Source organism: Flavonifractor sp. DFI.6.63 (assembly GCF_024462255.1).
In the GTDB taxonomy this organism is placed as follows: Bacteria; Bacillota; Clostridia; order Oscillospirales; family Oscillospiraceae; genus Lawsonibacter_A; species Lawsonibacter_A hominis.
This window is the reverse complement of the sequence record NZ_JANGBE010000012.1, coordinates 1-56,488: the sequence shown is the minus strand read 5'-3', so window position 1 is coordinate 56,488 and position 56,488 is coordinate 1. Positions and strand designations below refer to the sequence as shown.

Genomic DNA, 56,488 nt, shown 5'->3' with positions numbered 1-56,488 from the left:
CACGCTCTGCTCGTTTTCATACCACACGCGGTAGCGGGCGCCGTCCTGCGTGGTGTAGGTGACCGCCGGATTGCGGTAACGCTCGCTGTACTCCACCACGGCGCCGGGCTGGGCCAGACGGGCGCGCAGCACGTCCTGGGCGGGGTGGTACACAACGCCCTCCAGCAGGATGCCGTTTTCGTCGATCCGGAAGCCCGCGGTGCCGAAGGAGATGGCCAGGGCGATCTTGCTGCGGTCGGCCACGCCCGTGTCCGGGTCGGTCAGATCCCGCAGGGCCTCGTACACGCCGGCAAAGGGGGTGACGGGGGAGTCGGTATTGGCGGTGCCCACGTGCTTGGCGGTCTCGGCGGCGGTCCACTGGTAATCGTGCGCCATGAGGATGACCTTGTCGCACACCGCGCCCAGGCCCCGGTAATCGAAGCCGGTGTACCAGGTATCCGGCTGCACGCAGACGTAGAGGGTCTTGTCCGCCGGCAGAGCGGCGCGCAGCTGGGTCAAAAAGGACACGTAGTCCGTTTTGAGGGTATCCCCCTTGAGTCCCTCAAAGTCGAGGGTCACCCCCGCGTAACCGGCGGCGGCCGCGGCCAGAAGGGAGACCGCCTGGGCGCGGGCTTCGGCGCTGGAGGTCAGGGCCGCCACGGTGGAGGTGCTGCTCCCGTCGGCCAGGGAGACGCGGTCGGCGGCGGAGGCGTAGACGTTCAGGTTGTAAGGGATCTGATGCTGGTTGAAATAGTCCGTGGCGGGGGTGGGGTCGGAGGGCATGACCCAATCGTTGTTGTTGGCGCTGGTGGAGTTGAGCCGGGGGCCCTCCTCCGCGTCGAACTCCATCCGGGCCCAGCCCACGCTGAGGGCGTCCAGAGAGGAGGCCAGGTTAATCTGGCTGTAGGAGGAAAAAGCGTAAAAACCGTGGAGCCAGTCGATCTTGGAGGTGTAGCGCTCATAGACCCGCACCAGCATGGCCGCGGCCTCCTCCCGCTTGGCGGAGTTGTGGGGGAGAAAGCGCAGGCTGCCGTCGGAAGCGGTCACGCCGGTGATCATGCCGATGTCGTAGGCGATGGCGATATAGCCCGTGTTGCTTTTTACGTCGGTGAAGGGAAGGGCCAGGGAGGACAGGGACTGGGCCAGGGTGGAATAACCCAGCGCGCGCACCAGCATCACCGCCATCTCTTCCCGGCTGATGTAATCGTCGGGGCGGAACGCGCCGCTGGCGTCCATCACGTCGTGGGCGCGGGCGGTCTCCACATAGGAATAGCACCACTTGCCGGCGGCGCAGTCGATATAGGAGGGGGCCTGCGGAGTGACGGTTTCCCAGGAAAACATACGGCAGAGGATGGTGACGAACTCCCCGCGGGTAATGTCCCGGCCCACGCCGAACGTGCCGTCGGCATAGCCCTCCATCAGACCGTAGGAGCGGGTCTTCTCAATGACGTCAGCGGCCCAGCTGCCCTGCGCGTCGGAAAAGGCGCGGGCGGCCGGAGAGAGGGGCGCCGCGCAGAGCAGCAGGACCAGGGCGAGCAGAACGGAAAGCGTACGACGTTTCATAATAGCCTCCTTAGGCACTGGACGGATCCGGATAGGGCGGCCGGAGCGGGCCCGGGGTCTGTTCCGGCCGGCCACGATGTCTGCATTGTAGCAGACATCGTCGAAAAACGCAACGGACAGGGGAAAAGACCCTCCACAAAATTTCCAAAAAGGGGTGACGAACGGCGGCATTTTTGATAGAATATGATTAATTGAAGTGACGTGTGTGTTTGCGGTAAAATGAAAGTAAGTTTTTCCGATGGGGACGGTAATACAGAAATAAGGAGACGCGGATATGAAGCTCATGGAGGATCGCATCCGGCAGGACGGCAGGATTCGGGAGGGCGGCGTGCTCAAAGTGGACAGCTTTTTGAACCATCAGATGGACGTGAAGCTGTTTAATGAGATTGGAAAGGAGTTTCTGCGTCTGTTCGGGGACTGCGCAGTCACCAAGATCCTGACCATTGAGGCGTCGGGGATCGGCATCGCCTGCGTGAGCGCGCAGTTTTTTCATGTGCCGGTGATCTTTGCCAAAAAGAACAAGACCCGCAATATCGCGGGAGACGTGTATACCTCCAAGGTGGAATCCTTTACCCACGGGAAGGTGTACGATATCATCGTGTCCAAGGAGTTTCTGCACCCGGAGGACCGAGTGCTCCTCATCGACGATTTCCTGGCCAACGGCAGCGCCCTGCAGGGGCTGATCAAGCTGGTGGAGGACGCGGGCGCCACCCTGGTGGGGGCGGGCATCTGCATCGAGAAGGCCTTCCAGCCCGGCGGCGACCTGATCCGCTCCATGGGCGTGCGCGTGGAATCTCTGGCGCGGATCAAATCCATGAGCGTGGAGGACGGCGTGGCGTTCTGCTGAGGCGGAAGACCGCCGTTTCCCCGGCCAGAGATTCCACCCGCCCCCGCAGGGCGGGGCGCGCGGCAGCGCGTGCAAGGGGTTGGAAACCCCTTGGCGCAGGCGGGATTCACTTCCGCCGAGCATGTGAAGCCGGTTCTGGGACCCCGGGCCGGCTCCGGCGGCCCGGGCGATCTCCGGCGCGGATCAAATCCATGAGCGTGGAGGACGGCGTGACGTTCTGCTGATCCCGGCTGTGTCAGCCGTTTTTAAATAGTGGTACCGGAAACCTGATCTTACATAATTAAGGAGGAAACCCAGAAATGAAGAAGAGATTGCTCGCGCTCCTGCTTGCCTGCTCCATGGTCTTCGCACTGGCTGCCTGCGGCGGCAACGGCCAGTCCGGCACGCCCGAGACCACCGCGCCTGAAACCGGCGCGCCCGAGACCACCGCGCCCGAGACCGGCGCCCCCGAGGCCAAGACCGTCAAGGTCGGCCTGATCTGCATCGGCGACGAGAACGACCAGGGCTACACCTACAACTTCATCCGCGGCAAGGAGGCCGTCACCGAGACGCTGGCCGCCAAGGGCATCAACGTGGAGTGGGTCGTCAAGTACAACATCGGCGAGGACAGCTCCTGCGAGGACGCCAATATCGAGCTGGCCGAAGAGGGCTGCCAGCTGATCATCAACAACTCCTACGGCTTCGAGCCCTTTATGCTCAAGGTCGCCCCCGACTATCCCGAGATTGAGTTCATTTCCTGCACCAACCAGGCTTCCTGGAACGACGGTCTGGACAACACCCACAACGCCTTCGCCAACATCTATGAGGGCCGCTACCTGGCCGGCGTGGCCGCGGGCATGAAGATGCAGGAGCTGATCGACAACGGCGACATCACCGCCGACCAGGCCGTGATCGGCTACGTGGGCGCTTACTCCTTCGCCGAGGTGATCTCCGGCTTTACCGCTTACTATCTGGGCGCCAAGAGCGTGTGTCCCTCTGTCTCCATGAAGGTCCAGTTCGTGGGTTCCTGGTCCGACGCCACCGCTGAGGGCAACGCCGCCGACGCGCTGTGCGACCTGGGCTGCATCATGATCTCCCAGCACTCCGACAACACCACCCCCGCCACCACCGCCCAGTCCAAGGGCGCGTTCCACACCGGCTACAACAACGATATGATCGGCGTGGCGCCCGAGGCCTCCATCATCGGCACCCGCATCGACTGGTCCGTGTACTTTGAGTACGCCATCGAGGCCGTCGTCAACGGCGAGAGCTTTGACCAGGATTGGTGCCACGGCATGGACGAGGGCGCCGTGGTCATGACCCCGCTGAACGAGGACATCGCCGCCGCCGGCACCGCCGAGAAGCTGGCCGAGGTGGAGGAAGCCATCCGCACCGGCGCGCTGCAGGTCTTTGATACCGCTACCTTCACCGTGGGCGGCGAAGAGGTTACCGCCTCCTTCGCGCTGGACACCGACGGCGACTTTACCCCCGATTCCGAGGAGGCCGTGTTTGACGGCGCCTACCACGAGTCCTACTTCCAGTCCGCTCCTTACTTCGCGCTCCAGATCGACGGCATCGAGTGGCTGAATTCCGCGTTCTAAGCAATTTGACCCAATACCCAAAGGCGGGCTGCTTCTGCAGCCCGCCTTTTCCATTGCCGGACGGCGGGACGGCGCCGCCCGGGCAATTCTTTGGCTGTGCCGGGGGAAAAAATCGTGCTACACCCTTGCGCCGGGCCCGCGGTTTTGATACCATAGGAAAAGAAGCGTTTCAGAGATACGGCGCTGTTCCATTGACCGGGTCCGGCGCCGGGCCCGGAACAGAAAGGATGACAGCCTTGGAAACTGTCCATGCGATTGAGTTCAGGCATATCACCAAGCGATTCGGCAAGGTAGTGGCCAACGACGGGATCGACCTGACCCTGGACCGGGGGGAGATCCTGGCCCTGCTGGGGGAAAACGGCAGCGGCAAGACCACGCTGATGAACATGCTCTCCGGCATCTATTTTCCGGACGAGGGAGAGATCCTGGTGGGCGGCAAGCCGGCGGCCATCCGCTCCCCCAAGGACGCCTATGCCAACGGCATCGGCATGATCCACCAGCACTATAAGCTGGTGGACGTGTTCACCGCGGCGGAAAATATCGCCCTGGGCCTGCACGACGGCGGCAGGCTGGACCGGCGGGAGATCGCGGCCAGGGTCCAGGCCATCAGCGATAAATACGGCTTCGGCATCGACCCCAACAAGAAGGTCTACGACATGTCGGTGTCGGAAAAGCAGACGGTGGAGATCGTGAAGGTGCTCTACCGGGGGGCCGACGTGCTCATTTTGGACGAGCCCACCGCCGTGCTCACCCCTCAGGAGACCGAGCGTCTCTTTGCCATCCTGCGTACGATGAAGGCCGACGGAAAAGCCATCGTCATCATCACGCACAAGCTCCATGAGGTCATGGCCATCTCCGACCGGGTGGCGGTGCTGCGCAAGGGGCAGTACATCGGCGCCGTGAACACGGCCGAGACCGATCCCCAGGCCCTCACCGATATGATGGTGGGCCACGCGGTCACCCTGAACATCGACCGGCCCGACCCGGTGGACCCCAAGCCCCGCCTGACGGTGGAGGGCCTGACCGTGCTGGACGCCGAGGGTGTGAAGAAGCTGGACGGCGTGGGCTTCACGGCCCTGGGCGGCGAGATTTTGGGGATCGCGGGCATCGCCGGCTCCGGCCAGCGGGAGCTGCTGGAGTCCATCGCCGGACTCTATCCCATCGCCGCGGGTTCCATCCGCTATACCCCCGACGGAGCCGGGCCCCAGGAACTGGTGGGCAAGACCCCCATGCAGATCAAGCAGGCGGGCGTGGCCATGGCCTTCGTCCCGGAGGACCGGCTGGGGATGGGCCTGGTGGGCGGCATGGGCATGACGGGGAACATGATGCTGCGCTCCTGGCGGCGCGGCAAGGGCGTATTTGTAGATCGAAAGGACCCCAACGCACTGGCGCTGAAGGTGAAGGAAAGCCTGGAGGTGGTCACCCCCAGCGTGGATTTCCCGGTGCGGCGGCTGTCCGGCGGCAACGTGCAGAAGGTCCTGGTCGGCCGGGAGATCGCCTCCTCGCCCACTGTGCTCATGAGCGCCTACGCCGTGCGCGGCCTGGATATCAACACCTCTTATACGATCTATAACCTGATGACCGAGCAGAAGAAAAAGGGCGTGGCCGTCATCTTCGTGGGGGAGGACCTGGACGTGCTGCTGGAGCTGTGCGACCGTATCCTGGTCCTCTGCGGCGGCAAGGTCTCCGGCGTGGTGGACGCCCGCACCGCCACCAAGGAGCAGGTGGGCCTGATGATGACCCGTGTGGGCGGAAAGGAGGGCGCGTGATGCACGAAGTGAAAACACCGCTGATCCGCCTGGCCAAGCGGGACGCCATGCCCGCCTGGCAGGTGTGGTGCATCCGGGGCAGTTCCTTCATCGCCGCGATCCTGCTGGGCGCGCTGATTTTCCTGGTGCTGGGCAATAACCCCATCTCCGCCTACGGGACCATCCTTTCCGGCTCGCTGGGCAAGTCCACCGCCATCCGTCAGACCGTAAAGATCGCCATCCCGCTGCTGGGTACCGCGCTGGCCATTGCGCCCTGCTTCAAGATGCGTTTTTGGAACATCGGCGCCGAGGGGCAGATCACCGCAGGCGCCGTGGCGGCCAGCTATTTTGCCCTGTTTTGGGCCGACCGCCTGCCCGGGCCCGCCCTGATCCTGGTCATGGCGGCGGCCGGGGCCGTGGCGGGGGGCATATGGGCCCTGGTGCCCGCCTTCTTCAAGGCCAAGTGGGGCACCAACGAGACCCTGTTTACCCTGATGATGAACTACATCATCATCGGCGTGGTCCGCTGGCTCCAGGGCGGTCCCTGGGAGGGACGGCCCGGTTCCCAGATCATTCCGCAGTTTGACTCCAAGGCCGTCCTGCCCAAGGTGCTGGGCGTGCACTGCGGCTGGATCATCGTGCTGGTACTGACGGTGGTCATGTTCATCTACATGAAGTACACCAAACAGGGCTATGAGATCGCCGTCATCGGGGAGAGTGAGAACACCGCCCGGTACGCGGGGATGAACGTAGGGGCCATTATCATGCGCACCATGTTCCTTTCCGGCGCCATCAGCGGCCTGGTGGGCTTCATCGTGGCCTCGGGCGCCAACAATACCCTCTATGACGGGGTGGCCGCCGGGGTGGGCTTCACCGCCATCACCGTGGCGTGGCTGGCCCAGCTCAACCCCTTCGCCATGATCGGCATTTCCGCCCTGCTGGCGGTGCTGGAGAAGGGCGCGGATACCCTTCAGACCCGTATGAACGTGCCCGCCTCCATTTCCGACATCATCACCGGCATTTTCCTGTTTTGTATGCTGGGGTGCGAATTTTTCATCAACTACCGGCTGATCCTCCGGGGCGGCCATAAGGAGGTGACCGGAGCATGATCAACCAAAGTCCGGTCCTGCTGCTCATCATGGCCGCCGTGCTCAACGGTACGCCCCTGCTCTTCGGCACCGTGGGGGAGATCCTCTCGGAAAAGTCGGGCAACCTGAACCTGGGCGTGGAGGGCATGATGTATATGGGCGGCGCCATGGGACTGGGAGCCGCGTTCTACTATGAGCAGCTCTCCGGCGGCAGCGCCAGCGGGATCGTGGCCGTGCTGCTGGCCATCCTGTTTTCCTTCCTGGGCGGCGCGTTCGGCGCGCTGATCTACAGCTTCATCACCATCACCCTGCGGGCCAACCAGAACGTGACCGGTCTGGCGCTGGCCATCTTCGGTACCGGCGCGGGCCAGTTCATCGGCGAGTACATGCGCGTCACTTCCGGCGGCTACGTAGCCATCAGCAATGAGCTCAAGGCGGTTTTCGCCAACTCCCCCTTCCCGGCGGCGCTGCAAAAGCTGCCGGTGGTGGGCCCGCTGCTCTTCGGCCAGAACATCTTCGTCTACCTGGGCCTGGCGGTGGCCGTCGTCATGGCCGTTTTCCTGAACCGCAGCCGGGCGGGGCTCTATCTCCGCGCCGTGGGCGAGTCCCCCGCCACCGCCGACGCGGCGGGCATCAACGTCACGCGCAACAAGTACCTGGCCACCGTCATCGGCGGCGGCATTTCCGCCATCGGCGGCATGGTGTATATCACCACCATCGCCGGGTGCGTGTGGAACCACGAAGGCCTCGCCGGCGAGGGCTGGCTGGCCGTGGCGCTGGTCATCTTCTGCCTGTGGCGCCCCCTCAACGCCATCTGGGGCTCCATCCTCTTCGGCGGGCTGATGATCCTCTATCTGCGCCTGCAGGTCCCCTTTATCCCCGATCAGCTCTACAAGATCCTGCCCTATGTGGTGACGGTGATCGTGCTCATCTTCACCAGCCTGCGCAACAGCAAAGACAAGCAGCCCCCCGCAAGCCTGGGGCTGGCCTATTTCCGGGAGGAACGGTAAAGGGGCCGGCCGGCATGAGAAGGGCCCGTTCCAAGGCGCATCCCCAGGGGAGCCTCCCTTGCTCCTGCGGGCGGCGGAACTCTGCGAGGCCCTTCCCCAGGAGGTTTTTTCGACAGGCAAACGCGCCCCAGGTCCAGCCATGGACCTGGGGCGCGTTTGCGGGAGAGCGCGTTCCGTCCGTTTCCGCCGGTGCGCCCACCGGTGGGAAAGCCGTCTGCCTCCGGCAGCGGGCGGCGGCCCCTCGGGCGCGCCCTGCTACAGGGGGAGCACCAGCTCGTCCCCTGTGACGGGGCGGCAGTTGGGGGAGCAGCCGCCGCAGTCCCGGGCGTACCGGCAGAACCGGGCGGGGTCGTCGTGGGCGTCGGTACAGTGAAGCAGGCAGGAGGGCTGACGGGTCAGGCTTTTGATCGGATTGACGCCCACCTTCCGGCGCTCATAGCCGCCGTTGGAGAGGATGTAGTGGTCGCCGGCGGGCGTTTTCGGGGTAAAGTACGCACCGGTTCCGTGATGCTGGAGCTTGACCACCTGGTAGAACCGGCGGAAGCCTGCGCCGCTGCCGTGGATGTGATCCACCACATGGGGCGGAGCGTCCCCCAGAAAGAGGACCCGGTCCTCCAGGTCGCAGACCACGCTCATGGCGTTCAGGCCGTCCACCAGCCGGTGGTACTGCGCCTTGGCAAATCCCTTCAGATCGGCGATCAGCGCCTGGGGCGCGCCGGGCCGGGCCAGATCCGCCCAAAGAGCGTCATGGAGGGCCAGAAGGGGTCCCATGGAGGCGCGCAGCGCCTGAAACCGCTCCGCCGGGGCCCCCTGGGGGGCCTGCTCCTGGTGCAGCAGTTCCAGATAGGCGTTCAGGGCGGACTGAACGCCCCATCGGGCCTCCAGCAGATCGCCCCGGCGGGGGCCAAGCCGTTCCAGCAGGCCGAGGAACAGCGTCTCCGCCTGGGCCTCCATCTCCTGATAAGGGTACAGGTCGTAATCAAAGCGCTCCGCGTCGGAGCCCTCATCCCAGTAATGCTGGAAGAAGGGGCCCTTGCCCGGCTTGCTGCGCACCATCAGCGGGAACTCCACCTGGGGCCAAAGCACCCGCAGGTGCGCCCCGTCCAGCGGGATGCGGGAGCCGGTGCGGACAAAGCGGATGCGCCGGGCGCATACCGTCAGATGCTGGAACAGGTCCAGGATCTGGCGGGTGAGCCGGAACCCGTAGGAGTTGGCGGGGGCCACGGCCAAAAGCCGGGCCATGGCCCCGGAAAAGGCAGGTTGTCCGCTTTTCAGCAGACTCCAGGGCAGCCAGGCGGTCTCAATGGGGGGCGCGGCGCACAGCAGCGTGCCCGGCTCGGGCAGGCGCAAAAAGCCGCAGAAGTGGTCGCTGTGGAAGTGGGAGACCAGCAGGTCGGTGGGCAGATCGTCGTCGATGGCGCTCCGGATGGCCGAGTAGGCAAAGCGCGATTTTCCCTGTGCCGGGCGGGCGCCCCGGTTGTCGCTTCCGCAGTCCACGATCAGCCGCCGTCTCTCCGTCTCCAAGAGGGCGCAATCCCCAAATTTGACCCGTTTCACCCGCAGCTGCATATGCTTCACCTTCCCTTTGCGAAAAGTATACCACAGACGCGGGAAAAAGAAAATACGACAAGGGCCGGACGCCTGCTCCTGACGTCCGGCCCTGCCGAAGGAAAGAGGATACAATGAAATGAAAAGAAACTGTCTCTTGCAAGTATTATCATAACCGGAAGATGTTAATGAATAAAACGGGATTTGTTACAAAAGCTTTAAATCTTCGCTTTTTTATGTAAAGTTCCCGTAATCTGCTCCAAAACGCTGACAAGCCCGGGTGATCGGCCTGCCGAAGGGCGCCGCCCGGGGCCGCCCCCGGCACGGCGCAGGCGAAAAGAGCCGCCTGTATCCGGAACGGGCAGCGGCGTTCGCCGCTGCCCGTTCCGGTGATTGGAGGATAGAATGAAAAGAAGTATTGCCTCTTGCGAGTGTTATCGTACCAGGGGGTTGTTAAAAAAGGTAGCCTGGTTTGTTACGAAAGTATGAAATCCATAAAAAAGCGCTGCCGCTCAGCGTAGATTTTGGAAGAATGACTGGAGCAGGGCGGAGCACTCCGCCTCCAGCACGCCGCCGTAGATGCGGGGGTGGTGGTTGAAGCGTTCCTCAAACAGGTTGAGCACCGAACCGCAGCAGCCCGCCTTCTCGTCTTTCGCGCCGTAATAGAGGGCGGGGATGCGGGCGTTGATGATGGCCCCGGCGCACATGGGGCAGGGCTCCAGCGTCACATACAGGGCGCAGCGGCTCAGCCGCCATCCCCCCAGGGCGCCGCAGGCCTGGCGGATGGCGTCCAGCTCCGCATGACCCAGGGCGGTATGTTCCGTTTCCCGCCGGTTGCGGCCCCGGCCGACCACCGCGCCGTCCCGCACGATGACGCAGCCCACCGGCACCTCGCCCTCCTCCATGGCCTGGCGGGCTAATTCCAGCGCCTGGCGCATATACTCTCTCGGTTCCATGGGGCCCTCCTTTTTTGTGGCGTTCGCCCTTTTGTTATAGCATATAAACGGGAAATGTGCTAGAATCAATTGAAAAGAACCGCCGGATTGCTCCCCACGCGCATCTGGCCGGAGGAACGCTGCCCGGGCGGCGCAAGGCGCCTTGAAGCGCGGCCGTATTCCTGCGCGTTTGCCCGGCCGGACCCAGATCCCCACCGGTGCGCACACGGCGATGGGATCGGCGGTTTCTTCTGCCAACCAAACTTTTTGTGCAGGTGATGGATTTGATCGCGATTTTTCTCATTGCCGTGAGCCTGGCGCTGGACGCCTTTGCCGTGTCGGTATCCAGCGGCATTTCCGTGCCCGGCTTCGGCTGGAGGCAGGCTGTGAAGATGGGCTGCTGGTTCGGGGCGTTTCAGTTCCTCATGCCCCTGCTGGGCTGGGCCCTGGGCAGCAGCGTCAGCCGGTACATAGAGGCGGTGGACCACTGGATCGCCTTCGCCCTGCTGGCCCTCATCGGCGGGAAGATGGTATGGGAATCCCTGCGAAAAGGCTGCGGCGGGGAAGAGGAAGCCCCGGGCGACCTGTCTGCCCGGCGCCTGTGCGTACTGGCCGTTGCCACCAGCATCGACGCGCTGGCGGTGGGCGTATCCATGGCGTTTATGCCGGTGGATATCCTCTCCTCGGCCGGGATCATCGGTATCGTGGCCTTTGTCCTCTCCGTGGTGGGCGGACTGGTCGGCCGGCGGCTGGGCTGCCTGTTCCAGCGGCGGGCCGAGCTGGTGGGCGGACTGGTGCTCATCGGTATCGGCGTCAAGATCCTGTGTGAGCATCTGATGGGGTGAGGCGTATGGACACGTGGGGCCTTTTGGGATTGGATATGGCGGAGCACCGTGCGGTCGCCCTGGTGGGGGCGGGGGGCAAATCCTCCACCATGTATGCCCTGGCCCGGCAGGCCCGGGATACGGGACGCACCGTGATCGTCACCACCACCACGCATATCATGCCCCACCCGCGCCTGCCGCTGACCGACGACCCGGACCCGGAGCGCCTGCGCGCCCTGCTGGCGCGGCACGGCGTGATCACCCTGGGCCGCTTCCTGCGCCCGGACAAGCTCTCTGAGGCGGGCAGCGTGGCGGTGTGCCGCGCGGTGGCCGGCGTGGTGATTGCGGAAGCGGACGGCGCCCGGCTGCGGCCGCTGAAGGCGCCGGCGGAGCACGAACCGGTGATCCCGCCGGCGGCCGACGCAGTGGTGGCGGTGGCGGGTCTGGACAGCGTAGGCGCCCCCATCGGGGCGGTCTGCCACCGGCCGGAGCGGGTGTGCGCCCTGCTGGGCAAGTCCATGGAAGCGCCGGTGACGGCGCAGGACGTGGCGCTGCTGCTGGCGCACCCGCTGGGGGGGCGCAAGGGCTTGGGAGAGCGAATGGCGTTTCGGTGCCTGCTGAACAAGGCGGACACGCCGCAGCGGGCGGCCTGGGGGGCGGAGATCTGCCGCCTGCTGGGGGAGCGGGGCGTGCGCGCCGCCGTGACCCACTATACGGAGAAGGAGCGTGGAGGGGCATGCTGGTTCTGATCAAAGGCGCGGGAGACCTGGCCACCGGCACGGCCCTGCGGCTGTACCGGGCGGGCTTTTCAGTGATCATGACCGATCTGGAGCAGCCTACCGCCGTGCGGAGGAGCGTGGCGTTCTGCCAGTGCATCTATGACGGGGCCTGCGCCGTGGAGGGAGTCACCGCCCGCCGTGCGGCCGGGGCGGAGGAGGCCGGACGCGTTCTGACGGCGGGGGAGATCCCGGTGCTGGCCGATCCGGCGGCGGAAATTCTGCACGCGCTGCCCTTTGACGCGCTGGTGGACGCCATCCTGGCCAAGCGCAACACCGGCACCCGCATTACCGACGCTCCCGTGGTGCTGGCCCTGGGGCCGGGTTTTGCGGCCGGGACGGACTGCCACGGCGTGGTGGAGACCATGCGGGGCCACGATCTGGGGCGGCTGCTCACCGAGGGCGGCGCCATCCCCAATACCGGCGTGCCCGGGGAGATCGGCGGCTATACGCGGGAGCGCATCATCCGCGCCCCGGCGCGGGGGATTTTCGAGCCGCTGGCCCGGATCGGCCAGCCGGTGACGAAGGGGACGCCCGTGGCCCGGGTGGGCGGCGCGGTGGCCTGCGCGGAGCTGACCGGCATCGTCCGGGGCATGCTCCCGGCGGGACTGACGGTGGAGGAGGGCATGAAGGCCGGAGACATTGATCCCCGGTGCCAGGCGCGCCACTGCTTTACCGTCTCCGACAAGGCGCGCGCCATCGGCGGCGGCGTGCTGGAGGGACTTTTGTACTTTGGAAGGAGGGGCGGAGCATGGAACGGCTGATCCTGTGCGGCGGCGGCCATGTGTCCCTGCAGGTAGCCCAGATCGCCCAGCGGCTGGACTTCGCGCTGGCGGTGATCGACGACCGCCCGGAGTTTGCCAATCCAGACCGGTTCCCCATGGCGCGGGTGCTGTGCATGCCCTTCCTGGAGGCGCTGGATCAGCTGGGCGGCGGGGCGCAGGACTATTATGTCATCCTTACCCGGGGGCATGTGTTCGACCGTACCTGCCTGGAATGGGTGCTGCGGCATGAACGGGCCTATGTGGGCATGATCGGCAGCCGGATCAAGGTGGCCGCAGTGATGACCGCGCTGGAGGAGGCGGGCTGGCCCCGCAGCGTGCTGGAGCAGGTCTATTCTCCCATCGGCCTGGAGATCGGGGCCCAGACCCCGGCGGAGATCGCCGTATCCATCGCGGCCGAGCTTATCCAGGTCCGCGCCCGGCTGGGTCCCGGCGCGGTGCGGCCGCCGGAGGGGCCGGGGGTGCTGTGCACCATCGTGAAAAAGAGCGGCTCCGCGCCCAGGGGCGTTGGGACCTGGATGCTGGTGCGGCCCGACGGGCAAAGCGTCGGCACCGTGGGCGGCGGCGCGGTGGAGCATCAGGTCACGCTGGACGCCCAGGCCCTTTGGAGGGATGGCGCAGGCCCGCTGCGGAAACACTATGATCTGTCCCACGCCGCCGCCGAGCTGGGGATGGTGTGCGGGGGCAAGATCGACGTGGAATTTGAGGTGCGAAGATGAAAGAGATCCAGCTGTTTATTCTGAAGGGCTGTCCCCACTGTAAGCTGGCGCTGGCCTATCAGCAGGAGCTTCTGGCCGAACGGCCCCAGTGGCGGGAGGTCCCCCTGCGCATCGTGGACGAGCGGGCGGAGGCGGATTATGCCGACTCCTTCGACTACTACTATGTGCCCTGCTACTACGTGGGCGGGGAAAAGGTCCATGAGGGCCATGCGGAGCGGGCCGACGTGGAGGCCGTCTTCCGGGCCGCTCTGGAAGAGAACGCACAGATCGGCGTATAAAAAGCGTGCGCGCCGGGCAAACGCCCGGCGCGCTTTAAATCCCGCAGAGATCCGTGGGCGTGTCCACGTCCACCAGCTCCCGGGGGGTACGGGCCTCGACCAGGCGCAGGCGGTCCGGGTGACGGCGGATGACGGCGCCGCCGCCCGTATCGCCGGAAAGGGCGAGAAGCTCCGGAAACAGACTGGAGGGAAAGACCGCGGGATTGCCCCGCCTGCCCTGCCAGGACAGGGCGCAGACGGCCTCTTTTGATTCCGAAAAGGAATCAAGAAGGCGTTTGATACTTTCCGTAGTCAAATAGGGCTGATCGCACACGGCGAACAGCACCCCGTCCAGGTCCGTCATGGCCCCCAGGCCCAGGCGGATCGAGGCCGAGACCCCCTCCCGGGCGTGGGCGTTGCGCAGCGGAAGAAAGCCGGCCACCTCCGCCAGCGCAAGGACCCGGGGATAGGGCGAGCAGACCGCCGCGCGGGAAAACAGGGCGGGGGGGACGGCCGAGAGGGCGCGGCATATCAGCGGCGCCCCATGCCAGTCGGCCAGCAGCTTGTTGGAGCCGAAGCGCCGTCCCGCGCCGGAGGCCAGCAGCACCGCGCCCACCCTCATCGCCAGAATTGGGAAGGCCCCCGGCGGACATAGCGGCCCCGGGGCGGGGAAAGGACGTTGCCGTTCTGCACAGCCTCCACCCCCGAGAGGAACACGTGCTCCACGCGGCAGCTGGCCTGCATGCCCTCGTAGGGGGTGTAGTCCACATTCTGGTACTGGGTGCGGGCGGAAATACGCTGGGTAGCATTCGGGTCCAATATTACAAGATCGCCGTCGCTGCCCACCGCCAAAGCCCCTTTCCGCGGGTACATCCCGAAGAGCTTGGCGGGGCGCTCCGACAAAACCTGCATGAGCTGATGGGCGCTCATACGCCCCGCGGCCACGCCCGCCGTATAAAGCAGCACGGGGCGGTGCTCCACACCGGGGATGCCGTTGGGGATCTTGGCAAAATCCTCCCGTCCCAGCTGCTTGGGACCGTAGAAATCAAAGGAGCAGTGGTCGGTGCCCACGGTGTCGATCTCGCCGGCGGCCAGGGCGTCCCACAGGGCGCGCACATCCTCCGGCGCGCGCAGGGGCGGCGAGAGGACGAATTTGGCGCTTTCAAAGCCGGGCAGGGCATACCGCCCCTCGTCCAGCAGCAGATACTGCGGGCAGGTCTCCACATAGCACGCCTGGCCCCGGGCCCGGGCGGCGCGGACCAGCTCCAGAGCGCGGCGGGTGGAGAGATGCACGATATTCACCGGACAGCCCGCCATCTCCCCGATGGCCAGCCAGCGGCCCACCGCCTCCGCCTCCACCAGGGGAGGACGGGAATGGGGATGGGCCTCGGGGCCGCGGCGGCCTGCGGCGTGCATGGCGGCGACGCCCTCGGCGACCAGGTCCCCGTTCTCGCAGTGGCAGCCCACAAGGCCGCCCTCCCTGCCGACGGCGCGCACGGCCTCATAGGCCGCGCTGTCCCGCAGGCGCAGGTTGTCGTAGGCCAGATAGACCTTATAGGAGGTCACCCCGGCGGCGGTCATGGCGGAAAGCTCGGCGCGGACGGCGGGGTTCCAGTCCTTGAGGGTCATGTGGAACCCGTAGTGACACCAGGCCCGGCCGTCCGCGCGGCTATGCCAGGTCTCCAGGGCGGAGGAAAGGGCGGCCCCCCGCTTGGGCTCGGCAAAATCCAGCACGCAGGTGGTCCCCCCGGCCAGGGCGGCCCGGGTGCCGGTGGCCCAATCGTCGGCGGTCTCCCGGTCGGTGCCCTTGTTCATCTCGAAATGAGTGTGGGTGTCGATAAAGCCGGGGAAAACCAGCCGGCCAGAGGCGTCCACCACCCGGCTGTCTTCCACCGGGAGGCCGGGGCCGATCTGAGCGATCTTGTCCCCTTCCAGCCGCAGGTCGGCCCGGGCAGGCCCCTCCGGGAGCAGCAGAGTGCCGTTTTGGATCAGGATGGACATAAAAACCTCCTTATACGGGACCGGGATCAAACGCCGCGGTCAAGCGCCTGCCGGCGCGGCCGCGCTTGTCGGCGAAGGGGATCAAAGCTCCATCAGCAGCAGGGGGACGGCGATCTTTACCGCGCCGACGATCACCGTCATAAAGGTCAGCAGGGCCAAGGCCTTGCCGCGGCCCTCCAGCGTATCCTCCCAGCGGGCGATCATGTTGGAGAAATTGGTGAACCGGCGCTGGCGGCCGATGATGTCGGCCACGCTCTTGATGGTGGCGTAGACGCTGTAGCCCATCCAGATGGGCAGGCCGACCATGGGGACGATCCCCTTGCCGGGGACGAAAAGGAAGAAGTAGATGGCCAACAGCAGGCTGGCCAGCGTAAAGAGCATGTGACAGATCACGGCGATCTTGGCGGGGCGTTCATTCATTGCAGCAGCTTCCTTTCTCTCTTACGGGGCGATCCCATGGGACGCGAAGGCGTCCAGCAGCGCGTCCAGCTCCGGCCGGACCAGCATGGGCTCCCCCGCGGCGCGGATGCCGTTTTGCACGTCCTTCAGGCCGTTGCCGGTGACGATGCTCACCCCGGTGGAGTCGGGGGAGATGAGGCCCAGCTCCAGGGCCTTTTTCACGCCCGCGGTACCGGTGACCCCGGCGGGTTCCCCGAACACGCCCTGGGTGCGGCCCAGCAGGCGCATGGCGGCGAGGATCTCATCGTCGGAGACGTTGACAGCGATCCCGTCCGATTCCCGGATGGCGTTCAGGGCCTTGTCCGGGTTGCGGGGCACCCCCACGGCGATGGAATCGGCCAGGGTGTTTTCCGCCATGGGGGTCCAGGGCGTCCCGGTCTGGATGGCGCGGTTCAGGGGGCAGCAGCCCTGGGCCTGGACGGAAATGAGCCGGGGCAGGCGCTCGATGAACCCGGCCGCATACAGATCCTTCAGGCCCTTCCAGGCTCCGGCGATGGTGCAGCCGTCCCCCACGGAAAGGGCGATGTAATCGGGCGTCCGCCAGCCCAGCTGCTCCAGAATCTCCAGGGTGACGGTCTTCTTGCCCTCGGACAGGTAGGGATTGACGGCCGCGTTGCGGTTGTACCAGCCCCAGCGGTCGATGGCGGCCTTGGACAGCGCGAAGGTGTCCTCATAGGAGCCGTCCACGCTGATGACGGTGGAGCCGAAAATGCGCAGCTGCGCCACCTTTCCCTTGGGCGCCCGGCTGGGGACAAAGATATAGGTGGACAGCCCCGCCGCCGCCGCGTTGCCTGCCAGGGAGGAGGCGGCGTTGCCCGTGGAGGAGCAGGCGATGGTGTCCGCCCCGGCCTCACGGGCCTTGACCACCGCCAGGGCGGAGGCCCGGTCCTTCAGGCTGGCGGTGGGATTCTGCCCGTCGTCCTTGAGGTAGAGGGCCTTGAGCCCCAGCGCCCGGGCCAGGCGGGGGGCCGGGTAGAGCGGGGACCAGCCCACCCGCAGGGGCGTGGGGGCGGAGTCGGCCTCCACCGGCAGGAAGGGCCGGTAGCGCCACATGCTGTAGTCCCGGCAGTCCTCCAGGTCCCTGGGGGAAACGTCCCGCCGGATGGCGGCGTAGTCGTATACGATATCCAGGATGCCGCCGCAGGAGCAGGTGGTGAGGTCCGGCACGGCGTCGTATTCCCGGCCGCATTTGACGCATTGGGCGCCCAGCACGTATTTCATGGGGAAACCTCCTTTTGGGAATGGAGAATGGGGGGTGCAGGCCCCTACAGCCGCCCCAGAACGCCGGTGGCCTCATTGAAGGAATGGATCAGCTCGTCCAGGGCGGCGGCCTGCTGGTGGACGTCGTCCCATACCGTGCCGTACCACAGGTCGTTGAGCTCCTCCATGGTGCGGCCCTGCTGCTCCACCCAGGTGTAATACTTCAGGTTATGGACCCGTTTGCGCTGGTAGTAGGTCAGCTCCGCCATGGCGTCGGTGCGCAGGCCCAGCAGGTGCAGGCTGTGATCCACCGCGGCGGCCTTTGCGTCGTAAGGACCGTACTGCTCCGCCAGCTCCTGGATGCGGGAGCCGTACATGGCGGCGGAGTCGGTGAGCACGGTGGCCACCACGTCGTGCTCGGTCAGCTCGTAATATTTGGCCAGCTTGACGCAGCAAAGTACGTTGGCGATGCCGGAGATGCCCAGCAGGGACAGCTGGGCCAGGGTGGCCTCATCCACGCCGCAGGTGCGCAGGTAATCCAGGCCCGCCGGGTCGTTGAACAGCCGCAGCAGGCGCTGGGAGTCCTCGTCGTCGATGTCGATGACCAGATCGGTGTTCTTCACATTGTGGATCCAGGGGATGTGCTTGTCGCCGATGCCCTCGATCCGGTGGTCGCCGAAGCCGTTTTCCAGGATGGTGGGACACTGCAGCGCCTCGCCCACCGCCAGCTTCAGGGTGGGGTAGACCTCCTTCAGGTAGTCCCCGCAGCCGATGGTGCCCGCGCTGCCGCTGGTGAAGCAGGCCCCCGCGAAGCGGTCGCCGGGGCGCTTGACGGCCTCGAACACCTCCGCCACGGCGCTGCCCGTGACCTGATAATGCCACAGGTGGTTGCCCATCTCCTCAAACTGGTTGAAGATCATGCAGTCGGGCAGCTGGGAGAGCTCGTGGGTCTTGTCGAAGATCTCCTTCACATTGGACTCGCAGCCGGGGGTGGCGATGACCTCGCCGGCGATCTGCTCCAGCCACTGGAAGCGCTCCCGGCTCATGCCCGCGGGCAGGATGGCCACGGACTTGACCCCCAGCAGTTTGGAGTTGAAGGCGCCGCCCCGGCAGTAGTTGCCCGTGGAGGGCCACACGGCCCGGTGGTAGGCGGCGTCAAACTGTCCGGTGACCAGCCGGGGGGCCAGACAGCCGAAGGAGGCGCCCACCTTATGGCAGCCGGTTGGGAACCACTTGCCCACCAGGCAGAGGATGCGGGCGCTCACGCCGGTGAGGGCGGAGGGCAGCTCGATGTAATTGGGGACGGGGCGGTACAGCCCGCCGGTCTCCAGCGGCTCGTTTTTCCACGTGATGCGGAACAGGTTCAGCGGGTCCACGTCCCACAGACCCACGTGCTTCAGCCGGTCCTTCACTTTGCCGGGCACGGTCTCGGGATGCTTCATGTTTTCAAAGGTGGGGATGATCACCCCGTTCTCCCGGGCCTTTTGGATGTTGCGGTCCAGGCACGCTTGGTGGATGGTCAAGTCGATCATGCTGGCGCCTCCTTCAATTGGGACTTCTCCGTTTATGATAGCACATGGCGGGAATAAATCAAGGGAAAACAAAAAGCTTTTTGGTGCCTCTGACAAATTTTTAGCTTTTTGCGTCTTTCCCTTCCTTTTTTGGTCATCCTGCGGTATACTTAGGGCAAATAAGGAGGTGCGTTTTATGGAAGTCGGCAGAAGTATCCAGCGGGTGGACGCCGTGGACAAGGTGACCGGCCGCGCCCAATATACCGACGACCTCTGCCCCCGCAATGCGCTGGTGGCCAAGGTCCTCCACAGCACCATCGCCAACGGATGGGTCAAAAGCATGGACACCGCGGCGGCCGAAGCGCTGCCCGGGGTGGTGAAGGTGCTCACCTGCTTCGACGTGCCGGAGATCCAGTATCCCACCCCCGGCCACCCCTGGAGCGTGGAGCCGGCCCACCAGGACGTGGCCGACCGGAAACTGCTCAACCGGCGGGTGCGCATCTATGGAGACGATATCGCCGCCGTGGTGGCGGTGGATGAGATCACCGCCCGGCGGGCGCTGGAACGGATCCGGGTAGAGTATGAGGAATATCCCCCCGTCCTCACGCCCCAGGCCGCCATGGCGCCCGGCGTACCGCCCATCCACGAAGAGCATCCGGACAATATCCTGAAGCACACCGTGTCCGAGATCCCCCTGCCGCCCTCGGACTTCCGCTGCGCCGGGGACGTGCTGGACTGCCCCGCCTACCACCGGTTTTCCGGGCACTACGAGACCCAGCAGGTCCAGCACTGCCACATTGAGAATCCCACCTCCTACGCCTATCGGGAGGGCGGGCGCATCGTGGTGGTCACCTCCACTCAGATCCCCCACATCGTGCGCCGGGTGGTGGGGCAGGCGCTGGGGATCCCCTGGGGCCGGGTGCGGGTCGTCAAGCCTTACATCGGCGGCGGCTTCGGCAACAAACAGGAAGTGCTCTACGAGCCCCTGAACGCCTGGCTGTGTGTGGAAGCGGGCGGCCGCTGCGTCAAGCTGGAGGCCAGCCGGGAGGAGACCTTCCGGAACACCCGCTCCCGCCATCCCATTTCCTTTGACGTGCGCGCCGCGGTGGACGGGGACGGCTATCTCATGGCCCGCTCGTGCGTGGCCGTATCCGACCAGGGGGGCTACGCCTCCCACGGGCACGCCATCGCGGCCAACGCCGTCACCGGCTTCCGCCAGACCTACCTGGACCAGCTGGCCCACCGCAGCGAGGCGTACACCGTCTACACCAACCGCCCCGCCCCCGGCGCCATGCGGGGCTACGGCATCCCTCAGTGCAATTTTGCCCTGGAGTGCATGATGGAGGACATTGCCCGGGAAATGGGGCTGGACCCCTATGAATTCCGCTATCAAAACCTGATGCCCCCCGGCTATGTGGACCCCCTCAACGGCATTACCTGTCACTCCACCGGAGCGCGGGAATGCATGGAAAAAGGGCGCAGGTTCCTGGATTGGGACGGGCTGCGGGCCAGGTATCAAAACCAGACCGGGCCGGTGCGCCGGGGGGTGGGGATGGCCGTCTTCTCCTACAAGACCGGCGTGCACCCCATTTCGCTGGAGACCTCCTCCGCCCGGATCGTTCTCAACCAGGACGGCACGGTCCAGCTTCAGCTGGGGGCCACCGAGATCGGCCAGGGGGGCGACACCGTCTTTTCCCAGATGTGCGCCCAGGCCATCGGGATCCCCACCGAGGACGTACACATCGTCTCCACCCAGGATACCGACATCGCCCCCTTCGACACGGGGGCCTACGCCTCCCGGCAGACCTACGTGACCGGCCACGCCATCCGCCGGACGGGGGAGCGCTTCCGGGAAAAGCTGCTGCGCTATGCCCGGGAGCTTTTGCCCGAGGCGGGGGAGCTGGACGTCCGCGGCCGGGACATCGTGGACGCCCGGAGCGGGGAGAGCCTGCTCTCACTGGCCGATCTGGCGCTGGAGGCCTTTTATTCGCTGGAGCACTCCGTGCACATCACCGCCGAGTGCACCAGCCACGTCAAGGACAACACCTTTTCCTTCGGCTGCTGCTTTGCGGAGATCGAGGTGGATATCCCCGTGGGGAAGATCCGGGTGCTGCGCATCGTCAACGTCCACGATTCCGGAACGCTCATCAACCCCAAGCTGGCCGAGGCCCAGGTCCACGGCGGCATGAGCATGGGGCTGGGGTACGCCCTGAGCGAGGAGATGAAGCTGGACGAGAAGACCGGGCGGCTGCTCAACGGCAACCTGTTGGACTATAAACTGCCCACCGCGCTGGACCACCCGGAGCTGCACGCCCTGTTTGTCGAGACGGAGGACCCCTCCGGGCCCTTCGGCAACAAATCCCTGGGCGAGCCGCCGGCCATCCCCGTGGCTCCCGCCATCCGCAACGCCCTGCTCCACGCCACCGGGGTGGCGGTGAACACCCTGCCGCTCACGCCCCAGCGGCTGGTGGACGCATTCCGAAAGGAGGGACTGCTCTGATGTATGATATCGCATCCATCTATCAGGCCCGGTCGGTGGCCGACGCCATCCGTGCCCTTCAGGCCGACCCGTCCGCCCTGGTCATCGCCGGCGGCACCGATGTGCTCATCAAGGTGCGGGAGGGGAAGCTGGCGGGCTGCTCCCTGGTGTCCATCCACGGGCTGGGGGAGGAGCTATCCGGCGTGACGCAGGCGAGCGGCGGGGACATTGAAATCGGGCCTCTGACCACGTTCCGGGGCGTGGCCTCTGACCCCGTCATCCGCCGCTGCATCCCCGTGCTGGGGGAGGCGGTGGACCAGGCGGGCGGGCCCCAGCTCCGGGCGGCGGGCACCATCGGCGGCAACGTCTGCAACGGCATTACCTCGGCGGACTCCGCCTCCACCCTCATGGCGCTGGGCGCGGTGCTGCGGGTACGCTCCCCCCGGGGCGAGCGGGAAGTGCCCATCGCCCAGTGGTATAAGGGGGTGGGCAAGGTGGACCTTGCCCACGAGGAGCTGCTGGTGAAGATCGTCATCCCACGCGCCAACTGCGAGGGCTATACCGGACACTACATCAAATACGCCATGCGCAGCGCCATGGACATCGCCACACTGGGGGTCAGCTGCCTGGTGAAGCTCAGCGCGGACAAAAGGACCGTTGAGGAGGCCCGCCTGGCCTTCGGCGTGGCGGGCCCGGTGCCCATGCGCGCCTGCGGCGCGGAGGCGGCCGTGCGGGGCCTGCCCATCGGGGAGGCCGTCGGTCGGATCGGCCGGGCGGCGCTGGAGGATGTGCATCCGCGCTCCAGCTGGCGGGCGTCCAAAGAGTTCCGCCTGCAGCTGGTGGAGGAGCTGTCGGGCCGCGCCCTGCGGGAGGCGGCCCGGAAGGGAGGGGCACAGATATGATCGAAGCGCTCCAATGTACCGTCAACGGAAGGGCGGTGGAGGTGGGGATCGATCCCCGGGAATCCCTGGCCGACGTGCTGCGGGAGCGGTTGGGCCTGACCAGCGTGAAAAAAGGCTGCGAAGTGGGGGAGTGCGGAGCCTGCACCGTCCTGGTGGACGGAGCGGCCATCGACTCCTGCATCTATTTGGGCGTCTGGGCCCAGGGGAAGCGCATCCTCACCGTGGAGGGCCTGCAGACGGAAAGCGGGGAGCTCTCCCCCATCCAGAGGGCGTTTGTGGAGGAAGCCGCCGTCCAGTGCGGCTTCTGTACCCCCGGCATCATCATGAGCGCGGTGGAGATCGTGGGCAGCGGCCGGCAGTACACCCGGGACGAGCTGCGCAGGCTCATCTCCGGCCACCTGTGCCGCTGCACCGGCTATCAGAACATCCTCAACGCCGTAGAGCGGGCGGTCAACGAGGCCCACAAGTTCGTGGGCGGGGCGGAATGAGAACGCGGGCCGGCCGGGCAAAGGGGCGGGTGCGGATATGACGCTGAAGCAGATCGAGTATTTCCAGACGGTCTGTGCCAAGGGGAATATCTCCGCTGCGGCGGAGGCGCTGTTTCTTTCCCGCTCCGTGGTCTCCCGCGCCATTGCCGAGCTGGAAGAGGAGTTCGGGACCCAGATCTTTACACGCTCCAAAAACGGCGTTGCCCTGACGGAGAGCGGAACCATCCTGGCCCAGCTGTTCGAGACGTTTACGGCCAGCTACGCCACCGCCAAGGGGCGGATCGGCCGGCTGCGCACTCAGGAGCAGACACGGCTGCTGCGGCTGGGCGTTACGCCCACCAATGCCTACTGCATCTACCATACCTACCTGGAGGAATTCCAGTGCCGCTATCCTCAGATCCGCCTGTATATTGAGGAATACAGCGCCTATGACGCCTGGCGCATGCTGCTGAATGGGCGCCTGGACGCCTTTTTTACACCGGTGCGGCCGGACCCGGTGGAGTTTGACGCGCTGGAGCTCTATCCGAATCCCATCATGCTGGGGGTGGCGGCGGCGGACCCCCTGGCCCAAAAGACGAGCGTCAGCATCGCGGATATTCTGGATCTGCCGCTGGGCTTTTTCAACGCTCCCATGCCCATCGAGGCCACGCTGAAGACCTGCTTTCAGGCGCTGGGCAGGGAATTGAGCGTGGTGATCCGGACGTCGGACCAGATGCTGCTGAAGGAACTGACCCGGCAGGGGAAGCTCTATCCGATCCTGCCGCTGGATATGATGGCGACGTGGGAGGAGGTAAGGCAGGTGCCTCTGGACTTTTTCCACCCCAGCACGAACCGGCTGGTATGGAGCCGCGGACTTTATCAGCAGAGCGCGATGGAGCCCTTTCTTACCTTTATGCGGCAGCAGACCCGGCAATCCTAGCGTCTGCGGCACGAGCGGCGCGGGCGAACGCCGCGGGACAGGAGCTGGAGCGGGCGCCTTCCATACAAAAGGCCGGAGCATTGCCTTGGAAGGGCAATGCTCCGGCCTTTTGTATGAGAGACGGCGTTACCGGCCGGCCAAAGGCGGCGCGTTCCGGTACGGCCCCGCTTCGGGTTCAGTGCTCGCACCGTCCGCACTCGTTGCAGACGCCGTCGCGGAGACAGCCGGGCGCGTCCACCAGGGAGCGGCAGAAGTCCAGCGGCAGCACGGGTTGCTGCGAAGGGACGGGCTGCGCAGCCTGCTCCGGCGGCTCAGTGCTTGGGCGGTTCATTGAATTTTTCCTGAAAGTCCAGGTCCAGGCGCTGGCCCTTTTCCCGCTGTTCCCGGGCCAGCTTGGCCTTATCGGTGTACAGGCCGTACTGATGGGCCTGCACACATTCCCGGTAGGAGGGGTCCTTGGCCTCAAACTTGGCGTTGCGGGGCAGGGGCACGTCCTGGTCCACCAGGATATCCTGCACCTTGCGGATATCCACCCCGTGGGCGGTGGAGCCGTCGGCGACCGCCACGGCGGCGGCCACGCCGGCGGCCTGTCCGGTGCCCACACACTGCGGGATCAGATCCAGCCAGTCGATGGCGATGCCGTCGGCAGACAGGTGGCGGCCGGGACAGAGCAGGTTTTCCACCCCCTGAGGCAGGATGGCCCGGTAGGGGATCTCGACCGGGCCGCAGTCGTTGACCTGGCATATGGTGGAGTGCCAGGCGATCACGTCGTCGTGTTGGATGGCGTAGGCAAAATCGGCGGTGCTCATCACGTACTCGCCCACCAGGCGGCGGCTGATGCGGGTGCCCAGCTGAGGCGCGATATCGTAGAGGTACGCGTTGCGGAAGGCCACGGGCACGGCCTGGCGCAAATAGTCCAGTACGTCCCGCATGGTGCTGCGGGTGTTCATCTCGGTCTCCGTCTGATCCTTGACCTGCGAGCAGTCCCGGTTGGCGTGCCAGCTGTTGACCCAACAGATGTCGTTTTGGTTGCTGGGCATGGGCAGGCAGCGGAACCCGGCCACCCGGGTCAGACCCAGGCGCAGGGCGGCCATCTCGTCCGGGTGGGTGCTGCGCCACTGGTAGAACAGGTCCCAGTTGATGCCGCCGATCCGCCACACCAGGGCGGTGGTGTTGGCGCGGGTCACCTGGTCGGCCATGCTCTGGCAGGGGGCGCCGGCCCGGGAGTACAGGTCGCCGTCGCCGGTGGCGTCGATCACGATCTTGGCAAGGATCGCCTTGCGGCCCTCCTTGCTCTCGTAGACCACACCCTTGACCCGGCCGCCTTCCAGAATGGGGCGCACGCCCATGCTGTGGCACATGACCCGGATGGCGTCCTTGTGCTCCAGAAGCATTTTGTCCATCTCGATCTTCAGCTGATTGGGCTCAAAGTAGACGGAACGCACCAGGCAGGACGGCTTGCAGCCGCCGTAGCCGTCCCGGCTGACGCAGTCGTGGAAGGCGCGCCAGGGATGAAGCAGGGCCGGGTCGGTGCAGCCCACCTGGTCCAGTCCGGGGGCGGTCACCGCGCCGGGGATCTTGCTCAGGCGGGTAAACCACTCCTCCTGAAGGCCGCGGACAAAGGATTTGTCATACCAGGAGAGGTTGGGGACCATGATCACATAGCCGCCGGTCACATCGCCGCCCATATAGCCGTAGCGCTCCAGCAGGATGATGTTTTTGGCCCCTGCCCGGGCGGCGGCAATGGCGGCGGAGTGGCCGGCCGCGCCGCCGCCGACCACCAGGATGTCGCATTCCTCCTGGACCGGCAGCTCGGCTGCGGGCTCCAGATAAGTCTTGTTCGTCATAGTAGAATTTTCTCCCTTGCTGGTAGTTTGGTCAGACCACGTAGCCGCCTACGATACAGATCAGGCTGGCCAGTACGATAAAGAGGATGTTGGTCACAACGCCCTTGGTAAAGATAAATTTGGAGGTCATTTCCTCCCGGCCCAGCAGGATGGGGGCATAAGCAATGGCTCCGTTGGTCAGGAAGGCGCACATGCTGGCCAGGATGGTGGCCACGCCCAGGATGGTGGCGTTGCCGCGGCCCTCCATCTGCATGGTACAGGCCAGAGGGATGCAGATGGCGTTGATGGTGAAGCTGACGGGCATACCGTTGGTAAAGTTGGTGAAGATGGTGGATACGGCCACACAGAGAATGACCATGATGGGCCAGCTGGCATTGCCCAGAATGGGCCCCAGAACCGTAGCGATGGCGGCCTTGATACCCAGATCATCGGAGGCGATGGCGGAGCCGCAGATGGTAAAGCAGCCGGCCACGGCCACGATCCCCCACATGGTCTTGGACTGAAGCAGCTTGACGCCGTTGATGAAGGGCTTGCCCTCCCGGTCCCGCATCAGGCACAGGACCGCGAAGAGAACGATCCAGACCCAGGTGGAGCCGATCTTGTTGTAAAAATCATAGACGGCGCTGCCCTTGGGCAGAGCCATGCCCAGCAGCAGGAACACGATGCCGAACAGCATGAAGCCGAAGAGAGTCTTCTGCTTGCCGGTCATCTTCAGGTCGGCCTCGGTCAGCCCCATCTTGTCCACGTCGAACTCCTTCAGCGGGGTCAGGTCGGTCTTCCAGACAAAGCGGATGAACAGCGTGTAGACCAGCACGAAGGCCAGCACCACCAGCGTGGCCACGACCAGGTAGGCCATATTGTTGAAGGGCAGCCCGCTGCTCTCCATAATGCCGCTGATGATGGCGATGGAGGAGAGGTGCACGCCCTTGAAGGGCAGTACATAGGCCCCCATGGCTGCGATGTAGATGCCCAGCAGCAGCTCCCGCTTCAGGTCGCTGTTCTTCTCCACCCCGCACATCTCACAGATGCCGTCCAGGATCGGATACCACAGCAGGAGCATGGTCGTGGGGCTGCTGACCAATGCGGCGCAGACTAAAACAGTCAGGAAAAGCGCGGTGATGAGACGCATGGGATGCCCCTTCAGCGCCCGGATCTTGAGGACCTTGCGGGCCAGCACGTTGACCGCGCCGGATTCCGTCACGGCCCCGGTCAGCGCCATGACCCAGATGATCTGCTGAATGGTGGTATTGCCGAACCAGGTCTTCAGCAGGTCGCCCGCAGTGGTAAAGTCGCAGACGATCATGCCGAACAGGCCCAGCAGGGCGGGCCAGAAGGTCTCTCCGGTGACGATGGTGGCGATCAGCACCCCAAAGAAAATACCCAGGATGCTGATGCCCACCGGCGTAATGCCGGCAAAGGGCTGGACCAATTTCCCAAACAGGAAAATAAAGCATAGCGAAATAGCGACACAGATATAGTATTTAACGTTTTTTCCGCGTGCAGTTAAAGCTGACATTCTGCTCCCTCTCTTTCATCTGGTAGACTGTGCCGGATTTTCCCGCCCCTGATGCAGAGCCTCCTTTCGCTGGCGGCAGCTGTCTTGGTCAAGGCCTACTATACTGCCGCTTTCTGTAATCTGTAAAGAACGGGATCCGGACGTAATGAAGCATTTTTGATGCGGATAGAAGGGGAAGAGCAGAAAAACGGGTCTGCGGCTATGCCGCAGACCCGTTTGACTTCTTTTGGGGTTCAGCACATGGGCTTGAGATCGGGGGAGACGATCAGGGTAGCCTCGGTAGCGGCCTGCACCTGCTCGACGGTGAATTCAGGGTTGATCTCCACCAGCTCCAGGCCCTTGTCGGTGACATTGATCACGCACATTTCGGTGATGATCTTGGTGATGCAGTGCACCGCGGTATAGGGCAGACGGCATTTCTTCAGGATCTTGGGATTGCCCTTGGCGGTGTGCTCCATGGCCACGATGACTTCCTTGGCACCCACCAGCAGATCCATGGCGCCGCCCATGCCGGGCATCTTCTTGCCGGGGATGATCCAGTTGGACAGGGAACCCTCCTCGTCCACCTCCAGGCCGCCCAGAATGGTGGCGTTGACGTGGCCGCCGCGGATAAAGCCGAAGGAAGTGGCGGAGTCGATGTAGCAGCCGAAATTGGCGGCCTGGGCGGGCTGTCCGCCGGCGTCCGTCTTATAGCGGGGCTCGGCCTCCTCGGGGGTGGGCTTGGGGCCGGTGCCGATGATGCCGTTCTCGGACTGAAGGATCACGTGGACGCCCTCGGGCAGGTAGGCGGGAACCAGCGTGGGCAGGCCGATGCCCAGGTTGACCACGTCGCCGTCCTTCAGCTCCTGGGCGACGCGCTTGGCGATAAAGCCCTTGATCTCAGACTTATCCATTATGCTTTCCCTCCATCCACGATGTAATTGACAAAGGCACCGGAGGTGACCACGTTCTCGGGCTCGATATCGCCGATCTCCACCAGGTTATCGCCTTCGGCAATGACCACGTCGGCGGCGGTGGCCATAACGATGTTGAAGTTCCGGGTGGTGCCCTTATACCAGATGTTGCCGAACTGATCCACAATGTGGCCGTTGATCAGGGCAAAGTCGGCACGGATGGGCTTCATGAGCAGGTACTCCTTGCCGTCGATGGTCTGCTTGCCCAGGCAGTAGGGGGAATCCTCCACGATCGTGCCCACGCCGGTGGGGGTGAGTACGCCGCCCAGGCCGGCGCCGCCGGCGCGGATCATTTCCGCCAGGGTGCCCTGGGGGATCAGGTCCACCTGCAGCGTCTTATCCACCATGCCCTGGGTGCCCACGTCGGGGGTCATGCCCACGTGGGTGGCGATGACGTGCTTGACCTGGTGATTGTGGACCAGCTTGGCCATGCCGTAGAATTCCTCGCCGTTGGGGCCGGTCGCCATACCGCAGTCGTTGCCGATGAGGGTCAGGTCCTTGGTGCCCTTCTCTGCCAGGGCCTCGATAATGTGATGGGCGCTGCCGCAGCCCAGGAAACCGCCGCACATGATGGTGGCCCCATCGGGGATCATGGCCACGGCCTCCGCAACAGAAATTACTTTATTGCGCACGATATTGCCCTCCTAAAATGAAGAATGGGAGTTTTGCCGTATGCCGGAGCGGGGGCGGTCTGTTCCCGTCCCCGTTCCGGCACAGCGCTGAGTTTCATTTAGCACTTTTCGAAAATGGTGGCAACGCCCATGCCGCCGCCGATGCACAGGGTGGCCAGGCCGCGCTTGGCGTCGCCGCGCTTGGCCATCTCATGCAGCAGCGTGACGATGATGCGCGCGCCGGAAGCGCCCACGGGGTGGCCGATGGAGATGGCGCCGCCGTTGACGTTGACGCGGCTCATGTCGAAGTTCAGCTCGCGGGCCACGGCGATGGACTGGGCGGCAAAGGCCTCGTTGGCCTCCACCAGGTCGATGTCCTCAATGGTCACGCCGGCCTTGGACATGGCGTTGCGGGAGGCGGGCACGGGGCCCACGCCCATGATCTTGGGATCCACGCCGCCCTGGCCCCAGCCGACCAGCTTGGCCATGGGCTTCAGGCCGTACTTCTCAACAGCCTCGCCGCTGGCCAGCAGGATGGCGGCGGCGCCGTCGTTGATGCCGGAGGCGTTGGCGGCGGTCACGCGCTGGACGTGCTTTCTGGCGTCGTCAGCGTGGACGCCGGTGACCTCGAAGGTGTGCACCACCTCGTCCTCCACGCCCTCGGGCCCCACGGGGAAGGCGCCCCGCAGCTTGGCGATGCTCTCGCAGGTCACGCCGGCCTTGGGGAACTCGTCCACCTTGAACTCCACCAGTTCCTTCTTCTTCTTGACCAGGACGGGCACGATCTCGTCGTCAAACTTGCCGGCCTTCTGGGCGGCCTCGGTCTTCTGCTGGGAGCTGGCGGCAAAGGCGTCCAGCTCCTCCCGGGTGATGCCCCAGATGTCGCAGATGTTCTCGGCGGTGGTGCCCATGTGGTAGTTGTTGTAAGCATCCCACAGGCCGTCCTTGATCATGGTGTCCACGACCTTCTTGTCGCCCATGCGGGCGCCCCAGCGCTCGGCGGGCAGGGCGTAGGGGGCGGCGGACATGTTCTCGGTGCCGCCGGCCACGATGATCTCAGCGTCCCCGGCCAGGATGGCGCGGGCGCCCTCGATCACGCTCTTCATGCCGGAGCCGCACACCATGCCGACGGTGTAGGCGGGCACGGAATAGGGCAGACCGGCCTTAACGCCCACCTGACGGGCAGGGTTCTGGCCCTGCGCGGCGGTGAGGATGCAGCCGAACATCAGCTCGTCCACCTGCTCGGGCTTCACGCCGCCGCGGCTCAGTACTTCCTTGACGACTGCCGCGCCCAGATCGGTGGCGGGCACGTCCTTCAGGCTGCCCCCGAAAGACCCCACTGCCGTACGGCAGCAGTTGACTACGTAGACTTCTTTCATGTACGAAGACCTCCAAAAATTTATATTCTTCCCGTGCTGGAAATACCCTTCGGCCTGATTATACGCCTGCCTCACACAAAAATCAACTCCAAGAGGAAGAGTTTTTCGGGCCGTTTTGGGGATTTTAAGTTAAAACTTTAACAATTCGGGGCAAAAGCGCGTCCGGCCAAAGGGCCGGACGCGCTCCGCTTCTGGGGACGCGGCGGAGCCGCTCAGTTGGCGGGCAGAGACACGGTATACTCACCGCCGCCGTCAGAAGCCGCCCCGGCCGCCTCCATCCGGGAGAGCTCCGCGTGAGTGACCAGCTGGGAGGCGCCGCCCACGACGCCGTATTTCTCCAGCACGGCCAGAGTTTCCGCGGCGCTCTTTTGAAGCGTGATGCAGACGACGTTGCCTTCGTACGCCGTCTCCGCGCCGGGTTCGTCCGTGCTGTTTTGCGCCGCGTTCCGGGCGGCGGGGGTCCGGAAGTCCAGATACAGGTCGCTGAGGTAGCAGTTCTCCTGCCGCGCCTGGTCGTCCAACAGGTAGCGCACCCCGAGGCGCCCGGCGGCCAGGTCGCTGCGCACCGCGGTCAACAGCTCCTCCAGGGCGGCGCTGTCCACGTAGACGTCCGCGTAGGAGGCCTCGGAGGCGTCGCTCCCGGGCTGGGGATTTTGCAGATTGGAGACCCAGGCGTCCACCAGCCGGGCGTTCCCGCTCCAGCGGGGGAAATAGCCCTGTTCCACCTGCGTGCGGTCGTTGAGCAGCCGGGTAAGCAGGCTGGCGGCGGAGGAGGGATCGGTCAGGTCGGCCGCGGTGACCGGCAAGGAGTAGCGCCGGAGGACGCGCCCGCCGGTGTTCAGGGTATAATCCAGCCAGACGGAGACCGAGCTGCTGGTCTCCACATACAGCCCGTCGGTCAGCTGGACCGCGCCGTAATCGTCCGCCTGGTCAAACCGGTCCTTTTCCGCCACAATGGCCCGGTGCAGCTGCTCCACCAGCGCCAGATCGGCCGGGTCGCTCAGATTCAAAGAGGTATAGTTGAGGTCGTCGTAGGGGGCGGAGCGCACGTCTCCGATCTGGACCGAGGCCACCTGGTCCGAGCCGGGCACCCGGCGCTCGAAGCCGGTCAGGTCGAATTCCAGCACACAGACCAGCGCGGTCAGGCAGCCCAGCAGGACCAGACAGCCCTTCCAGCTCCGCCGGAAGACCCAAAACCGCTTGCGCAGCAGCATTTCGGCCACGAAATAGCCCGCCGCGCCGCACAGAAGGAGGAACGACAGCAGGGTCCAGGCGTTCTCGGGCAGACTGTAGAGAAACATCCCGTACAGGAAAGAGCCCAGAGCCACGGCGGCGCAGGCGCCCACGCCGTACTTGAAGACGGGGCGCACCCAGCCCACACTGACGATGTCTCCGGCACGCTCCAGCGAGCGGCGCCGGTAGACCAGCAGGGCCAGCCCGGTCAGGATCAGCCCCGCCAGGGCATAGAGCAGCACCACGTGCAGTCCGTAGAACTGGACGTACACCCCGTTGCCGCCCGGATAGATCAGATTTAGCGTGTAGGTCAGGCGCAGGGCGGGGGAGAGCCAGACGGCGGCCTCGCTCAGCCTGGGGATGCCCGCGTAGCCGTAGACGAATGCCCCGGCCAGAGCGTCAAAGAGGTACGCCAGCCCGGCTGCCAGAATGTTCAGGATGCCGTAAAAGGCGGGCAGGGCCAGGATGTGGCCGGTAAACATGGCGCAGAATACCGCGAAGGAGTAGAAAAAGAAGCACAGAAGGCTTTGTACCGTCAGCCACATGCACAGACTGCCCGCATTCACCGCCCCCGCCAGGGCTTCGGCGGCCAGGGAGAGCACAAAGACCGCCAGATTGGGCAGCAGGAAGCAGGAGAGCCCGGAGAGGTAGTTGGTCAAGAACAGCCCCTCCCGCTTCAGGGGCAGGGTATGCATCAGTCCTACCGAGCGGCTGTTATAGAGGTAGGAAAACACCGCCATGGCCGAGAGCAGCCCGAAGATCAGGGCCATGGCCAGACCGGCGCTGCCGCCCTCCAGAAACTGCAGGGGGCGCTGAGCGGCTCTGGCGCTGTCCCACCAGCGGCTCTCGTTGAGGATGGAAATGGGCAGCAGGAACAGCCAGATCAGGCCGTACAGCGCCCAGATGGGCCAAAAGCGGGACAGGTTTTTTTGATAGAGGGTGAGATTAAAGCACGATGTCGCGGACCGCATAGTCCTCACCTCCCAGCTCGTAAATAAAGATCTCCTCCAGGGTCAGGGGCAGGGCCTCCATGAGGATGGGGGCATACGCCGCCAGGCGGTTGGTGACCTCGGTGGCGTTGCCCCGGACGATCAGGGTATGGATGCGGCCCACCTGGGAGATGTTGAGGATCTCCAGGTCCGCCGGGAGCTGGGGCAGCTGCTTTTCCTGGAAGACCACCTGCATCTTGACCACGTTTTCCTGAAGGTCGCTGAGGCTGCGTTCGATGAGCACCTTTCCCCGGGAGAGAATACCCACGTGGTCGCATACGTCCTCCAGCTCCCGCAGGTTGTGGGAAGAGACCAGCACCGTGGTGCCGTGCTCGGCCACGTCTCCCATCAAAAGGCTCCACACCTGCCGCCGCATCACCGGGTCCAGGCCGTCCACCGGTTCGTCCAGCACCAGCACGTCCGGCCGGCAGCACAGCGCCAGCCAGAAGGCGCTCTGCTTCTGCATGCCCTTGGAGAGGCGGCGGATGGACTGGCGCTCGTCCACGGTGGTGAACACGTCCTTGAGCGCCTGATACCGGGCCTGGTCAAAGCGGGGATAGAAGCCCCGGAAAAAGCGCATCATGTCCCGTGTGGAGGCGGAGAGGAAGTAGTACAGCTCGTCGGGGATGCTGGCCAGGCGGGCCTTGACCGCCGGGTTTTCGTACACCGGCGCGCCGTCCACCAGCACTTCGCCGGAATCCTGGCGGTAGACCCCGTTGATATGGCGGAGTATGGTGGACTTGCCCGCGCCGTTGGGCCCCACCAGCCCGTAAATGGAGCCGCTGGGCACCGTCATGGTCAGCCCATCCAGGGCCCGGAAGCCGTCGAAGGTCTTTACCACGTCTTTTACCTGGATCATTGTCCCGCCTCCTCTCGCCGCGCCTGACGCAGGGCCGCGTCCCGCAGCCGCAGGGTCAGCTCCTCCGCCGTCATGCCCAGGAACAAAAGCTCTGCCGCAGAGCTGTCGAACTGGCCCAGCAGGGCGTCCCGCCGCACCCGGTTTACTCCGTCCTGGGGAGCGGCGAAGGAGCCCTTGCCCGCCACGGTGTAGAGATAGCCCTCCGCCTCCAGCGACTCGTAGGCCCGCTGGATGGTGTTGGGATTGATGGCCAGGGAAGAGGCCAGCGCCCGGACCGAGGGAAGCCGGTCCCCGGTCTGGATGGCCCCCGTGACCACCAGATGCCGAAGGCCGTCCTTGACCTGTTCGTAGATGGGCCGGGCATCCCGGTAATTGAGAGAGATCATGCGCCCGTCTCCTTTCCGCCGGGGCAGGGGCGCCCCGGGTGTATGAAGCGTGTTAGTACAGCTAGTATATACAAGGGCCGGGCGGAAATGTTTAAGAAATTATAACACTTTTCAGTCGAACTCCCTTTTTCCCGATGACAAATGCCGCGCGGGCGCGTATAATCAAAGGTGCCGAAACCAAGAAAGGAAGCCCGCGTCATGACCTATTGGGACAAGACCAACTGGAACTGCTATCTGGAGCAGGTGGAGGACCTGCTGGAGACCCCCGCAGTGCGCGCTATGCAGGGCATCCGCCATCACCCCGGCGTGTCCTGCTATGAGCACTCGGTCTTCGTCTCCTATACCGCCTTCCGCCTGGCCCGGAAATGGAGGCTGGACTACCGCGCCGCCGCCCGGGCCGGGCTGCTGCACGACCTGTACCTCTACGATCCCCGCAGCCTCAGGTCCTACCGCCAGTGCTTCGCCCATCCGGCGGCCGCCCTGCGCAACGCCGTCAAGCTGTGCGGCGGGCTTTCCTCCAAGGAGGAGAACATCATCCTCTCCCACATGTGGCCCATGGCCCGCCGCCGTCCCCGCTGCCGGGAGGCGCTGACCGTCAATCTGGCGGATAAGCTCTGCGCCACCGCCGAGGTGACCCACATCTGGCGCCGGCTGGCCCTGCGGCGCATCCTGCTGGCCTGAACGGTGCGGGCGTCTCCGCCGAGCCTGCGTTTGTCCGCCGCAAGCGGACACGCCGGCGTGTTTTATCCGAGAAAAGCGGGGGAAACGGCGGCAAAATTGTGCAAGGCACATAAAGTGCGGGAAAAACGTGGATTTTTTGAATTTGTCGATGCAATTTTAAGACCATTTTGCTATAATGAAACGGAAAAGAGAGGTGCGCCATATGGAAGGAAAGGGCGCGGTCGTGTTTCTCCCCCGGGAGGACGGCCGGTTCAATTGGATGCTGGAGGAGCTGATGTTCGCTCCGCCGGCGGTCTGGATGGCCGAAGCGCTGCGCGCGGAGGGGTTCGAGAAATTTTTAGTGGTCTGCCACGACGATGACCGGCAGGCGGCCCAGGCCTGCTTCCCGGAGGGGACGGGCTATGTGACCACCGGCGCCACCGACGCACGGGAGCGGCTGGCGGAATTCCTGTCCGGCCTGACGGGACGGGTGGCCGTGGTGACCCAGCCGGTCTATCTGAACGCCGCCGCCGCCGCGTATCTGGCGGACGACGGGGCGGCGCTGCCCCGGGGGGAGAGCTGCGGCGTGTTCCGGGTGGACTCCGCCGCGCTCAAAGACGCGCTGGACGCGGGGGCGGACTTCGACGCCGTTTTGCGGGAGAAGGGGGAGGCCTTTGGCCAGCCCTACGGGCAGTTCCTGGGCATCCAGCCGCTGAGCCGGGGCATGGACTGGCTCAGCGCCCAGAGCTTTGCCCACCACGACGGCGTATCCGCCCTGAACCGGGCGCTGACGACCGGACGCGGCGTGATCGTGGTGGACCCCGCCAACACTTACGTGGGCCCGCAGGTCACCGTGGGGGACGGTACCGTGCTGCTGCCCGGCACTATTTTGCGGGGGAAGACCGTCATCGGCCGACACTGCGAGATCGGCCCCAATTCCATGGTCCGGGACTGCACCATCGGGGACGGGGTGACGGTGAACGCATCCCAGCTCAACGAGAGCCGGGTGGACGACGGCGTGAAGATCGGCCCCTTTGCCTACATCCGGCCCAACTGTCATGTGGGGGCCAACGTGAAGGTGGGCGACTTTGTGGAGCTGAAGAACTCCGACATCGGCGCGGGCACGAAGATCTCCCATCTCACCTATGTGGGCGATTCCGACGTGGGGCAGCGGGTCAACTTCGGCTGCGGCACCGTCACCGTCAACTATGACGGCGCCACCAAGTTCCGCACCACCATCGGGGACGACGCCTTTATCGGCTGCAACACCAACCTGGTGGCCCCCGTAAAGGTGGGCGACGGCGCCTACACCGCCGCCGGGAGCACCATCACCAACGAGGTCCCCGCCGACTCCCTGGCCATCGCCCGCAGCGTGCAGGTGGTCAAGAAGCAGTGGGCCGCCAAGCGCCGCAAGAGCAGGAAATGATCCCGGAAGCGGGAAATGATAAAGAGAAACAAAAATGAGAGGATGTCAGAAATGATCGCACACGGCAAGGATATCAAAATCTTTTCCGGCAATTCCAACCGGCCCCTGGCCGAGGCCATCTGCAAGGAGATGGGGATGGAACTGGGCAACGCCGAGGTCGGGGCTTTTTCCGATGGGGAGAACTTCGTCTCCATCTACGAGACGGTCCGCGGCTCCGACGTGTTTGTGGTACAGTCCACCTGCTCGCCCGTCAACGACAACCTGATGGAGCTGCTCATTATGATCGACGCCCTGAAGCGGGCCTCCGCCGGGCGCATCACCGCCGTGATGCCCTACTTCGGCTACGCCCGTCAGGACCGCAAGACCAAACCCCGCGACCCCATCTCCGCCAAGCTGGTGGCCAACCTCATCACCCGTGCCGGCGCCGACCGTGTGCTGACCATGGACCTGCATGCCAATCAGATCCAGGGCTTTTTCGATATCCCCGTGGACAATCTGCTGGGCAACCCCGTGTTTACCAATTACCTGCACCAGCGCTATGCCGGGCAGGAGGACGACGTGATCGTGGTCTCTCCCGACGTGGGCAGCGTGGCCCGGGCCCGGGCCTTTGCCCAGAAGCTGGGCATGGGACTGGCCATCGTGGATAAACGCCGCCAGAAGGCCAACTCCTCCGAGGTCATGAACATCATCGGCGAGGTGCGGGGCAAAAAGGTCCTCCTCTTTGACGATATGGTGGACACCGGCGGATCCCTGTGCGGCGCGGCGCAGGCCCTGGTGGAGCTGGGCGGCGCCACGGAGGTGGTGGCCTGCGCCAGCCACGGCGTGCTCTCCGGGCCCGCGGTGGAGCGCATTGAAAAGAGCGTGATCAAGGAAGTGTTCTTCCTCGACACCGTTCCCGCCCGTCCCGGCGTAAATTGTGATAAGATCAAGTATCTCTCCGTGGCCCACATGTTTGCCGAGGCCATCGAGCGCATCTACGAGGAGATCTCCGTCTCCAAGCTGTTCGTGTAAGCGGCGTCCGGGAGCGCTCCCCGGCTGCAGAGCCGCTGCGCAGAGCCGACAAAAGACAGACCGACCGGGGAGGGCGGGGGCTTGCCCCCGCCGTTTCCCGTTTTGGATCGATTCTCCCATTTCGCTCCCAGAGCGGAATGGGAGCGCGCCCGGCGGGCGCAAAACCCGTCCGAATCAACCTTCCTGAAACACAGCGCCCGCTGTGTTTCAGGAAGATCCGTATCAAGGGGTAATAGGATGCTGTTTGGCAAGAACAAAAACGGTGTGGAGTGGCTTGTGGTGGGATTGGGAAACCCCGGCGGGCAGTACGAGCTCACCCGTCACAACGTGGGCTTTCGGGTGGTGGACGAGCTGGCCGAGCGCTGCCGCGTGCCCGTACAGAAGCTGAAATACCGCGCCCTCACCAATACGGCGGAGGTGGGCGGGCACAGGGTGCTGCTGATGAAGCCGGTGACCTATATGAACCTCTCGGGCGAGGCGGTGCGCCCGGCGGCGGATTTTTACAAGATTCCGCCCGAGCGGGTGCTGGTGATCTCCGACGACGTGTCCCTGCCCGTGGGCAGGCTGCGCATTCGGAAAAACGGCTCCGCCGGGGGGCACAACGGCCTGAAAAACATCATTCTTCAGCTGGGCGGGGACGGTTTCCCCCGGGTCAAGGTGGGGGTGGGCGGCAAGCCCCACCCGGATTACGACATGGCCGACTGGGTCCTCTCCAAATTCACCGGGGAGGACGCCAAGGCGATGGATCAGGCCGTCAAGCGGTGTGCCGACGCGGTGGAGTGCCTGCTGCGGGAGGGAGCGGACCGGGCCATGAGCCGCTTCAATGGCTGAGCAGGGCGGCGCGCGTCTGGCCTGGCCCGACGCGGCCAAGGGGCTGGGCGTGCTGCTGGTAGGACTGGGGCACTCCCGCCTTCTGCCGGAGTGGGCGAGCGCCTGGATCTACTCCTTCCACATGCCGCTGTTTTTTCTGCTCAGCGGCTGGTTTTTTTCCCTGCGCCCCGGCGGCGTGGGGGCGACCCTGCGCCATAAGGCGCTGCCGATCCTGATGCCCTACCTGGCGTATAACCTGGCGTTCTTCTGCTGGGAAAGCGCCGCGGCCCTTGCCGCGGGCGGCGGGCCCGACTGGGACGGACTGCTGGGCATCGCCCTGCAGTGGCCGGATACCCCCTGGGCCGGGCGGGCCTGGTTCTTCCCCGGCCTCTTTGCGGCGGAATGCCTGTTTGCCCTGCTGCTGCGCGCTCTGGAGGGGAGGGAAAACAGACTGCTCCCCGCCGCGCTGCTGGCGGCGGGGGCGGTGTGGATCTACGCCCGGCTGGGCGGGGCCAGACTGCCCTGGCATGTGGACGCCGCGGTGCTGCTGCTGCCCTATCTGGCCCTGGGCCGCCGGGCCCGGCACTGGCTGGAGAGACATCCCGCCTCTGTCTGCAGCGCGGGACAAACGATACGGGTGGCCCTGGTGTGTTTGGGGGCCAACCTGCTGCTTACCGCCTTCAACCGGAATCTGGGCCCCACCCGGATCGACTATAATCTGCGCTACCTCAATGAGTTTTTCACCTGCTACGCCGCGGGCGCCTGCGGCGCGGCGTTTTGTGTCCTGCTCTGCCGGGCGCTTCCGGCGGCCCGAGGCCTGCGCTTTCTGGGGAAATACAGCGCCGCCTACTATGCCGTGGGGTGGCTTGGTTCCAATCTGGCCCAGCGGGCTGTGGAGTGCCTCGCGCCCGTCTCAGGCTGGGGCCTGCTGGCGGTCCACCTGGCGGGGCTGGTTCTGATCCCGGCGCCGCTGATCCTGCTGCTGGATCGCTTTTGCCCCATCCTGCTGGGGCGCAGGCGGCCGCACCGGGCGCCCGCCGTCCGTCGCTGAGTGGGCGCTGCGCCCGTGACTTCCAAAATTTTCTATTTAGGAGGGCCCTATGAAGCCGCTGCTTGCCGCGCTCAACGATCTCCCGGAATTCCGGCAGCTGTGCGCCGCCGTGGACAACGGCGCCTGTCCGGCGGCGGTGAACGGCCTGTCCGCCGTTCATCGCGCCCACTTTGCCGCCGGGCTGCGCCAGGCCCTGGGGCGGCCGGTGGTACTGGTCTGTGCCGACGAGGGGGAGTGCCAGCGGCTGGAGCGGGATCTGGCCGCGCTCTCCGGAGAAGGGGTGCGCACCCTGTCCGCCCGGGAGTTCACCTTTCATAACGCCGCCGTGGCCTCCCGCCAGTGGGAGCACAGGCGCCTTTCCGTGCTCCGCGCGCTGGCGGCGGGGGAATGCCCCCTGCTGGTGTGCACGGTGGAGGCCCTGTTACAGCGCACCATGCCCAAAAGCCAGCTGATCCATGCCGCGCAGACCCTGCGCCTGGGGGAGAGCCATGACCTGAACGAACTGGCCGGGACGCTGACGGCGGCGGGATACACCCGCTGCGAGCAGGTGGAGGGCGTGGGGCAGTTTGCCCTGCGCGGGGGGATTCTGGACTTCTTTTCTCCCGCCCAGGAGCGCCCGGTGCGGGCGGAGTTTTTCGGGGACGAGGTGGATTCGCTGGGGCTCTTCGACCCCAATACCCAGCGGCGGACCGAGAACATCCGGCAGGCGGAGATCCTGCCCGCCGCCGAGGTGCTGCCCCAGTGCGCGCCGGGGGGCTGGGACGGCCTGCTGGGGGAACTGGACGGCCTGATTGCCCGGGTGAAGCGGCGCAAAGGCGGCAGCGACGCCCTGCTGCGCACGCTGGAGGAGGACCGGGAGCGCCTGGCCGGCCACGCCGTGTTTCCGGCACTGGACCGGTATCTGGGGCTGATCTATCCCCGGGTGGCCACGGCGGCGGACTACCTGCCGGAGGAGGCGGTGGTGCTCTTCAGCGAGAGCCCCCGCGTGGCCGAACGGGCCAAACACTATCTGTGGCAGCTGGAGCAGGACAGCCAGACCCTGCTGGAAAACGGCACGGTGGCCGGGGAGCTGGCCGAGTTCGCCCAGAGCTTCGACGCGCTGTGCCGGCAGCTGGAGGCATGGCCGGTCTGCTATCTGGACTCCTTTGCCTCCGCCCAGTACCCCGCACGGCCCCGCACCCTGCTCAGCCTGCTGGCCAAACAGCTGCCCTCCTACGGCGCCAGCCTGGAGACCGCCGTGTCCGACCTGGCCCACTACGTGTCCGACGGATTTCGGATCGTGGTGCTGGTGGGCAGCGAGCAGCGGGCCCTGAATCTGCAGACCCTGCTGCGGGAGCAGAACCGGAAGACCGCCGTGGACTTCCAGCTGCATGCACTGCCCGAGTACGGCAAGGCGGTCATTGCCGTGGGCGGCCTTACCGCGGGGATGGAGTACCCCGGGGCCCATCTGGCGGTGCTGACGGAGGGGCAGGCCCTGCCGGGCAGGAAGAAGCGCGGGGCCAGGGCGGTGACCAACCGGCAGAAGCTGGGCTCCTACGCCGACCTGTCCCCCGGCGACCTGGTGGTGCATGAGCACCACGGCGTGGGGCGCTTTTTGGAAATGACCCGCATGACGGTGGACGGCGTGGAGAAGGACTACGTGAAGATCGCCTACGCCGGGGCCGACGTGCTCTACGTCCCCGCCACCCAGCTGGACCTGGTGAGCAAATACATCGGTTCCGGCGAGGACGCCAACGAAACGCGCAAGCTCTCCAAGCTGGGGGGGACCGACTGGGAGAAGGCCAAGAGCCGGGCCCGCAAGGCGGTGCAGGACCTGGCGAAGGGGCTCATCCAGCTCTACGCGCAGCGCCAGCGGCAGCCGGGGTATGCCTTTTCCCCCGACTCCCCCTGGATGAAGGAGTTTGAGGACGAGTTCGAGTACGCCGAGACCGACGACCAGCTGCGCTGCATCGAAGAGATCAAGCGGGATATGGAGACCCCCCGGCCGATGGACCGGCTCCTCTGCGGCGATGTGGGCTACGGCAAGACCGAGGTGGCCTTCCGGGCGGTGATGAAGTGCGTGCTGGACGGCAAGCAGGCCGCCATCCTGGTCCCAACCACCGTGCTGGCCCGCCAGCACTTTTTGACCGCCAAGCAGCGTTTTGCCAAGTATCCGGTCGAGATCGACGTGGTCTCCCGCTTTCGCACGCCTGCCCAGATGAAGCAGACCCTGCGCCGGGTGAAGGACGGGAGCATCGACGTGCTCATCGGCACCCACCGGCTGTTCCAGAAGGACGTGGAGTGGAAGGATCTCGGACTGCTGGTGGTGGACGAGGAGCAGCGCTTCGGCGTGGCCCACAAGGAGAAGCTCAAGGAGCTGTCCAAGCAGGTGGACGTGCTTACCCTGTCCGCCACCCCCATTCCCCGCACCCTGAACATGGCGCTCTCCGGCATCCGGGACATGTCCACCCTGGAGGAGCCGCCCCAGGACCGGCAGCCGGTGCAGACCTATGTGCTGGAGCACGACTGGGGCGTGCTCTCCGACGCCCTGCGCCGGGAGCTGGAGCGGGGCGGCCAGGCTTACTACCTCCACAACCGGGTGGAGACCATCGAGCGCACCGCCGCCCGCCTTCAGCAGCTGCTGGGGGAGGATGCGGCGGTGGCGGTGGCCCACGGGAAGATGAGCCAGGAGGAGCTCAACGACGTCATGAGCCGTATGAGCGAGGGAGAGATCGACGTGCTGGTGTGCACCACCATCATCGAGACCGGCATCGACATCTCCAACGTAAACACCCTGGTCATCGAGGACGCGGACAGGATGGGGCTGGCCCAGCTCCACCAGATCCGGGGCCGGGTGGGGCGCTCCACCCGCCGGGCGTACGCCTATTTGACCTACCGCCGGGGCAAGGTCCTCTCCGAGGTGGCCGCCAAGCGCCTGGGAGCCATCCGGGAGTTTGCGCAATTCGGTTCCGGCTTCAAGATCGCCATGCGGGACCTGGAGATCCGCGGCGCGGGCAACATCCTGGGCCCCGAGCAGAGCGGCTTTTTGCTCAGCGTGGGCTATGACATGTACCTCAAGCTGCTGGAGGAGGCGGTGCTGGAGGAGCGCGGGGAGCCCGTTCCCGTGCAGACCGAGTGCGCCGCGGACCTCAGCGTGGCCGCCTCCATCCCCGACCGGTACGTCCCCTCTCCGGAACAGCGGATGGACCTGTACCGCCGCATTGCCGCCATCCGCAGCGAGGAAGACGCCGACGATGTGACCGACGAGCTCATCGACCGCTACGGCGACCCGCCCCGGACGGTTAATAACCTCATCGCCGTGGCTCTGCTGCGCGCCGCCGCCGCCCGGAACGGCATCGGCCAGATCGACCAGAAGGGCATCCGGCTGAACCTTTACCTGGCCCGGTTCGACCTGCAGCGGGTATCTGCCCTGTGCGGGCAGGAACGCTATGGGGGCCGGCTGCTGTTCTCCGCCGGCGAGAAGCCCTACCTCTCCCTGAAGCTCAAACGGGGGGAGGACGCCCTCAAGGCGGCCCAAAAGCTGGTGGAGGACTACGGAAAGACCGCGCCGGCGGAGGAATGAGCGGACGGGGCGCAGGAGCGGCCGCTCCCGTCCCGGCGGGCCGGCTCGCACCGGGCCGCGCCCGGCGCCGACCGAACCTTAAAATTATGAATTTTCAGTAAATCCCGCCCCTTTTTCTTGCCGCGGGGACAGAAACGCGGTATACTCTAACAAGCGTCCGGCCTTTGGCGTGTAGTATCCAGAGCCTCCGCAGGGGCGGCGCCTCTTGTAAATGAAGGAGGATATGAATCAGATGAAACTGAAAAAGCTCCTGTGCGCCGGACTAAGCGGCGTACTTACGGCGGGGCTGCTGGCCGGCTGCGCCGGGACCGGCGAGCCTGAGGCCACGCCCGATCCCGGGGACATCGCATATCAGGCCGCCGGGATCACCCGGGATACCGTGCTCTATACCGTGGACGGTACCGAGGTGCCCGCCGACGAGTACCTGTTCTGGCTGCTGACCAGCATTTCCACCGCCAAGCAGAGCGGCTATCTGGCCGACGACACCGCCTGGGAGGAGGAGATCGACGGCACGCCCACGGCCGACTACCTGAAGAACGACGCGCTGGAGACCAGCAAGCTCTACGCCCTGGTGGAACTCAAGGCCGCGGAGGAAGGCACGGCGATATCCGAAGAGGACCAGACGACGGCGGACGAGCAGATGACTCAGCTCCAGGAGACCCTGGAGGGCCAGGGGATCGTCTATCAGGACTGGCTGGATCAGCAGTGCATCAGCGATACGGCGTTCCGCAAGCTGAACATGGCGTACTACCAGAGCCTGGCCCTGGAGGAGAAATACGCCGCCGACGGGAAGCTGGACCCGGAGGACGCCGAGATGGATGCCTTCCTGGAAGAGCAGGGCATTTACAATGCCAAGCATATCCTGGTGGCGTTTGAGAACTCCACCGGTACGGATGAGACGACCGGCTATCCCACTTACAGCGACGCGGAAAAGGCAGCCAAAAAGGCCGAGGCGGAGGAGCTTTTGGCGCAGATCCGTGCCGCGGACGACCCTGCGGCCAAGTTTGACGAGCTGATGAATGCATACAGCGACGACGGCCGGGACGAAGAGGGCAACCTTTATTACCCCGATGGCTACCTGGCCTACAGCGGTCAGATGGTGGCCGAGTTTGAGGAGGGGGCTCTGGCCCTGGCCGAGGGCGAGATCAGCGAGCCCATCGAGACCGTGTACGGCTATCACATCATCCTGCGCCTGGATGCCGACACCCCGGATACCCGCAGCCTCTACAGCAATTACGCCATGAGCAACCTGATGGACGGGTGGCTGGAAAACGCCGTGGTGGAGACCAACGACGCCTTTGCCGCGCTGGACCCCAAGGCCTTCTATGATAAGATCCAGCAGCTCAACGAAGCCCGTCAGGCCAAGCGGGACGCCGAGGCCGCCGCTCAGGAGAGCGCCGCGCCGGAGGAGACCGGGACGCCGGAGGAGTCCGGTGCGCCGGAAGCGACCGGCACGCCCGCCGGGAGTCCCGCCGCGGAATAACGTCCGCCGCAGAAGTGAAAACCGCCCCGGAGCACCGGCTGGATGCCGGGCTCCGGGGCGGTTTTGCGTGGCGGACCGCCGCGCGGCGGGGGAAGACCGCGGTCGGGCGCAGCGGCAGAGCGGATGCGCTTCCGCCGGGAGGCCGCAGGACGCGGACGGGTAAAATGGTTCCCGCCCGGCGCGCCGTTGGGCAACGGCGCGCCGGGCGGGATGTGAAAGGGAAAGAGAAGAACGCAGATTCAGGCCGCCCGTTCCGGGTCGGCGGCGGGGGCGCCGTGGACGGTGATATAGGACGGCAGGACGCGGAGAAGGCCCTGGATATCCGCCACGCTGGCAAAGACCAGCGGGTCGAGCTTGGCGTCCTCGCGGTATTCGGTGACGTTGAGGTGGGTGCTCCGGCGAAGGGAATTGGTGACCGGGCCGATAAAGAAGTTATACGCACCGGTGGGAAGCGCCTCTACCGTGGCTTCGGTCATGTCGGTCAGTTCCCGGTAATCAAAGGCGTCTCCGTTGCGGCGATAGAGGATAAAGCGCTGGTCGGTGACGGCGAAGCAGACCCGTTTGGGCAGGCCGCGGGCGTCCATAAAGGGGCGCAGGGCCACAAAGATACAGGCTGCCAGTACGACGCCCACCACTATGCGGGCTTGGTTTTCCACCTGGAAGACGTACACGGAGAAATAGGTCAGGTAAGCGATCAGCAGCACGCCCAGGACGGCGCAGACCGCCCAGCGCACAATCAGCAGAGGAACGTGCGGCTTCTCCAGCACCTCCACCGGTTCCGGGGCGCCCGCCCAGAGGACGGTCTCGTCTTTGCGCAGAATGTTTTTGAGAGTGTCGTTCATAATTGGCCTTCCTTTCCAGAAATAACAGGGATTTCTCGCTGATCAGTTTGTGGAAAGACAACGGTCCTGTTTTCTGAGCGGAAGAGCGGTGCGGGGATCAGGTAAACGAGCGCCCGGCGTTATGGAATTTTTCGGCGGTCTCCCGGTCGCCAAGACCGAGATAGGCCCGTTCCAGACCAAAGTAAACCGCAGGATCGGTGGGATCGGCGGCGAGAGCCGCCTTGAGCCGGGAGATCGCCTCCTCCCAGCGTTCTGCATCCAACAAATCGGCGGCGCATTTGTACGCATCGGAGGACGCCGGCAGCGGGTCGGGCGGGGTGACCTCCTTCAGCACGGCGCGCAGCCGGTCGGCGGTAAAGGGCTTTTGCAGGTAGGTGATGCTTTGCAGCTTGGTACACTCCACGGCGTTTTTTACCGTGGGATAGGCGGTGATGACGATCACCGGGGTGTCGTTGCCCTGGGCGCGGATGCGCCGGAGCACCTCCGTGCCGGAGAGCTCCGGCAGCTTGATATCGAGGAAGGCCAGGTCAAAGCGCTCGGAGGAAAAGAGCGCGAGGGCGTCCTTGCCGTTGGTGGCGGTCTTGACCTGGTATCCCTCCAGCTCCAGGCATTTGGTGAGCAGCATGCGGATGTTTTTTGCGTCGTCGACGATCAGGACCTTCTTCATGGGTGCAAAACTCCCTTATCGGACAGCGGAAGGGTAAAATAGAAGCTGGAGCCCTGGTGCAGCTCGCTCTCGCACCAGATCCTTCCGTTGTGGGCCAGGATGATGGATTTGGCCACAGCCAGACCCAGCCCGCTGCCCCGCAGCTCCAGATCGTAGCTGCTGACCTGGACGTATTTGTCAAAAATGCGCTCCAGGAAAGCGGGCGGGATCCCCTCCCCCGTGTCGGACACCTCACAGGTGACGCTTGCGCCGGTCAGCCGGGCGCGGACCAGGATACGACCGCCCGGATCGGTATATTTCACGGCGTTGGAAAGCAGGTTGTTCAGGACCCATTTGATCTTGTCCGGATCGGCCAGAACCAGCGGCAGGTCCGCCTCCGGCTGGGCCGCCAGCGAAACGCCCCCCTGTTCGGCCAGCGGGAGGAACTGGGGAAGAGCGCTGCGGATGATCCCGGCCAGATCGCAGGGAACAAACTGGTAGATCAGATTGGGCGATTCGATCCTGGACAGCAGCAGCAGGTCGGAGACCAGCCGGGAGAGACGTTCGCCATCCTCCTTCAGGGTGGTGACCACCTCGCCCTGGGCCGGGTTCAGCGCCCCCAGGGAGCCGTCGGAGAGCAGATCCGCCCCAAAGACGATGGAGGTGAGGGGCGTTTTGAACTCGTGGGAGATGGTGGCGATGAAATCGCTGCGCATCGTGTCCAGACGCTTGAGCTCGGTAATATCGTAAAAGACCAGGATGACCGACCCGGGGTCGATCCCCTCGTAATGCAGAGGCGTCAAGGTAACGTTGAAATAACGGGCGTCATCGGAGGAGCCGATACAGAGCACCTCCTCCTGATACGCGCCCGGGTCCCGCAGGATCTGGGACAACGGCTCATGAAAGCGGGAACGGCGGATGACGGAAAGGAAATCCTGACCGGCGCTGTCGCTGGTGAACAGACCGAAGAGCTCTTCCGCCGAGTGATTGAGCAGCGTAACGCGCTGGTTGCCGTCCAGGATGACCAGCGGCTCCGTAATGCTGCGGACGATGGCCATGGTGCGGTTGCGTTCCGAAAGGAGCTGGCCCATGGTGCTCCGCTCGAATTCCAGCAGACGCTGGGTCATGTTGTTGAACTCCTCGCACAGCGCGCCCAACTCATCGTTGGAGCGCACCGAGGATTTGCGGTTCAGGTTGCCCTGGCGCACCGCTTTCAGGTTTTGCGTGATTTCGTAGATGGGGCGGAACAGCTTGTCGGTATACAGCTTGAGGGCAAAAAAGCCGATGACCGCCGCCAGCAGGAAAAAGACCGCCAGCACAGCCCAGGCGCGGGAGACGGTTTGCTGGGCCTCCTCTTTGCGGGCAAACAGGGCGTTTTCATTGGAAGCGACCAGCGCGTCCATGTTCAGCGTGACCCGCTGGGCCTGGGGCGCTGTGCCGGTCTGGTACAGCGTCAGCGCGTCCGCGTTCCCCTCTGCCGAGAAGACCGCCTGCGCCTGAGTCAGAAAGGATTCATATTCACTGCCGATCCCCTCGATCAGCTCCATCTCATAGGGGATAATGATGGTGGCATGCTCCATGTGGTAGTTTTCCCAAAAGATTGTGGTCTGGGCGTCGAACTGCTCCAGGGCGGCGTCGTAATTGCCCGTGTCCAGGTACGTCAGCAGGATGGAGCTCTGGGAATTGAGCGCGTCGCTCATATGGCCCAGACGCTGGATACTGTTATAATTGGTGATAACGATATTATTGACGGCGCGGCCGATTCGCGTCAAATTCCACAGAGAAATGACGCCGAGCATCAGTATGATAAAGATCAGGCTGAAATAGACCAGGGATACCTTGCTCTTGAGTGTTTTAGGCGTCATGGCAGGGCTCCCGCCTCGCGCGGGAAACCAGAGGACGATCCCGCAGGCGGCCTCTCCTTCCAAATTTGCTTGTCCGGATCAAAAAACAGGCGTTGCTTTCCACACGCTTAGGATAGCAAAAAGAGGGCCGGTTTTACAAATGAATTTACAAAGAGATTTTAATGGATAACGGAAGAAAAGAAAAGAATAAGCGAGCTGTTTTTAAAAAATCGCTTGAAATAGTGCTGTTTGGCGTCTGGAAGGGCGGGAAAGCAAAATTTCAGGGGGCGAGCCCCCAAAATCGTCTGATTGACCAATCTTTTGCCGCCGCAATAGAGCAAAATGCTCAAAAAGAAGCTTGCATTAAGAAAATGGGTATTATAGACGCATAATAAGAAACGATGGTTGCTTTTAAAAACCTTGAGTTGTGCCAAGCTATAACTAAAGTTTTGCACAAAGGGGCTTTTAATATGGATGAGCAGGAAAAGCAGGCGCTGTGCGAGGAAGTGGGCCGGCGGGTCTGGCGGTGCCGGAAGGAGGCGGGACTGACCCGTGAGGCGCTGGCGGAGCGGCTGGGCAGCTCGACCCAGTATATCGGGGACATCGAACAGGGGAAGAAATGCATGAGTATGGCTTACTTCATCCGGTTGGGGAGTATTTTTAACATCAGCCTGGACGCGCTGGCCTATGGGCAGAGGGAACCCGGCGCGGCGGCAGGGCGGATGCTGCGGCGCATGGAGGAGATGACGCCGCTGGACCGGGGCCTGGCCGCCCACATTATTCTGAAAGCGGCCGATCTGGTGCGTGCGATGGAATCGGAGGACGGATGACACGACCGATTCGTATCCTGCTGGCGGAGGACGACACAGCCGCCCGCACGCTGCTGAACGATTTCTTCGCCCCCCTGGAGGACATGGCGGTGTGCGCCGCCGCCCGGGATGGTTATGAGGCGCTGGAGCTGCTGGAGCGGGAGCGGCCGGACGTGGTGCTCCTGGACCTGATCATGCCCGGCCTGGACGGATTGGGCGTCCTGCAGCAGCTCCGGGCGCATCCGGTGGTCCCGCGCCCGAAGGTCATCGTGCTCTCCCGGGTGGCATCCTCCCATGTGGTCAGCTATGCCTTTTCCCTGGGGGCGGACTATTATCTCATCAAGCCGGTGCACCTGGCGACGCTGCCCGGGCTGATCCGGGTGCTCTATCAGGACCCCCTGGAGCAGGCGGCCGCCGCTCTGCTGGCGGATATGGGGGGCGGCGGCCTGGGCGCCGAGGCCGCCGCCATTGCAGCCGCGGCCCTGGCCGGGGCGCGGGGAAAGCATATGCTGCTCAAACAGGCCTATCTACCCGCCATGCGGCGGGGGCGGACCAGCTATGCCTGCGTGGAAAAGAACATCCGGGAGATGGTGCGGCGCATCCACAGCGCCGCGCCGCCGGAATACTGCGCCCTGATGGGCGGCAGGCCCGAAAAGCGGCCCAGCAACGACTGCTTCCTGCGCCGCCTGGCGGACCGGGCGGCGCAGCTGCAAAAGCCGTTTCCTGTCCCGCCACGTTTCCCCTGAATACGGACAGGCCTTGTGCTATACTGGCAGCCAAGGACAGGAAAATTCTGGATGTCAGGGGAAATGCATATGAACGCCTGGTACGCCAAGAGCGTCAAGCAAGTGCTGGGAGAGTTGGAGACGGATCGGGAGCGGGGCCTGTCACCGGGGGAGGCCGGACGCAGGCTGGAGCGCTGGGGGCCCAACGAGCTGGCGCGCCAGCGGCGGGCAGGGCTGCTGCGGCGCTTTTTGGGGCAGATGAAGGACCCCATGATCTTGGTGCTGCTGGCGGCGGCGGGGCTGTCCCTGTGGGCCACCGGGGGAGAGGACTGGCTGGACGCGGCCATCATCCTGGTCATCGTGGCGGTCAACGCCTGCATCTCCATCTCGCAGGAGGATAACGCCGAAAAGGCCCTGGAGGCCCTGCGGCAGATGTCGGCCCCGCTGGCCAAGGTGCTGCGGGACGGCAAGGAGATCCGCCTGGAGACCGCGGCGCTGGTGCCCGGCGACATTATCCGGCTGGAGGCGGGGGACCTGGTGCCCGCCGACGCCCGCATCCTCACGGCCGCGGGGCTGCGCTGTGATGAGAGCGCCATGACCGGGGAGCCGGTACCCGCCGCCAAGGCCCCTGTGGGGGAGCTCCCGGAGGACACCCCCCTGGCCGACCGGCGGAATATGGTGCTCTCCGGGACCGTGGTCACCGGCGGCCGGGCCCTCTGCGTGATCACCGCCACCGGCATGGACACCGAGATGGGCCGCATCGCGGGGATGCTGCTGGGGGAGGAGGACAGCCAGACGCCGCTCCAGAAAAAGATGGCGGAGATCTCCAAGACCCTCTCCTTCGTGTGTCTGTGCGTGTGCGCGGTGATGTTCGGGGCTGGCCTGCTCCAGGGCAAGGCCCTGCTGGGGATGTTCATGACCGCCGTATCCCTGGCCGTGGCCGCCATTCCGGAAGGGCTGCCCGCCATCGTTACCATCGTGCTGGCGCTGGGGGTCCAGCGGATGGTCAGGCGGGGCGCCATCGTCAAGCGCCTGCCCGCCGTGGAGACCCTGGGCTGCGCGGGGGTGATCTGCTCCGACAAGACGGGCACCCTGACCCAGAACCGGATGACTGTGGTGGACGTTTGGACGCCCCGGACAGGGGAGCGGGCGCTGGCCCTCACCATCGGCGCGCTTTGCAGCGACGCGGCGCTCATCCGGGCAGGGCGGGAACCCGCCGCCGGCGGCGACCCCACCGAGGCGGCCCTGGTGGTAGCCGCCGCGCGGGAGGGGCTGGAGAAAGGGACGCTGGAGGAGCAGTGGCCCCGGCGGGCCGAGCTGCCCTTCGACTCGGAGCGCAAGCTCATGAGCACGGTACATCAAAAGGCGGATGGCAGCTTTCGGGTGCTGGTGAAGGGGGCGCCCGACGTGCTGCTGGGCCGGTGCAGGATGGACGAGGGGGCGCGCCGCAGGGCCCTGTCCCGCAACGAGGCCATGGCCCTGCGGGCCCTGCGGGTGCTGGGCGTGGCCTATAAGGACCTGGCCTTCCTGCCCCGGACGCTGGACAGCGCCACCCTGGAGCAGGGGCTGACCTTTACGGGCCTGATCGGCATGATGGACCCGCCCCGGCCGGAGGTGCGGCGTGCGGTGGAACAGTGCTACGCCGCGGGGATACGGCCGGTGATGATCACCGGAGACCATAAGCTTACCGCCGTGGCCGTGGCAAAGGAACTGGGGATCTGCCGCAAGGGGGATCTGGCCGTCACCGGGGAGGATCTGGACTTTATGCCCCAGGGACTGCTGGAGCAGGAGGTGGAGCGCTTCGCCGTCTATGCAAGGGTCTCTCCGGAGCATAAGATGCGCATCGTCCGGGCGTGGCAGGCCCGGGGCAAGGTCGTGGCCATGACCGGCGACGGGGTCAACGACGCCCCCGCCCTCAAGGCGGCCGACATCGGCTGCGCCATGGGGGTGGCGGGCACCGACGTGGCCAAGGGCGCGGCGGATATGATCCTGACGGACGACAACTTTGCCACCATCGTCTCCGCCGTGGAGCAGGGCCGCGGCATCTACGCCAACATCAAAAAGGCCATCCACTACCTGCTCTCCTGCAACATTGGGGAGATCTTGACCATCTTCCTGGCCACTGTGCTGGATTTTCACCAGATGCCCCTGGTGCCGGTCCAGCTTTTATGGCTCAATCTGGTCACCGACTCCCTGCCCGCCCTGGCCCTGGGGGTGGAGCCGGTGGAGGAGGGCGTCATGGAGCAGGCGCCCCGGGACGCCCGCGCGTCCCTGTTTTCCCGCGCCTTCTCCCTCCGCCTGGCCTGGCAGGGTGCCATGGTGGGACTGCTCACCCTGACGGCCTACTTTTTGGGGGAGTATGTGCTCTCCGATCCCGGTGAGGCCCATGCAGCGGCCAACACCATGGCGTTCGCCACGCTGACCCTGTGCCAGCTGTTCCATGCCTTTGATGTACGCAGCGAGCGGGCCTCGCTGCTGCACATCGGCGTTTTCTCCAACGCCGCCATGAACCGGGCGTTCCTGATCGGGCTGGTGATGCAGCTCTCCGTGCTCTGTGTGCCGCCGCTGCAGGCCGTTTTCAACACCGTTCCCATGAGCCCTGTGGAGTGGGCCGTGGTGCTCTGCCTTGCCGTGACCCCCGTGGTGGTGTGCGAAGCCGCCAAAGCGGCGGGACGCGCGGGCGCGCGCCGGGTGCGGCGGGTCCCCGGCGCCCGGCGGGCGCCGCTGTATACGGGCGCGTCCAAGGGCAGATGAACCGGGAAACGCACCGCCCGCTCCGGTTAAACAGACGCGGCCCCCGTCCGAAAGGACGGGGGCCGCGCTCGTTTGGGTCGGAATTACGGCTTTTGGCTTTTGCGCCACTCGTTGAGGACGGCGCAGAAGACCAGGGAGAAGAAGCTCTCCTCCGCAGCGGCGGAGCGGGAGGTGAGGGCAATGGGCACCTTGGCGCCCACCACCGCGCCGCAGGTGACGGCGTGGGCATGGATCAGCCAGCTCTTGACCAGCGTGTTGGCCGCGATCAGGTTTTGGGCGATGATGCCGTCGAAGCCGCCGCCCGACCAGGGGCAGTCGTAATGCTTCAGGCGGCAGGCCTCCTTGGAGATGATCAGATCGTAGGCGATGGGGCCCCACAGCTCGCAGTCGGCGAAGGGATGCTGCTTCTGTTCGGACACCAGGCGCTGGGCCTCGATGGTATCGGGCATATGGAAGTTTACGTTTTCCACCAGAGCCATCAGGGCCAGCTTGGGGTTCTCATATCCAAAGGCCTTCAGCGCGTCGGCGGTATTTTTGATGATGGCCTTCTTCTGGGTGGGATTGGGGTTGACGATGATGGTCATGTCCGACAGAGCCAGCAGCTTGGGATACTCCGGAATGGAGGCCAGGGACACATGGCTCATCAGCCGCTCGGTGCGCAGGCCGTTCTTCCGATCCAGCACAGGCATCAGAAAGTCGCGGGTGGGCAGGTTGCCGCGCATGAGGATGTCGCCCTCTCCGCAGGTAATGATGTCGATGGCGGCCTGGGTGACATTGTGGCCGGGGGGGGTGTCCACCATGGTGTAAGGCTCCTGCTCCAGCCCCAGCTTCTCCAGCTGGACCATGGTGCGCGCCCGGTCGCCCACCAGCACGGGCTGCACAAAGCCCTCGTTCTGAGCCTGGAAGAGGCCCCGGAGCATGTTCTCTCCGTCGGAACCGGCCAGCACCACCCGCAGGGGGGCCGACAGCTTGGGGACACGGCTGATGATATTATCGAAATTCTTGATCTCCATAATTCCCGCCTCACTTTACAGTGTCTTTGCCGCGGCGCACCGCGATCTTATTCTTATTATAAAGGAAGGCCTGCGGGAATACAAGAATATTCTCCGCTTGTCAAAAAAGTCTTTTTGCCAAGCTGGGGCAAATGTTGAACTTTCCCAAACGTTCAACATTTGATTTGATTCAACGCGAAAGACGCCCCTCCCGAGTTTCTTTTACACGATCTTCCTTCCCGTTGTCCAACCCTGTTCCGGTTTTTTGACAGCCTGGAACGTTCTTTCTTTGCCGCTCCGGGGCTTTTTGCATATCGCGGGAAAAACCGGTCATACTCATAGAAGGATTTGCAAAAAAGGAGGTGCGGGCCATGGGATTTTTTGGCCGGGCACGGGAGAACGTGCCGCCCCACCCCAGGAAAGAGCCCCGCTATGACCTGCCCCTGACGCTGGAAAGCCTGGAGACGGTCTTTGCCGGCTGCGCGGACTTCTCCAAACGGAACGTCCGCTTGGCGGGGGACGGGGAAAAGGTGATCACCCTGTGCTACATCAGCGGCATGGTGCGGATGGAGCGGGTCAGCGACTATGTTCTGCGGCCTTTGGCGCAGGACTCGGCCCTGGCGGACTGCCCGGATATGGCGGAGCTGATGGCTGCCATGGAGGAGGGGGCCCTCTACAATCTGGGGGTAGAGCGCCGGAGCGCCACAGACCGCGCGGCCTTCGACCTGGTGGAGGGCAACTGCCTGCTGCTGTTTCCGGGGGAGACGGAGGTCTTGTCCTTCAACGTAGGCACGGAGGAAAAGCGCTCCATCAGCGAGCCGGAAAACGAAACGGTGCTCAAGGGACCCAGGGATTCCTTTGTGGAGTCGGTGCGCACCAACACCAGCCTGTGCCGCCGCCACCTGAAGGCGCCGGAGCTGCGCCTGCGGGAACAGATCGTAGGGCGGCAATCGGTGACCACGGTGGACGTGCTGTACCTGGAGGGCGTGGTGGACCCCTCCCTGGTGGAGCGGGTACAGGCGCGGCTGGAGCGCATCGATATCGACGCGGTGCTTTCCACCGGCAATATTGAGGAATATATCATCGACGAGACCGCAACCGCGTTTCCCCTGGTGCAGTACACCGAGCGGCCCGACCGCTTCTGCGCGGGGCTGGCGGAGGGGCGGGTGGGCATTCTCATCGACGGCCTTCCGCTGGGCTATCTGGCCCCCGGCGTCATCGGCGATTTTCTGCGGGCGCCCCAGGACAAGTCCAACAACTGGATGGTGGCCTCGGTCATCTCGGTGCTGCGGTATGCCTGCCTGCTGCTTACCCTGACCCTGCCCGCCCTGTATATCGCCGTGGTCACCTTCCATCAGGAGATGATCCCCACCCGGCTGGCCCTGTCCATCATCGCGGCCAAACGGGACGTGCCCTTTCTCTCGGTGTTCGAGGTGCTCATTCTTCTGCTGGCCTTTGAGATCCTGCAGGAGGCGGGGCTGCGTCTGCCCCAGTCCATCGGCCAGACCGTCTCCATCATCGGCGGACTGGTGGTGGGCACTGCGGCGGTGGAGGCCAAGATCGTTTCCCCGGCGGTGCTCATCGTGGTGTCCATCGCGGGCATTGCCGGGTACACCATGCCCTCGCAGGAGCTGGCGGGCGCCCTGCGCATCTGGCGCTTTCTCCTGGCGGTACTGGCCTCGGCCGCCGGGCTGTTCGGGGTGGTGGCGGGGGCGGCTATGCTGGTGTGCCACCTGGCGGGCATCGAGAGCTTCGGCGTATCCTACCTGACCCCCTTTGCCGCCAATGCGGGAGAGCAGGTGGAGGGACACGCCGTTCTGCGCCAGCCCCTGAAGCGTACGAAGCTGCGCCCCGCAGCCCTGCGCACCCGGAACCGGAGGAACCAGCGATGAAGCGATGGGCCGGTGTGCTGGCGCTTCTGCTGCTTCCCCTGGGCGGCTGCCGCGCCGATCTGCTGCCCTACGCCCGCGAGATCGAGGACATGTCCCTGGTACGTACCCTGGGGGTGGATGCCGACGCGGACGGGGTGGCGGTCACCGCCGCCACCGGCGGGCAGGGGCTGGACGACCCCGCCCTGATCTCCGGCAGCGCGGGCACCCTCAGCGCCGCCCTGCTGGAGATGCAGGGGGAAGGGGACTCCTATATCTACTTCGGCCATGTGGGACAGATGCTGCTGGGGGAGGACCTGGCACGCCGGGGCGTGGGCGGCGCCCTGGACTATGTGATGCGGGATGTGGAGATGCGCCTAGACACCGAACTCTATGTGATCCAAAACGGACAGGCGGGAACGACGATCTCCGCCGCCTGGCAACAGGACTCCGCGGCTGACCGGCTGGAGACCCTGCACGACGGAGCGGGGCTGCGCTCGGACTCCATGTCCCGCACGGTCCGGAACGTACTCTCCGATCTGGAACGCTGCGGGGCCTCCTTTGCGCCTGCCCTCACCGGTGACGGCACGCTCTCCACCGCCGGATACGCCCTGCTGCGGGACGGCGTGCTGGTGGGCTGGGCGGAGGGAGCGGCCGCAGCCGGGGTCAACCTGCTGCTGAGCCGGGTGGATGCCGACGTGGTAGAACTGCCTCAGGCCGACGGAACCGCCGCGCTGCGGGTGGTGGGGGCCAAGACCCGTATCCGGGGCGTTTTTGACGGGGAAGTGCTCACCGGTATGGACGTAAAGTGCCGTGTGGAGGCCAATTTGGCGGAAGGGGCGCCTGCGCTGCAGGAGGAGGCGGCCCGCCGCCGCCTGGAGGCGGAGCTGGCCGCAGTGGAACAGGAGCGCATTCTGGCCGCGCTGGAGCTGTGCCGGACGCTGGAGGGGGATTTCTTCTCCCTGGCCGGAGCGGCCGGACTGTCCCAGCCCTGGCGCGCAGAGGCGCTGCGGCGGCAGTGGGATCCCTCCAGCCTGGAGGTCAGCGTCTCCGTCACGGCTAAGCTGGAGCGCAGCTATGACGCGGGGTAAAACGATTTCATTAAGGTGGTGAATCCATGCCTGAGGGTAAAATCGCGCTGCGCCAGCTGCTCTGTCTGCTGTTTGCGGCCCTGCTCTCCCCGACGGTACGCGTACTTCCCGGCCGCACGGCCGCGGCGGCGGGAGCGGCCGGGTGGCTGTGCACCCTGACGGCGCTGCCCGTGCTGCTGGGGCTTTGCTGGGTGCTGTTTGCCCTGTTTCGCACGGCCGGGCCGGAGGACGGTCTGGCCCAGATCTTCCAGCGCGCCCTGGGCAGGCTGCCGGGAAAGGCCCTCGCCCTGCTTTACCTGCTGTGGGGGCTGTGCCTGCTGTGCGTCAACGCACGGCTGTTTGCCCTGCGCCTTTTGTCCACCAGCTACCGCAACGCACCCCTAAAGCTCTTTCTGGTGGTGCTGCTGGCGGTGGCGCTGTGGCTTGCCCGCAAAAAGCTGCCGGCCCTGGTCCGCGCAGGAGAAATCTTTTATCTGGCCCTATCCCTCTGCTTGGGAGTAGTCCTGTTTCTGGGGCTGTTTCGGGTGGAACCCCAGAATGTGCTGCCGGTATGGGTGCAGGATGTGCCGGAAGTCCTCCGGGGCACCCTGCCTGCGCTTTCGGTAGTGGGATACGTGATCTTTGGCGCTTTTTTGGGGGGAGGAGTGGCCCGGAAAGAGGGAAACCGCCGCCGGGCGATGCGCTGGGCCGCTGTTTTCTGCCTGGTGCTCACGCTGCTGCAATGGGTGTGCCTGGGGGCGTTTGGACCCGGTTTGACACAGCGGATGGACACCCCCTTTTTTATGATGGTCAAAGGCGTGGGTGTGGAAGGCGCCTTCGGACGGGTGGAGTCGGTGGTCATTGCCCTGTGGGTGCTGGCCGATCTGGCGCTGCTCACCCTGCTCCTGTGCTCCTGCTGCTGTATGGCGCAAGCTGTCTTTGGCTTTCAGCGGCGCGAAAGCGCCGCCCTGCCTCTTGTTCTTCTGACGCTGGCGGGCGCGCTGTTCCTGTTCCCGGACGCCTTTACCTTATATGAATGGATCGAGGGCTGGGGGGAAGCGGGGGGGCTGGTTTTTGGGTTCCTGCTGCCTGCACTGGTATTGCCTGTGGCGCTTCTGCGCCGGAAGCGGGCATAGGAAAGCATATCTTGTGCCTATACGGCAGAGAAGCACGGCATATCTTGTTGCGTCAAGGGGGTGTAAAAAAAGACGCAGGAAAATGCAAAAAAGGTGTTGACAATTGGACAGGCATTTGGTATATTAATTGAGCGCCTGTGAGGAGCAACCCCTTGAGAGGCAAGGGTTTCCAAAAAATCAGCCTTGCGGCTCGATGAAAAAGAAATCAAAAAACCTCTTGACAAGTTGAACCGAGCATGGTACAATAAAGTTCCTGCGACTGAGACGGAAGCCGAATGAAGCGGGACGCGTGCACCTTGTAAATTAAACAACGTGAAACTTGAAGCACCAGAAAAGGACGAGAAGTCCTTTCTAAGACAAGCAATTGGAATAGGAAGGCTCTTGACAAATTTCTTTGAAGCTATGATTAAG

At 64.9% G+C, this 56,488-nt stretch carries 50 protein-coding genes (1 of these 50 cut by a window edge); 28 read left to right on the top strand and 22 right to left on the bottom strand.

The window, feature by feature from the left end:
• Positions 1-1,542 carry the 5' portion of an S-layer homology domain-containing protein gene (locus NE547_RS08360; RefSeq protein WP_256175343.1) on the bottom strand. The gene continues 120 nt to the left of window position 1, outside the view, so the window shows 1,542 of its 1,662 coding nt (coding positions 1-1,542); it begins with the start codon at positions 1,540-1,542; its stop codon lies beyond the left edge, outside the window.
• Between the two features lie 274 nt (positions 1,543-1,816).
• Here NE547_RS08360 and NE547_RS08355 point away from each other — a divergent pair, with 274 nt between their 5' ends.
• The 5 genes from NE547_RS08355 to NE547_RS08335 all read left to right on the top strand — a co-directional run bounded on the left by NE547_RS08355 (position 1,817) and on the right by NE547_RS08335 (position 7,815).
• The gene (locus NE547_RS08355) at positions 1,817-2,389 is read left to right on the top strand and encodes a xanthine phosphoribosyltransferase (RefSeq protein WP_256175341.1); all 573 of its coding nucleotides are present in this window, start codon (positions 1,817-1,819) and stop codon (positions 2,387-2,389) included.
• 299 nt (positions 2,390-2,688) lie between these two features.
• Positions 2,689-3,969 (top strand): BMP family ABC transporter substrate-binding protein, encoded by a 1,281-nt coding sequence (locus NE547_RS08350; RefSeq protein WP_186907380.1) that lies wholly within the window; start codon positions 2,689-2,691, stop codon positions 3,967-3,969.
• A 227-nt stretch (positions 3,970-4,196) separates the two neighbouring features.
• Positions 4,197-5,738, top strand: coding sequence for an ABC transporter ATP-binding protein (locus NE547_RS08345; protein ID WP_369807603.1), 1,542 nt, complete (start codon positions 4,197-4,199; stop codon positions 5,736-5,738).
• Entirely contained in the window at positions 5,738-6,826 is a 1,089-nt protein-coding gene (locus tag NE547_RS08340; RefSeq protein ID WP_186907378.1) for an ABC transporter permease, read from the top strand. The genes NE547_RS08345 and NE547_RS08340 overlap by 1 nt, the downstream gene beginning before the upstream one ends.
• Complete coding sequence (locus NE547_RS08335) at positions 6,823-7,815, top strand: ABC transporter permease (protein ID WP_186907377.1); 993 nt, start codon at positions 6,823-6,825, stop codon at positions 7,813-7,815. Before NE547_RS08340 ends, NE547_RS08335 begins: the two co-directional genes overlap by 4 nt.
• Before the next feature lie 255 nt (positions 7,816-8,070).
• Here the strand turns inward: NE547_RS08335 and NE547_RS08330 are convergent, their stop codons facing one another.
• A complete protein-coding gene (locus NE547_RS08330; protein WP_256175339.1) occupies positions 8,071-9,384 on the bottom strand; it encodes an MBL fold metallo-hydrolase in 1,314 nt (437 codons plus the stop codon).
• A gap of 491 nt (positions 9,385-9,875) precedes the next feature.
• A complete protein-coding gene (locus tag NE547_RS08325) occupies positions 9,876-10,319 on the bottom strand; it encodes a nucleoside deaminase (protein WP_186907375.1) in 444 nt (147 codons plus the stop codon).
• Between the two features lie 257 nt (positions 10,320-10,576).
• On the opposite strand from NE547_RS08325, the gene NE547_RS08320 reads away from it, so the two are divergent.
• From NE547_RS08320 to NE547_RS08300, 5 genes are read left to right on the top strand one after another with little or no spacing between them, the layout of a single operon-like run.
• Complete coding sequence (locus tag NE547_RS08320) at positions 10,577-11,143, top strand: manganese efflux pump MntP family protein (RefSeq protein WP_256175337.1); 567 nt, start codon at positions 10,577-10,579, stop codon at positions 11,141-11,143.
• 5 nt (positions 11,144-11,148) lie between these two features.
• Positions 11,149-11,871 carry a selenium cofactor biosynthesis protein YqeC gene (yqeC, locus tag NE547_RS08315; RefSeq protein ID WP_186907373.1) on the top strand — a complete coding sequence of 241 codons (723 nt, stop codon included), beginning with the start codon at positions 11,149-11,151 and terminating at the stop codon, positions 11,869-11,871.
• Positions 11,859-12,662: a selenium-dependent molybdenum cofactor biosynthesis protein YqeB gene (gene yqeB, locus NE547_RS08310; protein WP_186907372.1), complete on the top strand. Its 804-nt coding sequence runs from the start codon at positions 11,859-11,861 to the stop codon at positions 12,660-12,662. Before yqeC ends, yqeB begins: the two co-directional genes overlap by 13 nt.
• Positions 12,650-13,399 carry an XdhC/CoxI family protein gene (locus tag NE547_RS08305; RefSeq protein ID WP_186907371.1) on the top strand — a complete coding sequence of 250 codons (750 nt, stop codon included), beginning with the start codon at positions 12,650-12,652 and terminating at the stop codon, positions 13,397-13,399. Before yqeB ends, NE547_RS08305 begins: the two co-directional genes overlap by 13 nt.
• On the top strand, positions 13,396-13,677 hold the full coding sequence (locus tag NE547_RS08300) for a thioredoxin (protein WP_186907370.1): 282 nt from the start codon (positions 13,396-13,398) through the stop codon (positions 13,675-13,677). Before NE547_RS08305 ends, NE547_RS08300 begins: the two co-directional genes overlap by 4 nt.
• 34 nt (positions 13,678-13,711) lie before the next feature.
• Here the strand turns inward: NE547_RS08300 and NE547_RS08295 are convergent, their stop codons facing one another.
• The 5 genes from NE547_RS08295 to NE547_RS08275 form a co-directional block, all read right to left on the bottom strand.
• On the bottom strand, positions 13,712-14,263 hold the full coding sequence (locus tag NE547_RS08295; RefSeq protein ID WP_256175334.1) for an NTP transferase domain-containing protein: 552 nt from the start codon (positions 14,261-14,263) through the stop codon (positions 13,712-13,714).
• An 11-nt stretch (positions 14,264-14,274) separates the two neighbouring features.
• On the bottom strand, positions 14,275-15,657 hold the full coding sequence (hydA, locus tag NE547_RS08290) for a dihydropyrimidinase (protein WP_186907369.1): 1,383 nt from the start codon (positions 15,655-15,657) through the stop codon (positions 14,275-14,277).
• Positions 15,658-15,738: 81 nt separating this feature from the next.
• Positions 15,739-16,077 (bottom strand): hypothetical protein, encoded by a 339-nt coding sequence (locus NE547_RS08285; protein ID WP_186907368.1) that lies wholly within the window; start codon positions 16,075-16,077, stop codon positions 15,739-15,741.
• Between the two features lie 21 nt (positions 16,078-16,098).
• Positions 16,099-17,337 (bottom strand): threonine synthase, encoded by a 1,239-nt coding sequence (locus tag NE547_RS08280; RefSeq protein WP_256175332.1) that lies wholly within the window; start codon positions 17,335-17,337, stop codon positions 16,099-16,101.
• A gap of 44 nt (positions 17,338-17,381) precedes the next feature.
• A complete protein-coding gene (locus NE547_RS08275) occupies positions 17,382-18,848 on the bottom strand; it encodes a pyridoxal-phosphate dependent enzyme (RefSeq protein ID WP_186907366.1) in 1,467 nt (488 codons plus the stop codon).
• Positions 18,849-19,023: 175 nt separating this feature from the next.
• Between NE547_RS08275 and xdhA the strand changes: the two genes are divergently transcribed.
• The 4 genes from xdhA to NE547_RS08255 are packed head-to-tail and all read left to right on the top strand — an operon-like array spanning position 19,024 to position 23,615.
• Complete coding sequence (xdhA, locus tag NE547_RS08270; protein WP_186907365.1) at positions 19,024-21,327, top strand: xanthine dehydrogenase subunit XdhA; 2,304 nt, start codon at positions 19,024-19,026, stop codon at positions 21,325-21,327.
• Positions 21,327-22,208, top strand: a complete 882-nt coding sequence (gene xdhB / locus NE547_RS08265) for a xanthine dehydrogenase subunit XdhB (protein ID WP_256175329.1) — start codon at positions 21,327-21,329, stop codon at positions 22,206-22,208. The genes xdhA and xdhB overlap by 1 nt, the downstream gene beginning before the upstream one ends.
• Positions 22,205-22,696 carry a xanthine dehydrogenase subunit XdhC gene (gene xdhC / locus NE547_RS08260; RefSeq protein ID WP_256175327.1) on the top strand — a complete coding sequence of 164 codons (492 nt, stop codon included), beginning with the start codon at positions 22,205-22,207 and terminating at the stop codon, positions 22,694-22,696. The genes xdhB and xdhC overlap by 4 nt, the downstream gene beginning before the upstream one ends.
• A gap of 37 nt (positions 22,697-22,733) precedes the next feature.
• A complete protein-coding gene (locus NE547_RS08255; RefSeq protein WP_256175325.1) occupies positions 22,734-23,615 on the top strand; it encodes a LysR family transcriptional regulator in 882 nt (293 codons plus the stop codon).
• 175 nt (positions 23,616-23,790) lie between these two features.
• Here the strand turns inward: NE547_RS08255 and NE547_RS08250 are convergent, their stop codons facing one another.
• From NE547_RS08250 to NE547_RS08210, 9 genes are all read right to left on the bottom strand, one after another.
• Entirely contained in the window at positions 23,791-23,946 is a 156-nt protein-coding gene (locus NE547_RS08250) for a hypothetical protein (protein ID WP_186907361.1), read from the bottom strand.
• A complete protein-coding gene (locus NE547_RS08245) occupies positions 23,927-25,462 on the bottom strand; it encodes an FAD-dependent oxidoreductase (protein ID WP_186907360.1) in 1,536 nt (511 codons plus the stop codon). The genes NE547_RS08250 and NE547_RS08245 overlap by 20 nt, the downstream gene beginning before the upstream one ends.
• Positions 25,463-25,493: 31 nt before the next feature.
• Entirely contained in the window at positions 25,494-26,978 is a 1,485-nt protein-coding gene (locus NE547_RS08240) for a hypothetical protein (protein ID WP_256175323.1), read from the bottom strand.
• Between the two features lie 233 nt (positions 26,979-27,211).
• A complete protein-coding gene (locus NE547_RS08235; protein WP_186907358.1) occupies positions 27,212-27,871 on the bottom strand; it encodes a 3-oxoacid CoA-transferase subunit B in 660 nt (219 codons plus the stop codon).
• Complete coding sequence (locus NE547_RS08230) at positions 27,871-28,563, bottom strand: CoA transferase subunit A (RefSeq protein ID WP_186907357.1); 693 nt, start codon at positions 28,561-28,563, stop codon at positions 27,871-27,873. Before NE547_RS08230 ends, NE547_RS08235 begins: the two co-directional genes overlap by 1 nt.
• Positions 28,564-28,661: 98 nt before the next feature.
• Positions 28,662-29,921, bottom strand: a complete 1,260-nt coding sequence (locus NE547_RS08225; RefSeq protein ID WP_256175321.1) for an acetyl-CoA C-acyltransferase — start codon at positions 29,919-29,921, stop codon at positions 28,662-28,664.
• Positions 29,922-30,133: 212 nt separating this feature from the next.
• On the bottom strand, positions 30,134-32,125 hold the full coding sequence (locus tag NE547_RS08220; RefSeq protein ID WP_256175319.1) for a hypothetical protein: 1,992 nt from the start codon (positions 32,123-32,125) through the stop codon (positions 30,134-30,136).
• Complete coding sequence (locus tag NE547_RS08215; protein ID WP_186907354.1) at positions 32,100-33,002, bottom strand: ABC transporter ATP-binding protein; 903 nt, start codon at positions 33,000-33,002, stop codon at positions 32,100-32,102. The genes NE547_RS08220 and NE547_RS08215 overlap by 26 nt, the downstream gene beginning before the upstream one ends.
• Positions 32,999-33,388, bottom strand: coding sequence for a GntR family transcriptional regulator (locus NE547_RS08210; RefSeq protein ID WP_186907353.1), 390 nt, complete (start codon positions 33,386-33,388; stop codon positions 32,999-33,001). Before NE547_RS08210 ends, NE547_RS08215 begins: the two co-directional genes overlap by 4 nt.
• 198 nt (positions 33,389-33,586) lie before the next feature.
• On the opposite strand from NE547_RS08210, the gene NE547_RS08205 reads away from it, so the two are divergent.
• From NE547_RS08205 to NE547_RS08175, 7 genes are all read left to right on the top strand, one after another.
• Positions 33,587-34,069, top strand: coding sequence for an HD domain-containing protein (locus NE547_RS08205; protein ID WP_256175317.1), 483 nt, complete (start codon positions 33,587-33,589; stop codon positions 34,067-34,069).
• Positions 34,070-34,271: 202 nt separating this feature from the next.
• Positions 34,272-35,474, top strand: coding sequence for a DapH/DapD/GlmU-related protein (locus NE547_RS08200; protein ID WP_186907456.1), 1,203 nt, complete (start codon positions 34,272-34,274; stop codon positions 35,472-35,474).
• A gap of 51 nt (positions 35,475-35,525) precedes the next feature.
• Positions 35,526-36,485 carry a ribose-phosphate pyrophosphokinase gene (locus tag NE547_RS08195; protein WP_186907351.1) on the top strand — a complete coding sequence of 320 codons (960 nt, stop codon included), beginning with the start codon at positions 35,526-35,528 and terminating at the stop codon, positions 36,483-36,485.
• 237 nt (positions 36,486-36,722) lie between these two features.
• Complete coding sequence (gene pth / locus NE547_RS08190; protein WP_186907350.1) at positions 36,723-37,316, top strand: aminoacyl-tRNA hydrolase; 594 nt, start codon at positions 36,723-36,725, stop codon at positions 37,314-37,316.
• Positions 37,309-38,346 carry an acyltransferase gene (locus NE547_RS08185; protein ID WP_256175315.1) on the top strand — a complete coding sequence of 346 codons (1,038 nt, stop codon included), beginning with the start codon at positions 37,309-37,311 and terminating at the stop codon, positions 38,344-38,346. Before pth ends, NE547_RS08185 begins: the two co-directional genes overlap by 8 nt.
• Before the next feature lie 49 nt (positions 38,347-38,395).
• Positions 38,396-41,908: a transcription-repair coupling factor gene (gene mfd, locus NE547_RS08180; protein ID WP_256175313.1), complete on the top strand. Its 3,513-nt coding sequence runs from the start codon at positions 38,396-38,398 to the stop codon at positions 41,906-41,908.
• 232 nt (positions 41,909-42,140) lie between these two features.
• Entirely contained in the window at positions 42,141-43,391 is a 1,251-nt protein-coding gene (locus NE547_RS08175; RefSeq protein WP_256175311.1) for a peptidylprolyl isomerase, read from the top strand.
• A 239-nt stretch (positions 43,392-43,630) separates the two neighbouring features.
• Here NE547_RS08175 and NE547_RS08170 read toward each other — a convergent pair whose 3' ends face one another.
• The 3 genes from NE547_RS08170 to NE547_RS08160 form a co-directional block, all read right to left on the bottom strand.
• Positions 43,631-44,233, bottom strand: a complete 603-nt coding sequence (locus NE547_RS08170) for a hypothetical protein (RefSeq protein WP_186907347.1) — start codon at positions 44,231-44,233, stop codon at positions 43,631-43,633.
• A 97-nt stretch (positions 44,234-44,330) separates the two neighbouring features.
• Entirely contained in the window at positions 44,331-44,900 is a 570-nt protein-coding gene (locus NE547_RS08165; RefSeq protein ID WP_256175309.1) for a response regulator, read from the bottom strand.
• Complete coding sequence (locus NE547_RS08160) at positions 44,897-46,744, bottom strand: ATP-binding protein (protein ID WP_256175307.1); 1,848 nt, start codon at positions 46,742-46,744, stop codon at positions 44,897-44,899. The genes NE547_RS08165 and NE547_RS08160 overlap by 4 nt, the downstream gene beginning before the upstream one ends.
• Before the next feature lie 161 nt (positions 46,745-46,905).
• On the opposite strand from NE547_RS08160, the gene NE547_RS08155 reads away from it, so the two are divergent.
• The 4 genes from NE547_RS08155 (at position 46,906) to NE547_RS08140 (ending at position 51,011) form a co-directional block, all read left to right on the top strand.
• Positions 46,906-47,115 (top strand): hypothetical protein, encoded by a 210-nt coding sequence (locus NE547_RS08155; protein WP_256175305.1) that lies wholly within the window; start codon positions 46,906-46,908, stop codon positions 47,113-47,115.
• Positions 47,116-47,193: 78 nt separating this feature from the next.
• Complete coding sequence (locus NE547_RS08150; protein ID WP_186907343.1) at positions 47,194-47,553, top strand: helix-turn-helix transcriptional regulator; 360 nt, start codon at positions 47,194-47,196, stop codon at positions 47,551-47,553.
• The gene (locus NE547_RS08145; RefSeq protein ID WP_186907342.1) at positions 47,550-48,278 is read left to right on the top strand and encodes a response regulator; all 729 of its coding nucleotides are present in this window, start codon (positions 47,550-47,552) and stop codon (positions 48,276-48,278) included. The genes NE547_RS08150 and NE547_RS08145 overlap by 4 nt, the downstream gene beginning before the upstream one ends.
• A gap of 69 nt (positions 48,279-48,347) precedes the next feature.
• Positions 48,348-51,011: a cation-translocating P-type ATPase gene (locus NE547_RS08140; RefSeq protein WP_256175303.1), complete on the top strand. Its 2,664-nt coding sequence runs from the start codon at positions 48,348-48,350 to the stop codon at positions 51,009-51,011.
• 83 nt (positions 51,012-51,094) lie between these two features.
• Here NE547_RS08140 and NE547_RS08135 read toward each other — a convergent pair whose 3' ends face one another.
• Positions 51,095-52,024, bottom strand: a complete 930-nt coding sequence (locus NE547_RS08135; RefSeq protein WP_186907340.1) for a phosphate acyltransferase — start codon at positions 52,022-52,024, stop codon at positions 51,095-51,097.
• A gap of 350 nt (positions 52,025-52,374) precedes the next feature.
• Between NE547_RS08135 and NE547_RS08130 the strand changes: the two genes are divergently transcribed.
• The 3 genes from NE547_RS08130 to NE547_RS08120 are packed head-to-tail and all read left to right on the top strand — an operon-like array spanning position 52,375 to position 56,077.
• Positions 52,375-53,895, top strand: a complete 1,521-nt coding sequence (locus NE547_RS08130; RefSeq protein WP_256175301.1) for a spore germination protein — start codon at positions 52,375-52,377, stop codon at positions 53,893-53,895.
• On the top strand, positions 53,892-54,962 hold the full coding sequence (locus NE547_RS08125) for a Ger(x)C family spore germination C-terminal domain-containing protein (RefSeq protein ID WP_186907338.1): 1,071 nt from the start codon (positions 53,892-53,894) through the stop codon (positions 54,960-54,962). The genes NE547_RS08130 and NE547_RS08125 overlap by 4 nt, the downstream gene beginning before the upstream one ends.
• Before the next feature lie 26 nt (positions 54,963-54,988).
• The gene (locus NE547_RS08120; RefSeq protein ID WP_256175300.1) at positions 54,989-56,077 is read left to right on the top strand and encodes a GerAB/ArcD/ProY family transporter; all 1,089 of its coding nucleotides are present in this window, start codon (positions 54,989-54,991) and stop codon (positions 56,075-56,077) included.
• Positions 56,078-56,094: 17 nt separating this feature from the next.
• Here the strand turns inward: NE547_RS08120 and NE547_RS08115 are convergent.
• Positions 56,095-56,488, bottom strand: a 394-nt coding sequence (locus NE547_RS08115; RefSeq protein WP_256175298.1) for a hypothetical protein, incomplete at its 5' end; no start/stop codon positions are given.

Bases quoted from the DNA above. Each gene is read 5' to 3' on its own strand.
- NE547_RS08355 (WP_256175341.1), top strand. From the start codon at position 1,817: ATGAAGCTCATGGAGGATCGCATCCGGCAGGACGGCAGGATTCGGGAG.
- NE547_RS08350 (WP_186907380.1), top strand. From the start codon at position 2,689: ATGAAGAAGAGATTGCTCGCGCTCCTGCTTGCCTGCTCCATGGTCTTC.
- NE547_RS08345 (WP_369807603.1), top strand. From the start codon at position 4,197: ATGACAGCCTTGGAAACTGTCCATGCGATTGAGTTCAGGCATATCACC.
- NE547_RS08340 (WP_186907378.1), top strand. From the start codon at position 5,738: ATGCACGAAGTGAAAACACCGCTGATCCGCCTGGCCAAGCGGGACGCC.
- NE547_RS08335 (WP_186907377.1), top strand. From the start codon at position 6,823: ATGATCAACCAAAGTCCGGTCCTGCTGCTCATCATGGCCGCCGTGCTC.
- NE547_RS08330 (WP_256175339.1), bottom strand. From the start codon at position 9,384: ATGCAGCTGCGGGTGAAACGGGTCAAATTTGGGGATTGCGCCCTCTTG.
- NE547_RS08325 (WP_186907375.1), bottom strand. From the start codon at position 10,319: ATGGAACCGAGAGAGTATATGCGCCAGGCGCTGGAATTAGCCCGCCAG.
- NE547_RS08320 (WP_256175337.1), top strand. From the start codon at position 10,577: ATGGATTTGATCGCGATTTTTCTCATTGCCGTGAGCCTGGCGCTGGAC.
- yqeC (WP_186907373.1), top strand. From the start codon at position 11,149: ATGGACACGTGGGGCCTTTTGGGATTGGATATGGCGGAGCACCGTGCG.
- yqeB (WP_186907372.1), top strand. From the start codon at position 11,859: ATGCTGGTTCTGATCAAAGGCGCGGGAGACCTGGCCACCGGCACGGCC.
- NE547_RS08305 (WP_186907371.1), top strand. From the start codon at position 12,650: ATGGAACGGCTGATCCTGTGCGGCGGCGGCCATGTGTCCCTGCAGGTA.
- NE547_RS08300 (WP_186907370.1), top strand. From the start codon at position 13,396: ATGAAAGAGATCCAGCTGTTTATTCTGAAGGGCTGTCCCCACTGTAAG.
- hydA (WP_186907369.1), bottom strand. From the start codon at position 15,657: ATGTCCATCCTGATCCAAAACGGCACTCTGCTGCTCCCGGAGGGGCCT.
- NE547_RS08285 (WP_186907368.1), bottom strand. From the start codon at position 16,077: ATGAATGAACGCCCCGCCAAGATCGCCGTGATCTGTCACATGCTCTTT.
- NE547_RS08280 (WP_256175332.1), bottom strand. From the start codon at position 17,337: ATGAAATACGTGCTGGGCGCCCAATGCGTCAAATGCGGCCGGGAATAC.
- NE547_RS08275 (WP_186907366.1), bottom strand. From the start codon at position 18,848: ATGATCGACTTGACCATCCACCAAGCGTGCCTGGACCGCAACATCCAA.
- xdhA (WP_186907365.1), top strand. From the start codon at position 19,024: ATGGAAGTCGGCAGAAGTATCCAGCGGGTGGACGCCGTGGACAAGGTG.
- xdhB (WP_256175329.1), top strand. From the start codon at position 21,327: ATGTATGATATCGCATCCATCTATCAGGCCCGGTCGGTGGCCGACGCC.
- xdhC (WP_256175327.1), top strand. From the start codon at position 22,205: ATGATCGAAGCGCTCCAATGTACCGTCAACGGAAGGGCGGTGGAGGTG.
- NE547_RS08255 (WP_256175325.1), top strand. From the start codon at position 22,734: ATGACGCTGAAGCAGATCGAGTATTTCCAGACGGTCTGTGCCAAGGGG.
- NE547_RS08250 (WP_186907361.1), bottom strand. From the start codon at position 23,946: ATGAACCGCCCAAGCACTGAGCCGCCGGAGCAGGCTGCGCAGCCCGTC.
- NE547_RS08245 (WP_186907360.1), bottom strand. From the start codon at position 25,462: ATGACGAACAAGACTTATCTGGAGCCCGCAGCCGAGCTGCCGGTCCAG.
- NE547_RS08240 (WP_256175323.1), bottom strand. From the start codon at position 26,978: ATGTCAGCTTTAACTGCACGCGGAAAAAACGTTAAATACTATATCTGT.
- NE547_RS08235 (WP_186907358.1), bottom strand. From the start codon at position 27,871: ATGGATAAGTCTGAGATCAAGGGCTTTATCGCCAAGCGCGTCGCCCAG.
- NE547_RS08225 (WP_256175321.1), bottom strand. From the start codon at position 29,921: ATGAAAGAAGTCTACGTAGTCAACTGCTGCCGTACGGCAGTGGGGTCT.
- NE547_RS08220 (WP_256175319.1), bottom strand. From the start codon at position 32,125: ATGCGGTCCGCGACATCGTGCTTTAATCTCACCCTCTATCAAAAAAAC.
- NE547_RS08215 (WP_186907354.1), bottom strand. From the start codon at position 33,002: ATGATCCAGGTAAAAGACGTGGTAAAGACCTTCGACGGCTTCCGGGCC.
- NE547_RS08210 (WP_186907353.1), bottom strand. From the start codon at position 33,388: ATGATCTCTCTCAATTACCGGGATGCCCGGCCCATCTACGAACAGGTC.
- NE547_RS08205 (WP_256175317.1), top strand. From the start codon at position 33,587: ATGACCTATTGGGACAAGACCAACTGGAACTGCTATCTGGAGCAGGTG.
- NE547_RS08200 (WP_186907456.1), top strand. From the start codon at position 34,272: ATGGAAGGAAAGGGCGCGGTCGTGTTTCTCCCCCGGGAGGACGGCCGG.
- NE547_RS08195 (WP_186907351.1), top strand. From the start codon at position 35,526: ATGATCGCACACGGCAAGGATATCAAAATCTTTTCCGGCAATTCCAAC.
- pth (WP_186907350.1), top strand. From the start codon at position 36,723: ATGCTGTTTGGCAAGAACAAAAACGGTGTGGAGTGGCTTGTGGTGGGA.
- NE547_RS08185 (WP_256175315.1), top strand. From the start codon at position 37,309: ATGGCTGAGCAGGGCGGCGCGCGTCTGGCCTGGCCCGACGCGGCCAAG.
- mfd (WP_256175313.1), top strand. From the start codon at position 38,396: ATGAAGCCGCTGCTTGCCGCGCTCAACGATCTCCCGGAATTCCGGCAG.
- NE547_RS08175 (WP_256175311.1), top strand. From the start codon at position 42,141: ATGAAACTGAAAAAGCTCCTGTGCGCCGGACTAAGCGGCGTACTTACG.
- NE547_RS08170 (WP_186907347.1), bottom strand. From the start codon at position 44,233: ATGAACGACACTCTCAAAAACATTCTGCGCAAAGACGAGACCGTCCTC.
- NE547_RS08165 (WP_256175309.1), bottom strand. From the start codon at position 44,900: ATGAAGAAGGTCCTGATCGTCGACGACGCAAAAAACATCCGCATGCTG.
- NE547_RS08160 (WP_256175307.1), bottom strand. From the start codon at position 46,744: ATGACGCCTAAAACACTCAAGAGCAAGGTATCCCTGGTCTATTTCAGC.
- NE547_RS08155 (WP_256175305.1), top strand. From the start codon at position 46,906: ATGGATAACGGAAGAAAAGAAAAGAATAAGCGAGCTGTTTTTAAAAAA.
- NE547_RS08150 (WP_186907343.1), top strand. From the start codon at position 47,194: ATGGATGAGCAGGAAAAGCAGGCGCTGTGCGAGGAAGTGGGCCGGCGG.
- NE547_RS08145 (WP_186907342.1), top strand. From the start codon at position 47,550: ATGACACGACCGATTCGTATCCTGCTGGCGGAGGACGACACAGCCGCC.
- NE547_RS08140 (WP_256175303.1), top strand. From the start codon at position 48,348: ATGAACGCCTGGTACGCCAAGAGCGTCAAGCAAGTGCTGGGAGAGTTG.
- NE547_RS08135 (WP_186907340.1), bottom strand. From the start codon at position 52,024: ATGGAGATCAAGAATTTCGATAATATCATCAGCCGTGTCCCCAAGCTG.
- NE547_RS08130 (WP_256175301.1), top strand. From the start codon at position 52,375: ATGGGATTTTTTGGCCGGGCACGGGAGAACGTGCCGCCCCACCCCAGG.
- NE547_RS08125 (WP_186907338.1), top strand. From the start codon at position 53,892: ATGAAGCGATGGGCCGGTGTGCTGGCGCTTCTGCTGCTTCCCCTGGGC.
- NE547_RS08120 (WP_256175300.1), top strand. From the start codon at position 54,989: ATGCCTGAGGGTAAAATCGCGCTGCGCCAGCTGCTCTGTCTGCTGTTT.